The 55,744-nt window shown below is 65.3% G+C and carries 53 protein-coding genes and 1 pseudogene (1 of these 54 cut by a window edge); 29 read left to right on the top strand and 25 right to left on the bottom strand.

From position 1 onward, the window contains the following. Positions 1-705: the 5' portion of an oligosaccharide flippase family protein gene (locus Q2M23_RS14380; protein WP_156436122.1), read on the bottom strand. The gene continues 678 nt to the left of window position 1, outside the view; only the first 705 of its 1,383 coding nucleotides appear in the window; its start codon is at positions 703-705; its stop codon lies off the left edge, out of view. A 189-nt stretch (positions 706-894) separates the two neighbouring features. Beyond that, positions 895-1,734 (bottom strand): protein-disulfide reductase DsbD domain-containing protein, encoded by an 840-nt coding sequence (locus tag Q2M23_RS14375; RefSeq protein WP_057016158.1) that lies wholly within the window; start codon positions 1,732-1,734, stop codon positions 895-897. A gap of 136 nt (positions 1,735-1,870) precedes the next feature. On the opposite strand from Q2M23_RS14375, the gene Q2M23_RS14370 reads away from it, so the two are divergent. Beyond that, on the top strand, positions 1,871-2,530 hold the full coding sequence (locus Q2M23_RS14370; RefSeq protein ID WP_057016159.1) for a YqgE/AlgH family protein: 660 nt from the start codon (positions 1,871-1,873) through the stop codon (positions 2,528-2,530). Between the two features lie 81 nt (positions 2,531-2,611). Here the strand turns inward: Q2M23_RS14370 and Q2M23_RS14365 are convergent, their stop codons facing one another. Both Q2M23_RS14365 and Q2M23_RS14360 read right to left on the bottom strand, forming a co-directional pair. Continuing rightward, positions 2,612-3,499, bottom strand: coding sequence for a TauD/TfdA dioxygenase family protein (locus Q2M23_RS14365; protein ID WP_057016160.1), 888 nt, complete (start codon positions 3,497-3,499; stop codon positions 2,612-2,614). A gap of 101 nt (positions 3,500-3,600) precedes the next feature. Beyond that, on the bottom strand, positions 3,601-4,380 hold the full coding sequence (locus Q2M23_RS14360; RefSeq protein ID WP_076825229.1) for an SDR family NAD(P)-dependent oxidoreductase: 780 nt from the start codon (positions 4,378-4,380) through the stop codon (positions 3,601-3,603). 180 nt (positions 4,381-4,560) lie between these two features. Between Q2M23_RS14360 and Q2M23_RS14355 the strand changes: the two genes are divergently transcribed. Both Q2M23_RS14355 and Q2M23_RS14350 read left to right on the top strand, forming a co-directional pair. Beyond that, the gene (locus Q2M23_RS14355) at positions 4,561-5,295 is read left to right on the top strand and encodes an SDR family NAD(P)-dependent oxidoreductase (RefSeq protein WP_168858375.1); all 735 of its coding nucleotides are present in this window, start codon (positions 4,561-4,563) and stop codon (positions 5,293-5,295) included. A gap of 59 nt (positions 5,296-5,354) precedes the next feature. After that, positions 5,355-5,732, top strand: a complete 378-nt coding sequence (locus Q2M23_RS14350; protein ID WP_050387227.1) for a CsbD family protein — start codon at positions 5,355-5,357, stop codon at positions 5,730-5,732. Positions 5,733-5,935: 203 nt separating this feature from the next. On the opposite strand, the gene Q2M23_RS14345 is transcribed toward Q2M23_RS14350, so the two are convergent. Both Q2M23_RS14345 and Q2M23_RS14340 read right to left on the bottom strand, forming a co-directional pair. Beyond that, a complete protein-coding gene (locus tag Q2M23_RS14345; RefSeq protein WP_316395940.1) occupies positions 5,936-7,642 on the bottom strand; it encodes an SGNH family hydrolase in 1,707 nt (568 codons plus the stop codon). A gap of 325 nt (positions 7,643-7,967) precedes the next feature. Further along, a complete protein-coding gene (locus Q2M23_RS14340) occupies positions 7,968-9,347 on the bottom strand; it encodes a lytic murein transglycosylase (RefSeq protein ID WP_316395939.1) in 1,380 nt (459 codons plus the stop codon). A 224-nt stretch (positions 9,348-9,571) separates the two neighbouring features. On the opposite strand from Q2M23_RS14340, the gene galU reads away from it, so the two are divergent. Then, positions 9,572-10,447: a UTP--glucose-1-phosphate uridylyltransferase GalU gene (gene galU / locus Q2M23_RS14335; protein ID WP_028334743.1), complete on the top strand. Its 876-nt coding sequence runs from the start codon at positions 9,572-9,574 to the stop codon at positions 10,445-10,447. 260 nt (positions 10,448-10,707) lie between these two features. Here galU and Q2M23_RS14330 read toward each other — a convergent pair whose 3' ends face one another. Then, complete coding sequence (locus tag Q2M23_RS14330; RefSeq protein WP_076825224.1) at positions 10,708-11,664, bottom strand: hydrogen peroxide-inducible genes activator; 957 nt, start codon at positions 11,662-11,664, stop codon at positions 10,708-10,710. A 118-nt stretch (positions 11,665-11,782) separates the two neighbouring features. Between Q2M23_RS14330 and katG the strand changes: the two genes are divergently transcribed. Next, positions 11,783-13,948, top strand: coding sequence for a catalase/peroxidase HPI (gene katG, locus Q2M23_RS14325; protein ID WP_057016418.1), 2,166 nt, complete (start codon positions 11,783-11,785; stop codon positions 13,946-13,948). A gap of 100 nt (positions 13,949-14,048) precedes the next feature. On the opposite strand, the gene Q2M23_RS14320 is transcribed toward katG, so the two are convergent. From Q2M23_RS14320 to Q2M23_RS14310, 3 genes are all read right to left on the bottom strand, one after another. Then, on the bottom strand, positions 14,049-14,249 hold the full coding sequence (locus tag Q2M23_RS14320; RefSeq protein ID WP_057016417.1) for a hypothetical protein: 201 nt from the start codon (positions 14,247-14,249) through the stop codon (positions 14,049-14,051). A 260-nt stretch (positions 14,250-14,509) separates the two neighbouring features. Then, positions 14,510-15,520, bottom strand: coding sequence for an aldo/keto reductase (locus Q2M23_RS14315; protein WP_316395938.1), 1,011 nt, complete (start codon positions 15,518-15,520; stop codon positions 14,510-14,512). 106 nt (positions 15,521-15,626) lie between these two features. Beyond that, positions 15,627-16,052 (bottom strand): PaaI family thioesterase, encoded by a 426-nt coding sequence (locus tag Q2M23_RS14310; RefSeq protein ID WP_016845608.1) that lies wholly within the window; start codon positions 16,050-16,052, stop codon positions 15,627-15,629. Positions 16,053-16,144: 92 nt separating this feature from the next. On the opposite strand from Q2M23_RS14310, the gene Q2M23_RS14305 reads away from it, so the two are divergent. Next, positions 16,145-16,774, top strand: coding sequence for an NUDIX hydrolase (locus Q2M23_RS14305; RefSeq protein WP_076825220.1), 630 nt, complete (start codon positions 16,145-16,147; stop codon positions 16,772-16,774). A gap of 11 nt (positions 16,775-16,785) precedes the next feature. Here the strand turns inward: Q2M23_RS14305 and Q2M23_RS14300 are convergent, their stop codons facing one another. Next, positions 16,786-17,031: a hypothetical protein gene (locus tag Q2M23_RS14300; protein ID WP_316395937.1), complete on the bottom strand. Its 246-nt coding sequence runs from the start codon at positions 17,029-17,031 to the stop codon at positions 16,786-16,788. A gap of 119 nt (positions 17,032-17,150) precedes the next feature. On the opposite strand from Q2M23_RS14300, the gene Q2M23_RS14295 reads away from it, so the two are divergent. Further along, positions 17,151-18,347 carry a hypothetical protein gene (locus Q2M23_RS14295; protein ID WP_076825219.1) on the top strand — a complete coding sequence of 399 codons (1,197 nt, stop codon included), beginning with the start codon at positions 17,151-17,153 and terminating at the stop codon, positions 18,345-18,347. Positions 18,348-18,464: 117 nt separating this feature from the next. On the opposite strand, the gene Q2M23_RS14290 is transcribed toward Q2M23_RS14295, so the two are convergent. Further along, positions 18,465-18,764 carry a hypothetical protein gene (locus tag Q2M23_RS14290; protein WP_016845604.1) on the bottom strand — a complete coding sequence of 100 codons (300 nt, stop codon included), beginning with the start codon at positions 18,762-18,764 and terminating at the stop codon, positions 18,465-18,467. A gap of 204 nt (positions 18,765-18,968) precedes the next feature. Here Q2M23_RS14290 and Q2M23_RS14285 point away from each other — a divergent pair, with 204 nt between their 5' ends. After that, positions 18,969-19,448, top strand: a complete 480-nt coding sequence (locus Q2M23_RS14285) for a hypothetical protein (protein WP_316395936.1) — start codon at positions 18,969-18,971, stop codon at positions 19,446-19,448. A 179-nt stretch (positions 19,449-19,627) separates the two neighbouring features. Continuing rightward, positions 19,628-20,365, top strand: coding sequence for an HpcH/HpaI aldolase/citrate lyase family protein (locus Q2M23_RS14280; protein ID WP_316395935.1), 738 nt, complete (start codon positions 19,628-19,630; stop codon positions 20,363-20,365). Between the two features lie 20 nt (positions 20,366-20,385). Here Q2M23_RS14280 and Q2M23_RS14275 read toward each other — a convergent pair whose 3' ends face one another. Continuing rightward, the gene (locus Q2M23_RS14275) at positions 20,386-21,600 is read right to left on the bottom strand and encodes an EAL domain-containing response regulator (RefSeq protein ID WP_316395934.1); all 1,215 of its coding nucleotides are present in this window, start codon (positions 21,598-21,600) and stop codon (positions 20,386-20,388) included. A gap of 360 nt (positions 21,601-21,960) precedes the next feature. Then, the gene (locus tag Q2M23_RS14270) at positions 21,961-22,137 is read right to left on the bottom strand and encodes a hypothetical protein (protein ID WP_156436140.1); all 177 of its coding nucleotides are present in this window, start codon (positions 22,135-22,137) and stop codon (positions 21,961-21,963) included. Positions 22,138-22,448: 311 nt separating this feature from the next. Here Q2M23_RS14270 and Q2M23_RS14260 point away from each other — a divergent pair, with 311 nt between their 5' ends. The 4 genes from Q2M23_RS14260 (at position 22,449) to Q2M23_RS14245 (ending at position 26,985) form a co-directional block, all read left to right on the top strand. Next, positions 22,449-23,396 (top strand): TAXI family TRAP transporter solute-binding subunit, encoded by a 948-nt coding sequence (locus Q2M23_RS14260; protein WP_316395933.1) that lies wholly within the window; start codon positions 22,449-22,451, stop codon positions 23,394-23,396. 187 nt (positions 23,397-23,583) lie between these two features. Further along, complete coding sequence (locus Q2M23_RS14255; protein ID WP_316395932.1) at positions 23,584-25,692, top strand: TRAP transporter permease; 2,109 nt, start codon at positions 23,584-23,586, stop codon at positions 25,690-25,692. After that, on the top strand, positions 25,653-26,066 hold the full coding sequence (locus Q2M23_RS14250) for a DUF1850 domain-containing protein (protein ID WP_316395931.1): 414 nt from the start codon (positions 25,653-25,655) through the stop codon (positions 26,064-26,066). The genes Q2M23_RS14255 and Q2M23_RS14250 overlap by 40 nt, the downstream gene beginning before the upstream one ends. Before the next feature lie 112 nt (positions 26,067-26,178). Then, complete coding sequence (locus tag Q2M23_RS14245; RefSeq protein WP_316395930.1) at positions 26,179-26,985, top strand: glucose 1-dehydrogenase; 807 nt, start codon at positions 26,179-26,181, stop codon at positions 26,983-26,985. Between the two features lie 220 nt (positions 26,986-27,205). On the opposite strand, the gene Q2M23_RS14240 is transcribed toward Q2M23_RS14245, so the two are convergent. Beyond that, entirely contained in the window at positions 27,206-28,750 is a 1,545-nt protein-coding gene (locus Q2M23_RS14240) for a sodium:proton antiporter (protein WP_316395929.1), read from the bottom strand. 135 nt (positions 28,751-28,885) lie between these two features. On the opposite strand from Q2M23_RS14240, the gene Q2M23_RS14235 reads away from it, so the two are divergent. The 3 genes from Q2M23_RS14235 (at position 28,886) to Q2M23_RS14225 (ending at position 32,344) form a co-directional block, all read left to right on the top strand. Next, positions 28,886-29,656, top strand: coding sequence for a tetratricopeptide repeat protein (locus Q2M23_RS14235; RefSeq protein WP_316395928.1), 771 nt, complete (start codon positions 28,886-28,888; stop codon positions 29,654-29,656). A 198-nt stretch (positions 29,657-29,854) separates the two neighbouring features. Further along, entirely contained in the window at positions 29,855-31,762 is a 1,908-nt protein-coding gene (locus Q2M23_RS14230; protein ID WP_316395927.1) for a propionyl-CoA synthetase, read from the top strand. Between the two features lie 309 nt (positions 31,763-32,071). Beyond that, entirely contained in the window at positions 32,072-32,344 is a 273-nt protein-coding gene (locus Q2M23_RS14225) for a hypothetical protein (RefSeq protein WP_075969207.1), read from the top strand. A 109-nt stretch (positions 32,345-32,453) separates the two neighbouring features. Here the strand turns inward: Q2M23_RS14225 and Q2M23_RS14220 are convergent, their stop codons facing one another. Continuing rightward, the gene (locus Q2M23_RS14220; RefSeq protein WP_316395926.1) at positions 32,454-33,152 is read right to left on the bottom strand and encodes a DUF1013 domain-containing protein; all 699 of its coding nucleotides are present in this window, start codon (positions 33,150-33,152) and stop codon (positions 32,454-32,456) included. Positions 33,153-33,381: 229 nt separating this feature from the next. Between Q2M23_RS14220 and ispH the strand changes: the two genes are divergently transcribed. Genes ispH through rnhA form a run of 3 tightly spaced genes read left to right on the top strand, consistent with a single transcriptional unit; the run spans position 33,382 to position 35,791 of the window. After that, complete coding sequence (gene ispH, locus Q2M23_RS14215; RefSeq protein WP_057016404.1) at positions 33,382-34,356, top strand: 4-hydroxy-3-methylbut-2-enyl diphosphate reductase; 975 nt, start codon at positions 33,382-33,384, stop codon at positions 34,354-34,356. Positions 34,357-34,361: 5 nt separating this feature from the next. Next, complete coding sequence (locus tag Q2M23_RS14210; protein ID WP_316395925.1) at positions 34,362-35,342, top strand: homoserine kinase; 981 nt, start codon at positions 34,362-34,364, stop codon at positions 35,340-35,342. Continuing rightward, entirely contained in the window at positions 35,339-35,791 is a 453-nt protein-coding gene (gene rnhA / locus Q2M23_RS14205) for a ribonuclease HI (RefSeq protein ID WP_076825261.1), read from the top strand. The genes Q2M23_RS14210 and rnhA overlap by 4 nt, the downstream gene beginning before the upstream one ends. Before the next feature lie 239 nt (positions 35,792-36,030). On the opposite strand, the gene Q2M23_RS14200 is transcribed toward rnhA, so the two are convergent. The 6 genes from Q2M23_RS14200 to Q2M23_RS14175 form a co-directional block, all read right to left on the bottom strand. Then, the gene (locus Q2M23_RS14200) at positions 36,031-36,516 is read right to left on the bottom strand and encodes a peroxiredoxin (protein ID WP_018269652.1); all 486 of its coding nucleotides are present in this window, start codon (positions 36,514-36,516) and stop codon (positions 36,031-36,033) included. 210 nt (positions 36,517-36,726) lie between these two features. Further along, positions 36,727-37,284, bottom strand: coding sequence for a DUF924 family protein (locus tag Q2M23_RS14195; RefSeq protein ID WP_316395924.1), 558 nt, complete (start codon positions 37,282-37,284; stop codon positions 36,727-36,729). A 22-nt stretch (positions 37,285-37,306) separates the two neighbouring features. Continuing rightward, positions 37,307-38,989 (bottom strand): long-chain fatty acid--CoA ligase, encoded by a 1,683-nt coding sequence (locus Q2M23_RS14190; RefSeq protein WP_316395923.1) that lies wholly within the window; start codon positions 38,987-38,989, stop codon positions 37,307-37,309. Positions 38,990-39,165: 176 nt separating this feature from the next. After that, complete coding sequence (locus Q2M23_RS14185; protein WP_410469726.1) at positions 39,166-40,617, bottom strand: D-alanyl-D-alanine carboxypeptidase family protein; 1,452 nt, start codon at positions 40,615-40,617, stop codon at positions 39,166-39,168. A gap of 203 nt (positions 40,618-40,820) precedes the next feature. Continuing rightward, complete coding sequence (locus Q2M23_RS14180; protein ID WP_316395922.1) at positions 40,821-42,599, bottom strand: glucan ABC transporter ATP-binding protein/ permease; 1,779 nt, start codon at positions 42,597-42,599, stop codon at positions 40,821-40,823. 197 nt (positions 42,600-42,796) lie between these two features. Beyond that, positions 42,797-43,852: an ABC transporter substrate-binding protein gene (locus tag Q2M23_RS14175; protein WP_057016434.1), complete on the bottom strand. Its 1,056-nt coding sequence runs from the start codon at positions 43,850-43,852 to the stop codon at positions 42,797-42,799. A gap of 265 nt (positions 43,853-44,117) precedes the next feature. Between Q2M23_RS14175 and Q2M23_RS14170 the strand changes: the two genes are divergently transcribed. From Q2M23_RS14170 to Q2M23_RS14145, 6 genes are all read left to right on the top strand, one after another. After that, the gene (locus tag Q2M23_RS14170) at positions 44,118-44,552 is read left to right on the top strand and encodes a hypothetical protein (protein WP_229190265.1); all 435 of its coding nucleotides are present in this window, start codon (positions 44,118-44,120) and stop codon (positions 44,550-44,552) included. A 118-nt stretch (positions 44,553-44,670) separates the two neighbouring features. Further along, complete coding sequence (gene hisE, locus Q2M23_RS14165) at positions 44,671-45,066, top strand: phosphoribosyl-ATP diphosphatase (protein WP_316395921.1); 396 nt, start codon at positions 44,671-44,673, stop codon at positions 45,064-45,066. A gap of 69 nt (positions 45,067-45,135) precedes the next feature. Then, entirely contained in the window at positions 45,136-45,717 is a 582-nt protein-coding gene (locus Q2M23_RS14160; RefSeq protein WP_028334775.1) for a YqaA family protein, read from the top strand. Positions 45,718-46,094: 377 nt separating this feature from the next. Continuing rightward, the gene (locus Q2M23_RS14155; RefSeq protein ID WP_057016396.1) at positions 46,095-47,066 is read left to right on the top strand and encodes an NAD(P)H-dependent flavin oxidoreductase; all 972 of its coding nucleotides are present in this window, start codon (positions 46,095-46,097) and stop codon (positions 47,064-47,066) included. A gap of 124 nt (positions 47,067-47,190) precedes the next feature. Continuing rightward, positions 47,191-47,964: a thioesterase family protein gene (locus Q2M23_RS14150; protein WP_316395920.1), complete on the top strand. Its 774-nt coding sequence runs from the start codon at positions 47,191-47,193 to the stop codon at positions 47,962-47,964. A gap of 371 nt (positions 47,965-48,335) precedes the next feature. Further along, positions 48,336-50,462, top strand: a complete 2,127-nt coding sequence (locus Q2M23_RS14145) for an ATP-binding protein (RefSeq protein ID WP_316395919.1) — start codon at positions 48,336-48,338, stop codon at positions 50,460-50,462. A 290-nt stretch (positions 50,463-50,752) separates the two neighbouring features. Here the strand turns inward: Q2M23_RS14145 and Q2M23_RS14140 are convergent, their stop codons facing one another. Further along, positions 50,753-52,315, bottom strand: coding sequence for an AMP-binding protein (locus Q2M23_RS14140; protein WP_057016394.1), 1,563 nt, complete (start codon positions 52,313-52,315; stop codon positions 50,753-50,755). A gap of 66 nt (positions 52,316-52,381) precedes the next feature. On the opposite strand from Q2M23_RS14140, the gene Q2M23_RS14135 reads away from it, so the two are divergent. From Q2M23_RS14135 to Q2M23_RS14125, 3 genes are all read left to right on the top strand, one after another. Continuing rightward, a complete protein-coding gene (locus tag Q2M23_RS14135; protein WP_410469725.1) occupies positions 52,382-53,377 on the top strand; it encodes an NAD(P)H-dependent flavin oxidoreductase in 996 nt (331 codons plus the stop codon). A 177-nt stretch (positions 53,378-53,554) separates the two neighbouring features. Further along, positions 53,555-53,797: a hypothetical protein gene (locus Q2M23_RS14130; RefSeq protein WP_076825188.1), complete on the top strand. Its 243-nt coding sequence runs from the start codon at positions 53,555-53,557 to the stop codon at positions 53,795-53,797. 108 nt (positions 53,798-53,905) lie between these two features. Continuing rightward, on the top strand, positions 53,906-54,631 hold the full coding sequence (locus Q2M23_RS14125; protein WP_316395917.1) for a hypothetical protein: 726 nt from the start codon (positions 53,906-53,908) through the stop codon (positions 54,629-54,631). Between the two features lie 41 nt (positions 54,632-54,672). Here the strand turns inward: Q2M23_RS14125 and Q2M23_RS14120 are convergent, their stop codons facing one another. Continuing rightward, entirely contained in the window at positions 54,673-54,903 is a 231-nt protein-coding gene (locus Q2M23_RS14120) for a hypothetical protein (protein WP_316395915.1), read from the bottom strand. Between Q2M23_RS14120 and Q2M23_RS14115 the strand changes: the two are divergent. Further along, positions 54,897-55,224, top strand: a pseudogene (locus tag Q2M23_RS14115) (TetR/AcrR family transcriptional regulator); the annotation flags it as partial. The gene Q2M23_RS14120 and the pseudogene Q2M23_RS14115 sit on opposite strands and share 7 nt — an antisense overlap. A gap of 23 nt (positions 55,225-55,247) precedes the next feature. Here Q2M23_RS14115 and Q2M23_RS14110 read toward each other — a convergent pair. Then, positions 55,248-55,744: hypothetical protein (locus Q2M23_RS14110; RefSeq protein ID WP_316395914.1), on the bottom strand; the 497-nt coding region annotated here is incomplete at its 5' end.

Genomic DNA, 55,744 nt, shown 5'->3' with positions numbered 1-55,744 from the left:
GGCGGTGAGGCGGCGGTTGAGCACGACCATCTGGCCGATCGCCGCGATGTATACCGCGGCGGCGCTCGCGATCATCGCCGCGGTGGCGCCGAGATTGAGGCCGAGCGCCAGCGCGCCGGCGGTCAGCGCGATGATCAGCCCCTGCCGAACGATGAACTGCGGCATCAGGCCGAGCTGCATCCAGTCATGCGCGCGGGAGATGCCGTCCTGGGTGTTGGCGACGACGAAGGGCGGCAACGTCAGGCAGCCGATATAGAGCGGCACCACCGCGTTGGGATCGATCCAGGGCGAGGCGAGGTGGATCACGCCGGCGAGCAGCAGCGCGACCGTGCTGGACGTCGCCAGCACCACCCAGCGGCCGCCGGAGAGGAAGCCGCGCAGCGCCGCAAGGTCGCCGCGCGCGCGGTATTCCGGAATGATCTTCTGCGCGGAGGGCGCGATGCCGAAATCCATGGTGCTGCCGAGCAGCAGCACCCAGGTCCAGACATAGACATAGATGCCGTAATCCGAGCCGCTCATCCAGCGCGCCAGCAGGATCTGCGCGAGATAGGCGATGCCGGCGCTGATGACGCGGATGGCGAAGATCATGCCGGCGAGGCGCTTGGTGACCGACGCCTCGTTGGTGCCGCCGAGCGCGCGCGCTGCGAGGCCGCGCAGGCGTGCGGCCCGGCCCAATGGCGCGGAGGTTGCCGATTGTGTCTCCATCACAGCCAAGGCGGAAAATTCCTAAAGCGCCGCGTGGCGGCAATGGCCTCCGATCTATCAACGAAACGTTAAGATTGGGTTCGGTGGCGCACCTCTTCGGGGGCGTCCCGGGGCAGTGCGAAGCACTGAAACCGGGAGCTCGAGATTCCGGGTTCGATGCGCTGCTTCACCCCGGAATGACCCTACGGCTCAATTCAAATTGATATTGAATTCGTAGCTTTTGTCGCCGCCGACCAGCGTCAGCTTCAGCGCGGCGCCGTCGGCCTTGGCGCCGGGCGGCAGGCCGTCGAGCTCGAAAGAGAAACGCTTCACGCCCGGCGGCGCCTGCGCAACGAGCTTGGGCACCGGCAGCGCCCAGTCGGGCGTCGGCCCCTCGACGAACAGGCTGAGGTCGCGGCTCTCGGGCGCGCTGACATCGACCAGCACGTTGTTCTTGCCGTCGCGCTTGACGTCGCGGATCGAGAACGGGATCGGGTCGCCGATATTGGCGGGCTTCGGCACCGCGTTGAGCGCTTCCGAAAGCGCGGCGTCCTCGGTCGAGGCGACGCTCGCGAACGCCAGCTCGGCCTTCGCCTCCACCGGTACGCACAGCTTCTCGCACACCGCGTAGTTGATGTCGGCGCGCAGCACCAGCGGCTTGTCGGGATTCTTCGCCACGATGCGCAGCGGCAGCACCACCTGGTGCTTGTAGCCGAGCGAGGTGCCGCCGGCGCCGTCGTCGAATTGCCGCGGCGCCGGCCACATCACGGTGACCGCCTCGACGTTATCCGACCTGGAGAAATCGAACCGCGGCGGCACGCCGGAATCGCCGGGCGTCCGCCAATAGGTCTTCCAGCCGTCCTGCAATTGGAACGCAATGCCGCCAAGCAGCACCGCGCCGCTGCGCGATCCGGCGAGCAGCCGCACCGCCGAATGCGTGTCCTGTTGCCACGGCGAGGCGTCGTCGGCGCGGACCTCCGTTGCCATACATGCGAAGGAAAACAGGGCGGCAACGCCAAATGCGGCACGCAAGGGAACTATGACGATCATGAGACGTCTTTACCCGCAACTTTCGGTGCAAACCATTGAATTGCTTGTGATGCATCGCCGCACGGCGGTCGATGGTTGATTGACAGAACCGCCACCCGATATCAGGATGCCAAATCAGCAGGAAAGGCCTTTGCGGATGCGCCCTGAAGGCAAAACAGGCAAGACTCGCAAAACCGCCGCCGGCAGAAGCCCGGCCGTCGGTGTCCATGCCGCCGAAGGTGGCTATCTCGACGGCCAGATGCTGATCGCGATGCCTGTCATGAACGACCCCCGCTTCGAACGCTCCGTGATCTACATGTGCGCGCATTCCTCCGAGGGCGCGATGGGCATCATCGTCAACCGTCCCGCCGGCAGCATCGATTTCCCCGGGCTACTGGTGCAGCTCGACATCATCGAGAAGTCGGACCAGATCCAGCTGCCCGAGAATGCCGAGATGATGAAGGTGATGAAGGGCGGCCCGGTCGATACCGGCCGCGGCTTCGTGCTGCATTCCAGCGACTTCTACATTCAGGATGCGACGCTGAACATCGACGACGGCATCTCGCTCACCGCGACCGTCGATATCCTGAAAGCGATCGCCAAGGGCGCCGGGCCGAAGCATGCGATCCTCGCGCTCGGCTATGCCGGCTGGGCGCCGGGCCAGCTCGAGAACGAGATCCAGCACAATGGCTGGCTGCATTGCGACGCCGATCCGGAGCTGATCTTCGGTACCGACGTCGACGAGAAATACGCGCGCGCCTTGCGCAAGATCGGCATCGAGGCCGGCATGCTGTCGAACGACGCGGGCCACGCGTAGGCTGTCGCTGAGGTCGTCGACGATCCCAACGCATTCTCAGTGTCGTCCCGGCTTTCGCCGGGACGACACCAGTAGTTCTGCCTACTCCGCCGCCTCCTGCGCGACCGTCGGCTGGGTGCCCGCGACCGTGGCGCGGCGCATGTCGCGGGGCTGCGACTGGTCGTAGCGGCGGACGCGGTGCACGGTCTGGCGGTTGTCCCACATCACGAGGTCATGCACCGTCCATTTGTGCACATAGACGAATTCGGGCTGCGTCGCGTGCTCGGTCAGATCGCGCAGCAGCAGCCGCGCCTCCGGCATGCTCATGCCCCTGATGGCGCCGGCGTGAGAGGACAGATACAGCGACTTGCGGCCGTGCACCGGATGCGTCCGCACCAGGCGCTGCAGCACCGGCTTGAACATCTGCTTCTCCTCGTCGGTGTAGTCGAGGAAGCCGAGCGAGCCGCGCGAATACATCAGCGAGTGCTCGCAGATCATGTCCTCGATCTCGGCCTTGGTCTCGGCGTCGAGCGCGTCATAGGCGGCGCGCATGTCGGCGAATTCGGTGTTGCCGCCCTTCGGGTTCACCACGCGCGCCGACAGCAGCGAGAATTTCGCCGGGATCGGCCGGAACGAGCTGTCGGAATGCCACAGGCAGTTGCCGAGGTTGAACAGATGGGTGCGGTGGTCCTTCGGCAGCGGCTTGCCGTCCTTGCCGAGATTGCTGACGTCGTTCAGCCCGGAGGCGAGGCGGTAGTCCTGCTTCTTCGTCACCGTGCCGCCGCGCGCATCTTCGCGCTCGCCGAAATTCAGCGCGAATGCCATCTGCTGCTCGTCGGAGATGTCCTGGCCGTGGAACACAAGCACGGCGTATTTGTCCATGCCGGCCTCAATGTCGATCGCTTCCTGCTTCGTCAGCGGCTTGCGCAGATCGACGCCGGAAACCTCGCCGACGAAATGCTTGTGAAGCTGCCGGATCAGGACCGTCATTGGCGTATCTCCCCGTCTATCGCGGGCGGTTTTCCCGCTTCATTTGACGGGAAGGCTACTCGACGCGCGCGCGCTGTCAACGCTCGCGGGCCGTGCGCGGGTCAGGCATTCCGCGCCATCAACCCGCCGTCGACCGGAATCACGGCGCCGGTCAGGAACGATGCGGCGGGCAGGCACAGGCTCAGCGTCATGTGCGCGACCTCTTCCGGATCGCCGTAACGGGCGAGCGCGGTGCGGCGCTTGGCGTAGAGCGTCTTGTGCTCCTCGGAGATGCGGTCGGTGATGGCGGTGCGGATCGGGCCCGGGCAGATGCAGTTCACGGTGATGCCCTCGCGTCCCAGTTCCACCGCGAGCGAGCGGGTCAGGCTGGTGACGCCGCCCTTGGCCGCGGAGTAGGGGCTGTGCAGCGCGGTCGCGCCGAGCGCCTCGGTCGAGGCGATGTTGACGATGCGCGGCGAGCGCGACTTGCGCAGGTATGGCAGTGCCGCGCGGATGATGCGCGGATGCGCCGTCAGCATCACCGCGATGCCCTTGGCCCAAGCGTCTTCGTACGCGGGATCGTCGATCGGCACTCGCACCGAGATGCCGGCATTGTTGACGATGATGTCGAGCCCGCCGAAATGCGCGGCGACGTCGTTGACGACTTTGGTGATGGCGTCGCGATCGCCGACGTCGAGCGTCCAGGCCTTCGCCGAGCCGCCGCTTGCCGAAATCTCCTTCGTCACCGCCTGCGTGCCTTCTTCGGTCAGGTCGGTGACCGCGACATTGGCGCCTTCATCGGCAAACACCCGCGCGGTGGCGCGGCCCATGCCGCTGGCGGCGCCGGTGACGAGAACGGTGAGGCCCTTCACCGAACGGCTGAGCTGCTTGTATTCGGACATGACGGACCCCCGTTGATTTTCTGCGTTGTGAGAGACGGCAACGCTGGCACCGATCGCAAGATACGTCAAACCACTGATCCCATATCGGCATGCGCGCAGCGCGTTAACGCAAGTTTCCCGGTTGGCTTTCCGAGAAGGATCATGCTCAATCAAGACAACAGCACGAGAGAGGAACGCGCGATGAACGAGCTCGATTTCGGCGGCAAGCAAGTATTGGTGGTCGGCGGCTCCAGCGGCATCGGCAACGGCATCGCGCAGGCGTTCCGCGCCAAGGGCGCGCGCGTCGCGATCTGCGGCACCCGCGCGCAGGCGAGCGACTATTCCGCCGAGGAAGGCTCGCATCTCGAGGGCCTCGCCTACGCGCAGCTCGATGTCAGCAACCCGCAGGCGATCGAGGCCTTCAGGCCGTCGTTCGACCGGCTCGACGTGCTGGTGCTGGCGCAGGGCGCGGTGATTTACCGCCGCGGGGAATTCGAGATGGAGGGTTTTCGCAAGGTGCTCGAGGTCAACCTGATGAGCCTGATGGCCTGCGCGACCAAATTCCAGGCGATGCTGAGCGCAGCTAAGGGCTCGCTGATCATCGTGAGCTCGACCGCGGCCTATCATTCGACCATGGGCAATCCGGCCTACAACGCCTCGAAGACCGGTGCCGTCGGGCTGACGCGCACGCTCGGCGAGGCCTGGGCGGAGAACGGCATCCGGGTCAACGGCATCGCGCCCGGCCTCGTCGACACCAAGATGACCAAGGCGACGACGGCCAATCCGAAGCGTCTCGAAGGCGCGCTCGAGCGCATTCCGCTGAAGCGTCTCGGCACGCCCGCCGACATGGCCGGCGCCGCGCTGTTCCTGGCCTCGCCGCTTGCCTCCTACATCGTCGGCCAGACCATCGTCGTCGACGGCGGGTTGATCCTGTAACCGCAGGAACCTGCGCGCCGTTTCCCGGTTAGCTCCCGGACAGATCAGGGAGCGTGACGATGGACAAGGATCGGATTTTCGGAACGGCGAAGGAGTTCGCGGGCAAGGCCGAAGGCGCGGTGGGCGACGCGACCGGCGATGCGCAGACCCAGGCCTCGGGCCGCGCGCGCGAAGCCGCGGGCTCGGTGCAGGATCTCTACGGCCAGGCCAAGGACGCCGCGCGCGACGCCGCCGACACCGCGGTCAACTACGCCAAGGATGCCTATGAGCATCGCGGCGAGACCGTTCGCAGCGGACAAAAGGCGATGGCGCATGCGGTGCAGGAGAACCCGCTGGGATCGCTGCTGATCGCCGGCGGCATCGGCTTTGCGCTCGCGCTCCTGATGACGCGCCAGCCACGCCGCCCGCCGCCGTCGCGCTGGCGCTACTACGGTTGATACCATCTCGCCCACCGTCATTGCGAGGAGCTCGCGACAAAATTGCAAAGCAATTTTGCGCTGAAGCGACGAAACAATCCAGCCGTCCGCGCGTGCGGATCGATGGATTGCTTTGCGGAGCCTGTCATCGGGCGCGCGTTCGCGCGACCCGTTGGCTCGCAATGACGTGGATGTAGCGTCAATTCTATCGGAAGACGCGCGGCCTACTGCCACGGACTCCCCGGCACTGCGGCCCGCTGTCCGACACCGCGCGGCGGGCGCGGCGGCGGAGCGACCAACGGGCGCTGCTGCGGCGCGCCGAACCCGAACAGATCGCGCAGCCAAGGCTGTGTCTGCGGCTGCTGTTGCGGCTGGGCCTGGGTCTGGGCCGGACGGAACACGCGCCTTGGCGTCTTCGGTGCGGTGATGATCGAGCCGTCGGGCGCGATCGCCGTGGTCGAGGGCGGCGGATTGGCCGGTCCGCCCGCCGGCGCGGCGGGCGTGGTCGCGGCAACCGGCACATCGCCCTTGGCTTGCTCGCGGCCCATCTCGCGGCGCGGCCAGACGAAATCATCCGCGCGGCCGGCGGGTGGCGCCAGCGCCTCCCCCTTCACCAGCGTGCGCGCGGCGAGCGCATCGACGGCGGCGGGCCGCGAGCCCGGTCCGCCGAGCAATTGATCGGTGCCGACGGTGGAGGCGACCAGCGGCAGCACCGGGCCCGCCAGCGGCCGCGGCGCGGGCTTGCCGGGCTCCGCGCTGGTATCCGGCGTCGCGGGTTCGCTCGGCAGCGCGATCGGCCCGGAGCGCACCGCGAGCAGGCGCGTCACCTCGCGCTCGACATAATGCGCGAGCTTGCGCGCGCCGGCCTTGGTGAAGAACACGCCGTCATCGGTACGCAGCTTGCGGGGCTGGCCTTCGAAGTCCGGGCCCTTCTGCATGAAGCGGCCGGCCTCGTCGACAAAGCCGTCCCAGACGTCAACATAGGTGATGCCGGCCTTGCCGGCGCCGTCGCGATAGAGCGCGTCGAGGAACAGCATGTCCGACGTGCCCTTCTGGCCGCGGATCGCGGGCAGGCCGACCCACAGCACCGGCACGCCCTTGCTCTTCAGCACGTTGATCAACTCCTCGATCTTCTTGCCGTAGAGCTCGACCCACCGGTCGTCGCGGAATTCATAGAGGCCGTTCGGCGAACGCGCAGTCTTTTCCGGCGCGGCCTGCGAGTCATTGTCGGCGTCGTCGGCCGGCGGCTCGGCCTCGACCGGCTTGCCATCAGTTTTGGCGGCGGCATCGGGCTTGTCGCCCGGCTTGGCTTCGGGCTTGCCGCGCGCGTCCTTTTTCTCGTCCTTCTTGTCGACCTTCTTCTCCACGACAGATTCTCGGATCGCGGTGCGGTCGTTGAGGCCGAGCATCACGACGATGGCGTCGGGGTTCTCGGTGGCGAGAATGCCCTTCGCGGCCGCGGCCCAATCCGCCGGATCGCCCTTGGGCTGATAGCGGATCAGGCCGGAGACCGTCTTGTGCTTGCGGATCACGCCCATGTCGGGCTGGTCGGAATAGGCATCTTCCAGGCCATAGCCGAGCCAGTCGGCCATGGCGTCGCCGATGACGAGCACGTTGCGCTCGGCGGCCGCCTCGCGCTTGGCCGGTGCCGGAGCGCGCGAGAAATCCTCACGCGGCCGCTGCGGCTGCGATGATTGCGGTTGCTGCTGCTGGAACGGCGCGAAGAAATCGCCGCCGAACCAGCCGCCGCCGCCGTGCTGCGGCGGAGCGCGGCGTTGTGGTTGCGGCGGTCCGCCACCAAAGCCGGGGAAGCCGAAGAATTGCGCCGAGGCGGGCTGGGCGATGCCGATCAACAGCGCAAGCGCTACCGTAAGCGCGACCAGCGGACCGGCTTCGGTGAATATGCGCAAAAAGGACTTTGGCTCTCGCATCGCGTTCGGTCGCAAATGATCTGGAAGTACGTGAGCATAAAGTCGGAGGCCAAGCGGTCTTAGGAAGACAACTATAACACTCAACTCCTTGGCTCACAGAACGACATGGCTACGATCCGACTTATCGGATTTCACGGTTACTTTTGGGGTGGAGGGCCCAGCCGTCGCGGCGACGGAACCGTGCCTCCTCTCCCGCTTGCGGGAGGGGCAAGAGCCGTAGCCCGGATGGAGCGAAGCGTAATCCGGGACCAGACCAGTCGCACGGCGAGAACCCCGGATTTCGCTGCGCTGCATCCGGGCTACGGGGCAGCCTCCGGTTTCAGCCCTACCGCCCCCTGAGCCGCTCCAGCACCTCGGCGGTGGCAAAACCGTCGGCCGGTGCCCCGATCGACACCTGGAAGCCGCGCAGCGCCTCGCGGGTCTGGCCGCCGAACTGGCCGTCGGGCGTACCCTTGTAGAAGCCGCGCTGGGCGAGCAGCTGCTGCAGTTCCAGCCGCTCGGCGCGCGACAGCACCCGCTCCTGCCGCGGCCAGGGCTGCGCGAAGGGCTGGCCGCCGCGCAGGCGGTCGGCGAAATGGCCGATGGCGAGCGCGTAGGCCTCGGCCGGGTTGTACTTCATGATCACCCGGAAATTCTGCAGCATCAGGAAGCCCGGCCCCTCGGCGCCGGCCGGCGCCAGCAGATAGGCCTTGTCGGACGACCGCGGGAACGGCTGGCCGTTCGGCCGCTTGAGGCCGAGATGCTCCCATTGCGACAGCGGCATGGCCTTGGCGCGGTCGGCCAGCATGTAATTGAGGCCTTGCGGCAGCACGACCTCGTAGCCCCAGCTCGCGCCGGTCTGCCAGCCGTCCTTCTTCAGATTGTTGGCGGTCGAGGCGATCAGGTCGCTCGGATTGTCGACGACGTCGCGGCGGCCGTCGCCGTCGCCATCGACGGCATAGCGCTTGAACGCGGTCGGCATGAACTGGGTCGGGCCGAAGGCGCCGGCCCAGGAGCCGCGCATCTGCTCGGGCCTGAGGTCGCCGCGGTTGAGGATTTCCAGCGCCGACAGGAACTCGTCCTTGAAATAGGCCTGACGGCGGCCGATGCAGGCGAGCGTCGCGGTCGACTGCACCACGTTGCGATCGCCCATCTGGGTCGAGTAGTTCGACTCGATGCCCCAGATCGCCGCGATGATGTAGCGGTCGACGCCATAGGCCTTCTCGGTGGCATCGAACTGCGGCTTGTATTTCGCAAGGATCTCGCGGCCCTTGGCGAGCCTGGTGTCGCTGACCAGGATGTCGAGATAATCCCAGATCGCCTTGGTGAACTCCGGCTGCGAATCCATCAGATCCATGATGCGCAGATCGGGCGTCAGGCCGGCGGTGAAGCGCTCGAAATTCTCTTGGGTGATGTTGCGCCGTGCGGCATCTGGCCACATCGCTGCGACGCAGTTCGGGAAGTCCGACGCGGCCTGGCGGATCGCCGCTGCGGTCATCAGCGGATGGCCGGAGGCGCCGTCTTCACCGCTCCACGGCGGTGCCGCGCCGTCCTGTCCGGTTGCGGCCTGTGGCGGCGTCGCGTTCGGTCCGGAAAAGATGCTGTCGATCAGGTTGGTCAGGCCGTTGCCCGCCGACTGGGCTTGCGTGCTGCCGGGCAGCAGCAGGGCCAGCGCGATCAGGCTCGCGCCGAAAAGCTTGATCCTTGATGTTCCCATCGCGCGCATTTGTCGTGTGCCTGTCAAAATCGTGCTGTTCCAGAAGGCCCCGGCACGGTTTCCAATAACTTAACAAGGGCGAGATTTTGTTGCGGCCCGCATTTGGCTGACGGGAACGGCGGAATTAAGCCGCACCACACATCCGCCTTTGTTGGCGGCTGCAAAACGGGGTACCAAAGGCATGATTCATTTCGTGCCGCCGTCCCACCCATTTCAAGGCTTCCGATAATCCCATGAAGATCCGCAAAGCCGTATTCCCCGTCGCCGGTCTCGGTACCCGCGTGCTGCCCGCCACCAAGGCGATGCCGAAGGAGATGCTGACGATCGTCGACAAGCCCCTGATCCAGTACGTGGTCGACGAGGCCCGGGAAGCCGGCATCGAGCATTTCGTGTTCGTCACCGGCCGCAACAAGGGTGTCATCGAGGATCACTTCGACCGCATGTTCGAGCTCGACACCACGCTGGCGCAGCGCGGCAAGAAGACCGAGCAGGATATCCTGGCGCAGAACCAGCCGGAGGCCGGCGCGATGAGCTTCACCCGGCAGCAGGCGCCGCTCGGGCTCGGCCACGCGGTGTGGTGCGCGCGCGATATCATCGGCAACGAGCCGTTCGCGGTGGTGCTGCCGGACGAGCTGGTGCTGAACACGCCGGGCTGCCTCAAGCAGATGATCGATGCCGCGAGCAGGCTTGGTGACAAGTCGAACCTGATCGCGGTCGAGGCGGTGCCCGACGAACTCACCCATCAATACGGCATCTGCAGCGTCGGCAAACGCACCGGCAACATCTTCGAGGTCGACCGCATGGTCGAGAAGCCGCCGCAGGGCACCGCGCCGTCCAACCTGTCGATCACCGGCCGCTACATCCTGCAGCCCGAGATCTTCAACATCCTGGCCACGCAGGAGCGCGGCGCCGGCGGCGAGATCCAGCTCACCGATGCGATGATCGGTCTTGCGAAGACGCAGAAGTTCTACGGCGTGGAGTTCGAGGGTGAGCGCCACGATTGCGGCTCCAAGCCCGGCTTCCTCCGCGCCAACATCGCCTTCGGCCTCAAGCGCCCCGAACTGCGCGACGGCCTGATCGCCGAGATGAAGAAGTATCTGGAGAAGTAGGGGCGCCGCCTCATCTCGTCAGTCGCCGCGAGAATGCGGACGGATGATTCCCGGACCGCGCAACATATTCGATGTCGTCCTGGCGAAAGCCAGGACCCATTACCCCGACCATCAGTTGTTGAGCGAAGCTGGAGCCACGATCCCGTTCACAATCAAACGCGGTGGTTATGGGTCCTGGCTTTCGCCAGGACGACGGTTGTGGGGGTGGCGAGACGTGTGCGTCAAACGAGAACTACATCTTCGCCGCAGCGTCTCGGCAATCACGCCACCTTCCTTCGCCCCGCACGTTTCGCCGGCTCCTTGGCGCCGTCCTGCTTCGGCGCACGCAGGGCGCGGGCGGCGAGGCTGACGACCTCGGAGATCTGCTGGAGCTGCGCGGCGAGCGGAGAGGTCTTGCGCCAGACCATGCCGATGGTGCGCGAGGGCTGCGGATGCTTGAAGCGCGAGACCGTGACCGGCGCCGAGCGCGTCTCCACCGTCACCGCCATCTCGGGGATCAGGGTGACGCCGATACCGGCGCCGACCATCTGCACCAGCGTCGACAGCGAACTCGCGTCCAGCACCTCGCGCGGCGGCGAGGACTGCATGTTGCAGAACGACAGCGCCTGGTCGCGGAAGCAGTGGCCCTCCTCGAGCAGCAACAGCCGCATCTCGCGCAGCATCTCGGCGCTCGGCACCGGCGTCTTGGCATCCTCGCCCGGCCGCACCAGCAGGAAGTTTTCCGAGAACAGCGCGACCTCGGTCAGCGACGGTTCCGATACCGGCAGCGCCACGATCGCGGTGTCGAGCCGGCCCTCGGCGACTTCCTTGATCAGCTTCGGCGTCAGCGTCTCGCGGACATGGATGTCGAGCTCGGGATGCAGCCGCGCCAGGTTCTCGATCACCTTCGGCAGCAGATACGGCGCGACGGTCGGGATCATGCCGACCCGCAGCCGCCCGGCAAGCTTGTCGCGCGAGGCGCGCGCGAAGTCGCCGAGCTCATCGACCGAGCGCAGGATGTCGCGCACGCGGCGCAGCAGGTCCTCGCCGAAGGTCGTCAGCGTCACCTGCCGCGCATTGCGTTCGATCAGCACGCCGCCGACCGCCTGTTCCATTTCGCGGATCTGCATCGACAGCGCCGGCTGCGACACCGCGCAGGCATCCGCGGCGCGCCCGAAATGGCGGTGGTGGGCCAGAGCATCAAAATACCTGAGTTGCCGGAGTGTGACATTTATCATCAGATAATCTTATCGACGCGATCACTAAAGTCAATTTCCTCTGATGGATTGGGTTGCGTAGAATCGTTCTTGGAAGAGCTCCAGCGCATTCCAGAATCCATCACCTCGGAGAAGAAACATGGACGCAAAAACCGACGAAGGCGCGGGCAAATGCCCATTCACAGGCGGGCCTCGCGGGCACTCGAATCGTGACTGGTGGCCGGAGACGCTCGACGTTCAGGTGCTGCATCGCAACTCCAGCCTGTCCGATCCGATGGGCAAGGGCTTCGACTACGCCAAGGAATTCAAGAGCCTCGATCTCAACGCCGTGATCAAGGACCTCACGGCCCTGATGACGACGTCGCAAGAATGGTGGCCGGCCGACTTCGGCCATTACGGCGGCCTGATGATCCGCATGGCCTGGCACTCGGCGGGCACCTATCGCATCACCGACGGCCGCGGCGGCGCCGGTGCCGGTCAGCAGCGTTTCGCCCCGCTCAACAGCTGGCCTGACAACGCCAACCTCGACAAGGCGCGCCGGCTGCTGTGGCCGATCAAGCAGAAGTACGGCCGCAAGATCTCGTGGGCCGACCTGATGGTCCTCGCCGGCAACGTCGCGCTGGAATCGATGGGCTTCAAGACGTTTGGTTTTGCGGGTGGGCGCGCCGACGTGTGGGAGCCGGAAGAGCTGTACTGGGGTCCGGAAGGCACCTGGCTCGGTGACGAGCGCTATAGCGGCGAGCGCCAGCTCTCCGAGCCGCTCGGCGCGGTGCAGATGGGCCTGATCTACGTCAACCCGGAAGGTCCGAATGGCAATCCGGACCCGGTCGCCGCCGCGAAGGACATCCGCGAGACGTTCTTCCGCATGGCGATGAACGACGAGGAGACCGTCGCGCTGATTGCCGGTGGCCACACCTTCGGCAAGACCCACGGTGCGGGCGATCCGTCGTTGATCGGTCCGGAGCCGGAAGGTGGCGCGATCGAGGATCAGGGTCTCGGCTGGAAGAGCAAGTTCGGCACCGGCGTCGGCGCTGACGCGATCACCGGCGGTCCCGAGGTCACCTGGACCCAGACCCCGACCAAGTGGAGCAACCACTTCTTCGAGAACCTGTTCAAGTACGAATGGGAGCTGACGAAGAGCCCGGCGGGTGCGAAGCAGTGGAAGGCAAAGGGCGCGGACGCCGTCATTCCGGACGCGTTCGATCCGTCGAAGAAGCATGTTCCGACGATGCTGACCACCGACCTGTCGCTGCGCTTCGATCCGGCCTATGAGAAGATCTCGCGCCGGTTCTATGAGCATCCGGATCAGTTCGCGGACGCCTTCGCCCGCGCCTGGTTCAAGCTCACGCACCGCGACATGGGTCCGATCCAGCGCTACCTCGGCCCGCTGGTGCCGAAGGAAACGCTGATCTGGCAGGACCCGGTGCCGGCGCTCGATCACGCCGTGATCGACGACAAGGATATCGAGGTGCTCAAGGCGAAGATCCTCGCCTCGGGTCTGTCGGTGTCCGAACTGGTGTCGACCGCCTGGGCCTCGGCCTCGACGTTCCGCGGCTCCGACAAGCGCGGCGGTGCCAATGGTGCACGCATCCGCCTTGCGCCGCAGAAGGACTGGGATGTCAACGAGCCGGCGCAGCTCAAGGGTGTTCTGAGCAAGCTCGAAGCCATCCAGAAGGAGTTCGGCAAGAAGGTCTCGCTGGCCGATTTGATCGTGCTCGGCGGCGCCGCTGCGATCGAGAAGGCGGCCAAGGACGGCGGCACCAATGTGAAGGTGCCCTTCACGCCGGGCCGCACCGATGCGACGCAGGACCAGACCGACGTCGAGTCCTTCGCTCCGCTCGAGCCGCGGGCTGACGGCTTCCGCAACTATATCGGCGGCAAGCATCAGTTCCTGCAGCCCGAGGAGGCGTTGGTCGACCGTGCGCAACTCCTGCGGCTGACCGGACCGGAACTGACGGTCCTCGTCGGCGGCCTTCGCGTGCTCGGCGCCAATGCCAAGAAGTCGAAGCACGGCGTCTTCACCGGCAAGCCGGGGACGCTCACCAACGACTTCTTCCTCAACTTGCTCGACATGGGCACGGTGTGGAGCGATGCCGGCCAGGGCGTCTATGAGGGCCGCGACCGCAAGACCAAGGCGGTGAAGTGGACCGGCACCCGCGTCGATCTGATCTTCGGCTCGCACTCGCAGCTGCGGGCGTTCGCCGAGGTCTACGGCCAGTCCGACTCCAAGGAGCAGTTCGTGAAGGACTTCGTCGCGGCCTGGACCAAGGTGATGAACGCCGACCGCTTCGACCTCGTGAAGTAAGCGGCAAGCAAACGGCAATCAGGGCAGGGCGGCGCTTCGGCGCCGCCCTGTTTCATTTGGGGGACGATGCGGAAGGATTTTCGCGGTTTGCCGATCCCGTTCAATCATGCAGCTTCATGTCGCGGATCATCTCCTCGAACTCCGCCTGCGTCGGGGTCGCCAGTGAGGCCTGCGGCGCGCTGCTCGTCGCGGTGGATACGTCGCACTGCGAGGCACCGCGCGAAGGTTCAAAGATTGCGGTCAGGCTCGCCCAGCAGACGAGGAGGGCCACGATCCAGTCCAGTACATTGGATGCCGTCATTGCAGCACCAGCATCAGCATTTCCATGCCCTGATGCTGCAGCCGACTCGGGCTTCGCGCAATTCGGAAGCTACGAAACGTAACTTCGGCGTTGCCGAGCGGGTTATCCGTACCACGCGAGTGCAAGACGCCGTCATTGCGAGCGAAGCGAAGCAATCCATCGCGCCGCTTGCGGAGACGTGGATTGCTTCGTCGCTATCGCTCCTCGCAATGACGGCGGATGGGATTGAGGGCCAGCCCGCACGGTTGCCGTTACAGCTGCTATCCGCTCCGCGCGCGGCGCCCTTCGATCGGATAGGCGGGGTCGTTGAAGCCCGGCGTCGAGGGATGGCCGGTGACGACGAGGCGGTCGATCAGGGCTTCGTCCTCGGCGGTGAAGCGATAGTCGAGCGCGCGGATGTAGTCGTCCCATTGCGCTTCGGTGCGCGGCCCCGCGATCACGGCGCTGACGAACGACGAGTTCAGTACCCAGGACACCGCGAACTGCCCGGCGGTGATGCCTTTGCTCTCGGCGTGGCGCTTGATTTCCTGCGCGAGCTCGAGCGATTCCGGCCGCCACTCGGTCTGCATCATGCGCTTGTCGTTGCGCCCCGCACGCGTGTCCGCGGGTGGCGCCGCGTCGGGCGCGTATTTGCCGGTAAGCACGCCGCGCGCCAGCGGGCTATAGGGCACGATGCCGAGCCCGTAATAGGCGCAGGCCGGGAAATGCTCGACCTCCGGCATCCGGTTCATCGCATTGTAATAGGGCTGGCTCGCGACCGGACGGTCGATGCCGAGCCGGTCGCAGATGTTGCAGATCTCGGCGACGCGCCAGGCGCGGTAGTTGGAGACGCCGAAATAGCGCACCTTGCCGGCGCGGATCAGGTCGCCCATCGCGCGCACCGTCTCGTCGAGCGGCGTCGCGTGGTCTTCCTTGTGCAGATAGTAGACGTCGATGTAGTCGGTGCCGAGCCGCTTCAGGCTCTCGTCGGCGGCCTGGAACACCCAGCGACGCGACAGCCCGCCGTGGTTAGGATCGTCGCCGATTGGATTGGCGAGTTTTGTCGCGAGCACCCAGTTCGACCGGCTGTTCGAGATCGCGCGTCCGACGACCTCCTCGGACTTGCCGCCATTATAGGCGTCGGCGCTGTCGATGAAGTTGATGCCGGCCGCGCGCGCCTTCGCCACGATCCGCGCCGAGGTCGCCTCGTCGGTCGGTCCGCCGAACATCATGGTGCCGAGGCAAATCGGCGAGACCTTCAGGCCGCTGCGGCCGAGCTGGCGATATTGCATCGGACCTTCCTTTCCTGCGGTCATTCCGGGGCGATGCGCAAGCATCGAGCCCGGAATCTCGAGATTCCGGGTCTGGTCCTTCGGACCATCCCGGAATGACAAAGGATCAACTCTCGTTCTTCAAAATCTTGAACACGCCGTTGGCCATCGCGATACAGCGCTTGTCGACGGTTACCTCGGCCGTGATGAAGATCAGGCTGCGGGTCGAGCGTACCACGCGCGGCCGCGTCGTCAGGATCTCGCCGATCTTGCCGGCCTCGACGAAATGGGTGTCGAGCTGCACGGTCGCAAGCGTCGGCTTGCCCGAGACGAAGCGGGCGGCCATGCCGCAGGCGCGATCGGCGAAGGTCATGATCACGCCGCCCTGCACGAGGCCGCGGCGATTGTGGTGCTTGTCTTCGGTGATCAGCGCGAGTTCAAGCGCGCCGTCCTTCAACCGTTCCCACAATGGGCCGATCAGGGTCAGGAATCCCGTGGTTTCGGCGATCTTCCAGCCGTCGGATTTGAGTTTGTCCGCGGCCTTGGCCGTCATGAGGTGGGGTCCGTTGCTTGCTGATAATTGATCGCAGGAGGCATGTGGTAGCAGTCATTTCATCAAACGCTGTTGTGTTGTAGTCAAGGTCAATGGCCCGCACATTTGACGATGCCACCCGGCGGAATATCGCAGAGCTCTGTGCCGCATTCGCACGCCTGGCGCCGGCGGACGCCGCGCCGACGTTGAAGCGCGCGGCGGTCGCGATCGCGCTGACCGAAGGCGGCGACGGCAGCGGCACGGCCTTCCTGCTGACCCGCCGCAGCGCGCGCCTGCGCGCCCATAGCGCGCAATGGGCGCTGCCGGGCGGGCGCTGCGATGCCGGCGAGACGCAGGTCGAGGCCGCGCTGCGCGAACTGCATGAGGAGCTCGGGCTCGCACTGTCGGAGCGCGACGTGCTCGGCATGCTCGACGATTATCCGACGCGGTCCGGCTATCTGATCACGCCGGTCGTGGTCTGGGCCGGTGCGCATGCAGCGATCCTCCCGAACCCGGACGAGGTCGCCTCCGTCCATCGCATCGGCCTCGATGCGATCGAGCTGGAGGACGCGTTCAGCTTCGCCACGATCCCTGAAAGCTCGCGCCGCGTGATCCGCTTCCGCCTCGGTGGCCAGCAGATCCATGCGCCGACCGCCGCGCTGATCTATCAATTTCGCGAGGTGCTGGCCGGCCGCAACACCCGCGTCGCCGAACTGGAGCAGCCTGTGTTCGCGTGGAAGTAGCGACGATGATGCTATTTGTGACGCCGCTTGCGGGCGTTCATCTTTGTTGATTTCCCCTGCGCACCAGACGAATGCGCCGCGGCCTCGGGTTCCTGAGGCGCCCGCGACACATTCTCGTAACAGGTGAAGCGTGAACGCGTATCCGGAAACGTTCCGCAGTCCGGACGCTCGGCGCGCGCCGATGCGGCGAGCGTCAACGCGCAGGCGGCGACGAGCCAGAGTGCCATTCTCATCGCAATCTCCAGGGCTTTCTCCAAGGCTTTCGTTCGGAGAACACCGCATTGTGGCGAATATTCTGCATCGATCGCGGCATCCGGCCGCTGCGATCCGGACAATTCCGGGCTGACTTCGCGGCCGTGCTTGCTACAACGAGGCCATGCGCCCGCAATTGATTCGCCTGTGCCCTGGATTTGTCGCGCTCGCGCTCGCCGCCGGCGCGCCGTCCGTTTTTGCCGGCGAGGCCGACGCGCTGCCGCCTTCCGTCGCCAATGCGATGGCGCAGGCATCGCCGCAGGCGATCATGGAGTATCGCCGCAAGCTGCAGGAATATCAGGAGGCGCGCGCCGCCTTCGAGCAGGACGCGAGCGCCTATTGGAACGCGATCGCCGAGAAGAGGCGCGGCCGCAATGCCAAGCGGCGCGACCGCGTGCAGATCTCGCTGGACGATTACGTCCTGCAGCAGCCGCCGGTCTATGAGGGTCCGAAGCGGCCGGTCAATCCGGCTCCGGAAGAGGAGGAAGGCAAGCCGCCGCGTCCGCCCAAGACGCTTCCGGTGGCCTCCGATCTGGTCAGGGCGGCGGCCGAGCAATTCCAGTTCACGCCGCAGCGGCCGGCCAGCGAGGTCGAGTTCAAGCGCGCCTATGCCCGCTACGCGCGCGCCGCGGGGCTGACGCCGGAGCAGGCGGTGCGGGTCTATTCGTTCGAGACCGGCGGCACCGGCACCTACGATGTGCAGGCGGGCATCGAGCACGGCGGCAAGCGCGCCATCTCCACCGCGATGGGCTACAACCAGCTGCTCACCACCAACACCGTCGAGCTATTGGCCGAGCAGGGCCATGAATTCGTGCGGGATCTGACCGAGCGGGTTGCGAGGACGCAGGGGCCCGCGCGCAAGGCGATGGAGCACAAGCTCGCGGTGCTGAAGAAGATGGTCGCGTTCACCCGCACCGTGCCCGACGACTGGTCGGCGCATGCGCGCCTCGCCGATACGCCGCAGGGCTGGGCGTGCCATGCCATGGTGCTCGACATCGATGTCGGCCCGATGCTGCAGACCCACAAGCTGCTGACCTCGGTGATCTTCGCCCGCAACAAGGGCTACAGCCGGCCGCTGACCGCGGCCGAGCTCGAGATGATGAACCTGACCGGCGACGGCACCGGGCTCGACATGGTGACCATGCCGCAGGCGATGCGCGAGCAGGTGCCGACCGCGAACTTCTTCCAGCGCTCCGGCTACGAGCGCAACCCGGTCGCCATCCGCCACAACACGGTGGCCAGGCTGCTTGCCGTCACCAATGAGCGGATGGACTTCAACAGCAACAAGCCGGGCGCGAAGGAATTGGCCGCGGCGTTCTGATACCTGCCGAAAACCGCTAGGGCATTTTCGGTTCTGATTGAATCAGAACCGAAGCCCTGGACTCTTCTTGACGCGTTTTCTTGACGCGAACCGGCGTCCACTTCGCTCGAAAACGCTCTAATTCGAGCCGAACTTGAACTTGCCGTCGCCCTCGAGATAGGGCCCGGAGCGCATGTAGAGCTGGCCGTTCTGGCCGATGAAGAACAGCGTCCCCTTCGGCACCTTCTTGGCGCCCTTCAGCAGCGTGCCGGCGTTGTTGGTGCCCATCTTGTAGGACCAGGTCTTGCCGTCCTTGTCATAGGCGTAGCCCATGTCGGGCTTCAGCTCCCAGGGCGCAGCCTCCTGCGCGAATGCGCAGGTCGTCAGCGCGGCAAACGCCGCAGTCGCAATAAAAGTCTTGGTCAAAAAATGCGTCATGATCCACCTCCGGCCGAGAAAACGGCGTCGTCCCCACGTTTTTGAACAAATCACGAACGATGTTCGCGCGTCAATACGACAATCGGCGCGACCGCTCGCCGGATCGGCGACTTTGTGAATTCCCGCATCAAGCTTGGCGACTATTTTCGCGTTACCGTTTACAAACGCTTTGATTGCCGGAAACACGACCTTGGGATGATCAGGATGAACCACGTCATGAAGATCGGAATCGGTGTCGCTCTGTCGTTCATGACGCTGGCGTCAGTCGCGCAGGCGGACGAGTTCAAGCTCTCCAACAATCAGCGGATCTCCTGCAGCCGCGGCCTGTCCGCCGGCAAGCTCAACACCGCGACCTGCAAGTCCTACGCCTATCTGTTCAACGCCAAGACCTCGGAATACTTCCGCTGCCAGGTCTCGCTGGCGCTGACGCGGGACAACAAGGAGGTCATCAACGTGCAGGCCGACGGCGGCTGTACCAAGAAGCCGCGCATCTTCGAGACCGACGGCAATTACAGCTTCGACGCCACCGAGACCGAGCCGCCGAACACCAACTCGTTCTTCGGTCCCGGCGGCTATGCGATCTGGGCGAACGACGTCAACACCCAGAAGATCCGCGGCTGCATCACCATCTCGTCCGGCCTCGGCTCCGACATCTCGAAATGCCTCGACATGACGTTCCAGTGACGTCGGCGCGGGCCGCGTGATGCGCAAGCTGCGCCCGGCCCCGCTGTGCCGCTCCTGGCTGTTTCTCGAAGGCGCCAACGAGGACGTGCTGCAGCACGCGGCCGCCGGCGGCGCCGACGTGCTGATCCACGAGCTCGAGGATTTTACACCCGCCGCCGCTGCGCCCGAAGGCGCGGGCCTTGGCGGCCGAGCTCTACGCCGCCTGGCGCGACCAGGGCGTGATGGTCGCGGTCCGCGTCAATCCGCTGGACCAGGACGGCATGGACGATCTCGCCGCCGTGATGCGCGGACGTCCGGATATCGTCGCGCTGCCGAAGGTCGCCGAGCCGCACCATGTCGTCAGGCTCGACGAGGCGGTGACGCGGTTCGAGCGCGACTGCGGTATCGCCGAGGGATCGACATCGCTGCTGCCGAATATCGAGTTCGCGCGCGGTCTGGTGCAGACCGGTGCGATCGCCATGGCGAGCCGGCGCGTCATCGGTTGCCTGATGGCCTCCGAAGACCTCGCCGCCGATCTTGGTGCCGAGCGCGGCAGCGATGGCCTGGAGCTCGCTTACGCGCGGCAGCGCTTCATCGTCGAATGTCGTGCCGCTGATGTCGTCGCGGTCGATTGTCCCTACACCTGGAGCGACGCTGAAGGCGTCGAACGCGACACGATCTGGGCGCGGCGGCTGGGTTACGCCGCAAAGAGCCTGGTCGATCCCGCGCATGCCTCGATCGTCAACGGGGTCCTGACGCCGGGCGAGGAGGAGATGCGCCGGGCGGGCAGGATCGTCGCGGCGTTCGAAGCGGCGCGGACAAAGGGCTTTGGGCGCGTCGAACTTGACGGCTCGCTGCTCGAGGTGCCGACCTATTCCAATGCAAAACGCCTGATCGCGCGCGGCGAAGCGCTGCGCGCGATCGATCGCGACACATGAGCCTGACCAGAGGCGATGCCTCAGGAGGCTGGCTCTTTCTCAGAGAAATGCATGCGTGAGCGGGCGAACTTCTTGACGCCCATCGGCTTGCCGAACAGGTAGCCCTGGACCTGATCGAAATCCATTTCGTGCGCGGCGAGAAAGTCCGCACGCGTCTCGACTCCCTGGGCCACGACCTGCGCGTCGTTGTCGTGGGCCAGCTCCACGACACGCCGGCACACCGTCTGCTTCAGGCGCTGATCCGCGCAGCCGGTGACGAATTGATGGTCGACCTTGAGCTGGACGAACGGAAAGTTCGGCAGTCCCAGCAAAGACGGCCAGTTCGCGCCGACATTGTCGATCGAGATGCCGATATTGTGCAGTCGAACGCGCCGGGCGACATCGATCGCCAGATCCAGATGATCGACCACGTCGGTGCTGTCGATCTCGATCAAGAGGCCCGCGAAGGCCGCATGATCCGGCATCCGGTAACAGAGCTCGCGCACGGCACGATCGTCGGCAAGGAAGGAGATCGGCAGGTTGACCGAGAGATTGACCGGCCCGATCTGCTCGATGAGATAGCGCCAGTCCTCGATTGCGCGCTCGATCACGAACTCGGACAGCGCATGAAAATGCGGGTCGCTTTCGTCCGGGATGAAGTAGGCCGGCGGCACGACGCCCCAGGCAGGGTGGCGCATCCGGATCAGCGCCTCGGCGCCGCTCGGGACCAGCGTCCGGAGATGAATTTTCTGCTGATACCACAGCTCGAGCCAGCCGGCCTTCAGCGCTTCGGGCACGTCCACCGCCGGGCTCGGCGCGGGTTCAAGCGGCATCAACGACGCAAGACTGTCGCGAAGGGTCCCGGCGCTGAACGGCGTCGACAGCGCCGGCAGCATGGCGATGCCGTACTCGTCGCCGATTTGTCGGACCGCCTTGACTATGATCGAGTCCGGCTGCCCGATGACGAGGACCTTGCCGCCATAGTCCTTTCTCACCAAAGTCTCGAGAATTTTACTGACTTCGATGCCGTCCACGGACACGCCGAGCACCAGGAGATCGGGCCGTTCCGCGTCCAGAACGGTGTCGAGTTCCAAAGCCTGGCTGCATTCACTGGTGATGAAGCCGAGGTCTTCCAGTGCCTCGGCGAGGAAGGTGCGAAGGTGTTTTTTGCTGTCCGCAATGCATGCGCGTGGGGTCAGCTTGCGATGTCCGAACCAGCCGGCTCGCGTGCGTTCGATGTGACTGATGTGATTCATGCCCCGCCTTGTCCGTAGTTACCCCGGCTTGACTCGTACATCCTAGAGCGGCGGCAATCATGGAAATTTCTGGATCATACATTGATTGCCCCGCTAACCTTAAAGGATTCAATTCGATTCAAATGGTGCCGGAATCGCGGCGTCTCACCGCTTTACACCTGCAACAAATGCGTCATCTGACATTCATGAGCGCGATCACGTCCGACTTTGCACGTCAGCAGAAACACCGTGCGCGTGTGTCATCGAGAGACGGCGTTAATGACTGTGTTGTCGCGTCGACGCAGACGCGGAATTGCGTCATTGTCGGACATCAGATCGCATCATGCAGAGTGCTCCGCAGAGCGCCGATGACGAATCAGATCACCCGTTTTGTGATGCCAATGCAGATGTGCGTGACGTCGTCGCTGCTGTTCGCAACGTCTCCCGCATCAACGCGCAGTAGCCGATCAGCGCGGCACAAGCGACGGCTGCAAGCAACAGGAATGCAGCGCTGCAACCGGCATGGACGACAATGAATCCGGCGATAGCGGTGCTCAAGCCGACATCCGGGGCCGCAAGCCGATCTTCGCTGCTTCGTTGCGGCCGGTCCGCGCCGCGAACGCCCTGGGTCCGACAATGCCAAGTGTCCCGCGGCGATCGCCGGCGCGAACACCGGGCCGCTAGCGGCCGCCAGCGGCTGGGTCGCGGCGACCAACTCGAAGCGGTCGCCCGGTCGCGCGGAGAGTTCCCGCGCAGGTAAGGTGGTGTTGCTATCGGGGATTTCCGCCGCGCATGCGTCATTTGGATGGGTTGACCCGGCGGGGGTGTCCGGCCAATTTTCCGGCCGGCTTAAGGGGAGAATAATACTCATGAATTCCAAGTTGATGGCTGCCGCGATCGTGGCAGCCAGCGTTTTGTCCGCGCCTGTCGCACAGGCCGAGCAGTTCATTAACGTGCTCACCGGCGGCACCTCCGGCGTCTACTATCCGCTCGGTGTCGCGATGGGGAAGATCTACGGCGACAAGATCCCCGGCGTGAAAACCCAGGTGCAGGCGACCAAGGCCTCGGTCGAGAACCTGGTTTTGCTGCAGCAGGGCCGCGGCGAGATCGCCTTCACGCTCGGCGATTCGCTCAAAGCCGCCTGGGAAGGCGACGCCGAGGCCGGCTTCAAGAACAAGCTCGACAAGCTGCGCACCATCGGCGCGATCTATCCGAACTACATCCAGATCGTCGCGACCGCCGAGAGCGGCATCAAGACGCTCGCCGATCTCAAGGGCAAGAGCCTGTCGGTCGGCGCGCCGAAGTCGGGCACCGAGCTCAACTCGCGCGCGATCCTCGCGGCCGCCGGCATGAGCTACAAGGATCTCGGCAAGGTCGAGTACCTGCCGTTCGCCGAATCGGTGGATCTGATGAAGAACCGCCAGCTCAACGCCACGCTGCAGTCCGCCGGCCTCGGCGTCGCCTCGCTGAAGGACCTCTCGACCTCGAGCGAGATCACCGTGGTCGCCGTGCCGAAGGAGACCGTCGACAATATCGGCCCGCCGTTTGTCTCCGTGATCATCCCGGCTAATACCTATACCGGCCAGGACAAGGACGTGCCGACCGCCGCGGTCGTGAACTACCTCGTGACCTCGAGCGCGGTGTCGGACGATCTCGCCTATCAGATGACCAAGCTGGTCTACGAATCGCTGCCGGAACTCGCCAATGCCCACGCCGCGGGTAAGGAGATCAAGCTCGAGGCCGCCGCGACCGGCAGCCCGGTTCCGCTGCATCCCGGCGCGATCCGCTATTACAAGGAGAAGGGCCTGATCAAGTAGGGCCGGAACGTCTGCTCCTTGCCGTCATTGCGAGGAGCGAAGCGACGAAGCAATCCATCTCTCCCCTTGTGGCGCGATGGATTGCTTCGCTTCGCTCGCAATGACGTGGCGCGTTTTTCCTGTCCCGGCTTTCGGTGGGCGGACTCAGTGGATATAAGCGCCGTTGGCACGGCGGGGGACTGATCATATGCAGCAGCAGGTTGAGGGCGAGCAGCCCATCAAGGTTGAATTCGACAATTTCGAGCATGGCTTTCCGGAAGGCTTCGGCCCGGGTGCCTGGGGGCATCTGGCCTATGCCATCGGTCTCGCCTTTGCGGTGTTCCAGCTCTATGTCGCGGCTTTCAACTACCTGCCGAGCCAGGTGGTGCGCGGCGTCCATGTCGGCTTCCTGATCCTCCTGACCTTCGGCCTGATCGGCAATTTCACCGCCAAGACCGATTTCGGCCGCGCGGTGAGTTGGATCGTCGGCGCCGCCGGGTTCCTCTGCGGGCTCTACCAGTGGATCTTCTATGCCGACCTGATCGCCCGCGATGGCGATCCGACCAACATGGACCTCGCGGTCGGCACGCTGCTCGCGGTCCTGATCTTCGAGGGCACGCGGCGGCTGATGGGGGCGGCGCTGCCGCTGATGTGCGGCGCCTGTCTGCTCTACTGGTTCTTCGGCCAATATCTGCCGTCGCCGTTCAATCACCGCGGCTATGACTTCGACCAGATCGTCACCCATCTCTCGTTCGGCACCGAAGGCTTCTACGGCGTGCCGATCTATGTCTCGGCGACCTACATCTTCCTGTTCATCCTGTTCGGCTCATTCCTGGAACGCGCCGGCATGATCCAGCTGTTCACCGACGTCTCGCTCGGCCTGTTCGGCCGCACCCGCGGCGGCCCCGCCAAGGTCGCGGTGTTCGCTTCGGGCATGATGGGCACGATCTCGGGTTCGGGCGTCGCCAACGTCGTCACCGTCGGCCAGTTCACGATCCCCCTGATGATCAAGTTCGGCTATCGCCGCGCCTTCGCCGCCGGCGTCGAGGCCACCGCTTCGATGGGTGGCCAGATCATGCCGCCCGTCATGGGCGCGGTCGCCTTCATCATGGCCGAGACGCTCGGCTTGCCCTATTCGGAGATTGTCAAGGCCGCGGTGATCCCGGCGGTCCTCTACTTCGCCTCGGCGTTTTGGATGGTGCATCTGGAAGCCGGCAAGCACGGCCTCGTCGGCATGAAGCGCTCGGAGATCCCGAGCGCCTGGAAAGCGCTGGTGGCGCGCTGGTACCTGGTGTTGCCACTCGCGGCGCTGGTCTACATGCTGTTCGAGGGCTTCACGCCGCTCTATGCCGGCAGCATGGGACTTGCGCTCACGGTCGCGTTGATCCTCGGCGCCAGCATCACGCTCGGCTTCTCCAACACCATCGTGCGCTACATCTTCTGGATCGGCCTCGCGCTGGTGGTTGCCGCGGTGTCGCGCCACGGCATCGAGATCGTTCCGGTCGCCAGCGTCGTCGCCGGTCTCATCGTGATCGCGGCGATCACCCGCGGCGGCCGCGCCACCCTGAAAGCCTGCCGCGACTCGCTCGCCGACAGCGCCAAATCGGCGCTGACGGTCGGCATGGCCTGCGCCATCGTCGGCACCATCATCGGCATGATGACGCAGACCGGCGTCGGCACCATCTTCGGCAGCTGGATCATCGGGCTCGGCGCCAAGAGCCTGTTCCTGGCGCTGATCATGACCATGCTGCTGTCGATCCTGCTCGGCACCGGCATCCCGACGATCCCGACCTACATCATCACCGCGGCGCTGGCCGCGCCTGCGCTCGCCAAGCTCGGCGTGCCGCTGATCGCGAGCCACATGTTTGCGTTCTACTACGGCATCATGGCCGACCTCTCGCCGCCGGTCGCGCTCGCGGCCCTGGCTGCGGCGCCGATCGCGAAGGAGAACCCGGACAAGATCGGCTGGGAGGCGATGCGGATCGCGCTGGCCGGCTACGTCATTCCGTTCATCTTCGTCTACTCGCCGGCGCTGATGCTGCAGACCGGGGATCCGATGGCCGCGCAGCTCGGCTTCTACGGCGCGGTGGCGCTGGCGACCTTCAAGGCGCTGGTGGCGATCGGATTGTTCGGCATCGTCGCGATCGGCTTCCTGTTCACGCGGCTGACTTTCATCGAGATCCTGGTCGCGTTCGGCGCCGCGCTCTGCCTGCTCGGCGATTTCCCGTTCTCGGATACAGCGGGCTTCACGCTCGCTGCTGCTGTCGTGCTATGGCAATGGCGGCAGCGTCCGCGCAATGCGGTGGCGGCGGCTTGAGCCTCTGCCTCGCTTCCGCGGGAGTCGTGAAGGCGCTGTCGATCGCGGCGTTCACGCTCGCCTGGACGCATTCGATCGAGAAGAGCGCCTGGCAGGAGGACTGGCTGGTCACGCCGGCCGGGCTCACGCTGCAACAGGCGCGCGTCAAGGGCATGGGCGCCGGCATGGAGCCGCCGCCGGAGGCGCGCCTCGTCGATGGCTGGTTTCAATGGTCGCCCCCGCCGGCGCCAAGGGCGGAGGTCGTGCTCGGCAATTCCGGCGCCGCGGGTGAATGGCACCTGTGCCAGGAGGGACACTGCCAGACGCTATCGGAGATTATCGGGCATCCGATCGGTGCTAATGTCACGACGATGAGTGTTTGCGAGAATCCGTAGTAAGTATCCGTAGCCCGCATGAGCGGAGCGATATGCGGGGGATAGCGCTCCCGGATATCGCTTCGCTCATCCGGGCTACAGTCACGACAAGAACAACAAGGGAGAAAGACCGATGGATCGGCTCAAGGGCAAGGTTGCGATGGTGGTCGGTGCGGGTTCGATCGGGCCCGGCTGGGGCAATGGCAAGGCGACCGCCGTCACCTTTGCGCGCGAGGGCGCCAGCGTCTTCTGCGTCGATCGCAACGGCGCCGCGGCGGAGGAGACCGTCGGCATCATCACCGGCGAGGGCGGCAAGGCTGTCGCATTCACCGCCGATGTCTCGCGCGCCGGCGAGGTCGAGGCGATGGTCGCGGCCTGCCTGAAGGCCTACGGCCGCATCGACGTGCTCGACAACAATGTCGGCATCGCCGAGGTCGGCAGCGTGGTGGAAGTTGCGGAAGCCGAGTGGGACCGCGTCTTCGCGGTCAACCTCAAGAGCGCCTATCTGTCGATGAAGCACGTCATTCCCGTCATGATCAAGCAGGGCGGCGGCTCGATCATCAACATCTCCTCGATCGCCTCGATCCGCCATGTCGGCATTTCCTATGTCAGCTACAACGCGAGCAAGGCCGCGATGAACCAGATGACGCGCTCGACCGCGGTCGAGTTCGCCTCGAAGCATGTGCGCGTCAACGCGATCCTGCCCGGACTGATGAAGACACCGATGGTCGCGCATTCGGCCGGGCTGGCGCAGAGCTACGCCAAGGGCGATGTCGAGGCGATGTGGCGCGCCCGCGACGCGCAGGTGCCGATGGGGCATATGGGCGACGCCTGGGACGTCGCCAATGCCGCGCTGTTCCTGGCGTCGGACGAATCGAAGTATGTCACCGGCATCGAGCTCGTGGTCGACGGCGGCATCACCTCCAAGTCGGGTGCTTGAAGTCGGGCGCCTGAGCAGCGAACTTCGCTTTACCTCGCCCCGCGTGCGGGGAGAGGTCGGAATGCATCGCTAGATGCATTCCGGGTGAGGGGGATTCTCCGCAAATGCAGCTATCGCCGGTTACGCGGAGACAGCCCCTCACCCCAACCCTCCCCGTAAAGAACGGGGAGAGGGAGCGCAGTGCTGTCGCGGCGGCTATTCATCCGAACCTCATGGCGCTTTAGGCCTCCACGCTGAGCTCGGCGCGGTCGAGCTCTTCCTCGACCAGATGGAATGCGTCGTCGCCGATCGCTTCGGTGCGGCGCAGATTGAGCAATGCCTGACGCGCCGCGGCGATGGCGCGGCGGCGCAGCGGATCCGACGGCAGCTCGCGTGAGGTCAGGCCGCCGTCGGGATCATTCTCCGCGCGCAGCAGCACGGCGCGATATTCGAGCCGCAGGATCTCGGCCTCTTCCGACGGGTCGGCGTCGATCTCGTCGAGCGCGGCGCGAAACACCACGCCGCGGGCATGGGCCGCCTCGCGTCCGACCGGATCGTCGTCCCCGAAATTCAACGCCAGGATCAACGGCCGCAGCGTCAGTCCCTGGATCACGAGCGAACCGAGCACTACGGCAAACGCCGTCAGCAGGATCAGATCGCGATACGGAAACCATTCAGGGAGCGCAAACGCCGCCGCCAGCGTGACGATGCCGCGCATTCCGCACCAGGACACGATGAAGCCGCGCTTCAAGGTCGGCACGGCGTCCACCACGTGGGCCGGCAGCAGGTTGCGCGCCTTCAGTGTGCGCAGCAGCGCGCCGTAGGGCATCACCCAGAGGATGCGAGCGAGGATCACGACGGCGAGGATCGCGGCGGCAAAGCTGCAATATTTCCACCGCACCTCGTCGTCGAGTCCGGACCAGATCGGGCGCAACTGCAGGCCGATCAGCATGAAGGCGAGCACGTTGAGCACGAACACGACGGTTTCCCACACCGCGTAGGACGACACGCGCAGCCGCGCCGATGTGCGGGCCGGCGCGGTGCGCGAGATGGTGATCGCATAGGCGATGATGGTGAGGATGCCGGACAGCCCGAGATGCTCGGCAATGATCCACACCATGAAAGTGCCGCCGAACTGCGTGATGATCGCGCTCGGTGCCTCGGTGATGCGACGCGTGATCATCATCCAGACTTGCGCGAACAGGAAGCCGGCGGCGAGGCTGCCGACCAGCGCAATCGTGATGGACGGCACGAACTCGCGGATCTTCATGTGCTCGGCGGCGACGAGGCCGACCGCGACGCGATAGATGAGCAGCGCGCTGGCATCGTTGAGCAGGCTTTCTCCTTCGAGGATCTTCTGGATCCGGTAGGGCAGGTTGACCTGGCGCAGGATCGCGGTGGCTGCGGCCGCGTCCGGCGGTGCCACGATGGCGCCGAGCGCGATTGCAACCGCCCATGGCATGTCCGGGCGCAGCCAATGTGCGACCACCGCGACCGCCGCCGTGGTGACGCCGACCGCGACCACCACCAGCGTCGAGACCGGCAGCCAGTTGTTGCGGAGATCGCGCAGCGAAGTGTCGAACGCGGCATCGAGCAGCACGGGTGCGACGAACAGCGCCAGCGCCAGTTTCGGTTCCAGCGCCCAGGTCGGGGCCCACGGCAGCAGCGTCAGCAGCACGCCGCCGAGCGCCAGGAAGGTCGGGTAGGGCACCTTGATCCGCCGCGCCAGCGCCGATAGCGCCACCGCCGCGAGCAACAGCCCGATGATCCATTCGAATGTGAGCAAGCCGAACCCCCGATGCAGCCGATCGTCGCAATTGACGTATAATCCAGCGTGTGGTTTTGCGGCAAATGGCGCGCCGCCGGGCATCGGAGGCCGGCGGTTCGGGCGCGGAAGAGGGACGATTTGTCGGCGATCAGGATGCGACGCAAACCTGCAAATCTGGCCGCGATGCTGGTCTGTGTCGGCCTGTCGGGCGCGCTGATGACGGGCGTTGCGCGCGCCACCGGCAGCGAACCGGGCGAGGATGTGCAGGCCAACGCCGGCCCCTGCATCGCGGCGGCAGCCGCCGCCGATGACGACAAGACCATCGATGTCTGCGGCGCGCTGATCGACAATGAGAAGGCGACGAGGCCCGATCGCGTCAAGGCGCTGATGGCGCGGGCGGGCGCCTATGACCGCAAGCAGATGATCGATCGCGCGATCGCGGACTATGACACCGTGCTCAAGCTCGATCCATCGCTCGCCGATGCGCATAATGCGCGCGGCGAACTGTGGCGCCGCAAGGGCGACCGGCCGAAGGCGATCCTGGATTTTGGTGCTGCCGTCAAGCTCGACCCCAATCACGCCGCCGCCAGGGCCAACTACAAATCGCTGTCGCTGGAGCTGGAGCGGATCGGCGCCATGATGGCGGTCGCCGGCAAGCCGAGCTTCGATTGCCGCAAGGCGCGCCGGCCGGTGGAGAAGGCAATCTGCGCCAATCCCACGCTTGCCGATCTCGATCGCGAGATCGTCGCATCCACCTTCCGCACGGTGCGCGAGACGCAGAATCCGCGCCAGGCGCGCGAGCTGCAGCGCGCGCAGGATCAGTTCATCGCCCGCCGCAATGCCGACTTCGGCAAGCCGGGCTACGATCTGGAAAAGGCGATGCGCGAGCGGCTGCAGCGGATCAACGGCGTCGACGGCTACTAGTGCTCCGTTCCGATCGAAGCGGAATGAGCTCTAGATTCTTGTTTTGACGCGTTTTCTTCACGCGAACCGGGACCCACTTCGCTCGAAAACGCTTTGCTCCGACCCGGCCGAAGGTCGCGGTCATTTCGGCTTGAAACGGCGCCACTTCCCGTGACAATGGTCGGCAAATGACGCGCGACCGCGCGAGGGAGAAACGCGATGAATATCCAGCAGAGCCGGTATCATGAGGTGTATGCCCGCTCGCTCCGGGACCCCGAGGGCTTTTGGGCGGAAGCGGCGCGCGAGATCGACTGGATCGAACCGGCCAAGAAGATCTTCGATCCCTCCATGGGCGCCTATGGGCGCTGGTTCGCGGGCGCCGTGGTCAACACCTGCTACAACGCGCTGGATCGCCATGTCGCCGGCGGCCGCGCCGGCCAGGTCGCGCTGATCCACGATTCGCCGCTCACCAACACGATCACCAAGTTCACCTATTCCGAATTGTTGGAGGAAGTGCAGACGCTGGCTGCGGTGATGCAGGATTTCGGCGTGGCGAAGGGCGATCGCGTCATCCTCTATATGCCGATGGTGCCGGAGGCCGTCGTCGCGATGCTCGCCTGCGCGCGGATCGGCGCGGTGCACAGCGTGGTGTTCGGCGGCTTCGCGGCCAAGGAACTCGCGACCCGCATCGATGACGCCAAGCCGAAGCTGATCTTCTCGGCGAGCTGCGGCATCGAGCCCGGGCGCATCGTGCAATACAAGCCGCTGCTCGACGAGGCGATCCGCCTCGCCGGCAGCAAGCCCGAGACCTGCATCATCCTGCAGCGGCCGCAGCAGGCTTGCGAGCTCACCGCGGGCCGCGATCATGATTGGGCGACGCTTCGCCAGGCCGCGTTCGATGCCGGCAAGGCCGCGCCGTGCGTGCCGGTAGCCGCCACCGATCCGCTCTACATCCTCTACACGTCAGGCACGACCGGAATCCCGAAAGGCGTGGTGCGCGACAATGGCGGGCATCTCGTCGCGCTGAAATGGTCGATGCACAATCTCTACGGCGTGAAGCCCGGCGAGATCTGGTGGTGCGGCTCCGACATCGGCTGGGTGGTCGGCCATTCCTACATCGTCTATGGCCCGCTGATCCACGGCGCGACCACCATCATGTACGAGGGCAAGCCGATTGGCACGCCGGATGCCGGCGCGTTCTGGCGCGTGATCAGCGAGCACAAGGCGGTCGCCTTCTTCACCGCGCCGACCGCGTTCCGCGCGATCAAGAAGGAAGACCCCGAAGGCAAGTTCATCCGGAATTACGATCTCTCGAGCTTCCGCACCCTGTTCCTCGCCGGCGAGCGCGCCGATCCGCCGACCGTGGAGTGGGCCGAGCAGCAGCTGAAGGTGCCGGTCATCGACCACTGGTGGCAGACCGAGACCGGCTGGTGCATCGCCGGCAATCCGGTCGGGCTCGGCCAGCTGCCGGTCAAGCACGGCTCGCCCACGGTGCCGATGCCGGGCTATCAGGTCGACATCGTCGACGAGGCGGCAAAGCCGGTGGCGGCTGGCACGATGGGCTCGATCGTCATCAAGCTGCCGATGCCGCCGGGCTGCCTGCCGACGCTGTGGCAGCAGGACGATCGCTTCAGGGACGCCTATCTCTCGGAATTCCCCGGCTACTACAAGACCTCGGATGCCGGCTACAAGGATGCGGACGGCTATGTCTGGGTGATGGGCCGCACCGACGACATCATCAATGTCGCCGGCCACCGGCTCTCCACCGGCGGCATGGAGGAGATCCTCGCCTCGCATCCCGATGTCGCCGAATGCGCCGTGCTCGGCGTCAAGGACGCGATCAAGGGCGAGGTGCCGTGCGGCTTCCTGGTACTGAAGGCCGGCGTGACCAAGCAGCCCGCCGAGGTCGAGAAGGACGTCGTGGCGCTGGTGCGCGACAAGCTCGGGCCGGTCGCCGCGTTCAAGCTCGCGATCACGGTGGCGCGGCTGCCGAAGACCCGTTCCGGCAAGATCCTGCGCGGTACCATCAAGAAGATCGCCGACGGCGAGCCCTGGACCATGCCGGCGACGATCGAGGACCCGAAGGTGCTCGACGAAATCGGCGAGGCGCTGAAGGGGAAGGCGTAGCTCTTGTTGCCTCGCCCCGCTTGCGGGGAGAGGCCGGGTCGCATGGCAATGCGATCCGGGTGAGGGGGGCTCCGCGCGCTCGCTGCATTCATTCTGCGGAGGCGGCCCCTCACCCCAACCCTCTAAGAGCGAGCAGCGCTCGTCTCGACCCCGCAAGAGCGGGGCGAGGGAGTGCTGGCACCTCCCGCGCCTGAGGTCGGCACCTGTGGAACAAGACTTCCGCATTCGGAAGCAAAACGGCCTTGATTTTGATGGATTGCCGGGTCATCCCGGCCTCCCTGTCATATGCCATGAGATACGGACCCACGGATGCGATCCATTTCCGCTCGCGCGCCTCTCGCCTTGCTGCTCGCGCTGCCGCTGCTTGCAGGCTGCCTCGAACGCGGCCGATCGCCGATCGCGGAGAGCATGGGCGACGACGATCAGTACTGCCAGGCCGGCGGCAAGGTGGCGGTCGGCTCGCCTGATTATGTCGCCTGCCGCAAGAACCGCGACGTGCAGCGCCAGAACGCCGAAGCCCGCACCGATCGGCGGCAGCGCGATCTCGGCGAATACATGATGAACAATCCCGACCGGCATTGAGCCGCGCCGACGGCCGTCGTCACGCCCATCGCATGCGCTTCCAAGCAAAAACGCGGCAGGTTGCCCTGCCGCGTTTCGTATTCTGCGCTTCGAGTTGCGCGATCCGCGCTTACTCTTCGTCGTTGGCGGGCTTCTTGCCGCCGATCGTCTTCAGCTTGGCGAACACGGCATCGACGTTGAGATCGTCGTGGCGCTCGATCGGCTGATCGTCCAGCTCGTCCTTGCGCGTGGTCTCGGAGGCCGGCAGCAGCGTGGCGCCGCCGTAGACCGTGGTGGTCGGCTTCTCCTTGGCGGCGCGCTGCACCTCGAAATCGAGCTCGATCTGCGAGCACAGGCCGAGCGTCACCGGGTCCATCGGGGTCAGGGTCGAGGCGTTCCAGTGGGTGCGGTCACGTACGCTGGCGATCGTGGTCTTGGTGGTGCCGACCAGACGCATGATCTGGGCGTCCTTCAGCTCGGGATGGTTGCGGACCAGCCAGAGGATCGCGCTCGGACGCTCATGGCGGCGCGACACCGGGGTGTAGCGCGGGCCCTTCTTCTTGGCGGCGGAGGGCAGCACCACCTTGCTCTCCTGGAGCTTGAGGCGGTAGTTCTGGTCGCGCTCGCCGCGCTCGATCTCCTCGCGGGTCAGCTGGCCGTTGGAAATCGGGTCCATGCCCTTGATGCCCTGCGCGGCGTCGCCGTCGGCGATGGCGCGGACCTCGAGGGGGTGCATTTTGGTAAAATCGGCCACCTGATCGAAGGTCAGGGCGGTATTGTCGACCAACCACACGGCAGTCGCCTTCGGCATCAGCGGTGCGTTGCTCATGGCAAATCTCCTTTGTGCTTCGCCCACCTCTGTCGAGGCGAAGCTGGTAGTCATCGGCGATGACGGGAATTATAGGGCCTATATAAGCCCTCCGGGGGGAATGGCGCAATGGGCCAGCAAAATCGCCTTGACAGCGCCCGAAAGCAGTCCCAAGTCCTTACTCAAATTGGCCGTTCCCCGCCCGCCGGCGAGGGGTGATTCGGTCCCGAGATTGCCCCGAGACAGCCCGATGTCAGCCAAAAAACCCGACCTTAGAATCGTGCTTTGTTCCCCCCGCGGCTTTTGTGCCGGGGTGGTCCGTGCCATCGACACGGTCGAACGTGCCCTCACCATTTATGGTGCGCCGGTCTATGTCCGGCACGAAATCGTCCATAACAAGTATGTGGTCGACAGCCTGAAGACCAAAGGCGCCATTTTCGTCGAGGAATTGGCCGAAATTCCCGACGATACCAACGCGCCGGTGGTGTTTTCGGCCCACGGCGTTCCGAAATCGGTTCCCGCCGAGGCCAAATCCCGCAATTTCTTCTCGCTGGACGCGACCTGCCCGCTGGTGACCAAGGTCCACCGCGAGGCGGCGATCCATTTCAAGCGCGGCCGCGAGATCCTGCTGATCGGCCATTCCCACCACCCCGAGGTGGTCGGCACGCTGGGGCAGCTGCCGGCGGGCGCCGTGACCCTGATCGAGACCGCCGAGGACGCCAAGACCTTTGTTCCGAAGGACCCCAACAACCTCGCCTTCGTGACCCAGACCACGCTGTCGATCGACGACACCGCGGAGATCGTGACGCTGCTCAAGCAGCGCTTCCCGAACGTCAATGGTCCGCACAAGGAAGACATCTGCTACGCGACCACCAACCGTCAGCTCGCGGTCAAGAAGGTGGCGCCGGTGGTCGACGCCCTGATCGTGGTCGGCGCGCCGAACTCGTCGAACTCGCAGCGCCTGCGCGAGGTCGCCGAGCGCGAGGGCTGTCCGATCGCCGTGCTCGCCCAGCGCGCCAGCGACATCGACTGGAGCAGGTTCGAAGGCATCACGAGCCTCGGCATCACCGCGGGCGCCTCTGCGCCGGAGGTGATCGTCGAGGAGATCATGGGTGCCTTCGCCGAGCGCTATGAACTGCACGTGGAGACGGTCTCGGCCGCGGAGGAGAACGAGTTCTTCCCGCTGCCGCGTTCGCTGCGGCCTGACGCTGCCGCGGCGGAATAGACCATATGGCGGTCTACACCGACGTTGCCGCCGAAGACCTCGCGGAATTCCTCAAAAGCTACGACATCGGCGAACTGCTCTCCTACAAGGGCATCGCCGAGGGCGTCGAGAATTCGAACTTCCTGCTGCACACCAGCCAGGGCGCCTACATCCTCACGCTCTATGAGAAGCGCGTGGCAGAGGACGACCTGCCGTATTTCCTGTCGCTGATGGGCCATCTCGCCGAGCGCGGCGTGTCGTGCCCGCAGCCGGCGCGCAACCGCAAGGGCGAGGTCACTAGCCGGCTCGCCGGCCGGCCCGCCGCGATCATCAACTTCCTCGAGGGCGTGTGGCCGCGGCGGCCGAACGTGGCGCATTGCTCCGGCGTCGGCGAGGCGCTGGCCAAAATGCACGTTGCCGGCCGGGATTTTCCGCTGGTCCGCAACAATCCGCTGTCGGTCTCCGGCTGGCGGCCGCTGTTCGATCTCGCCGCCGCGCGGGCCGACAGCGTGCAGCCGGGCTTGCACGACTTCATCGCGCGCGAGCTCGATCATCTCGAAGCCGCCTGGCCGACCGATCTGCCGGTCGGCGTCATCCATGCCGACCTGTTTCCCGACAACGTGTTTTTTCTGGGCGACAGGCTCTCGGGCCTGATCGACTTCCCGTTCGCCTGCAACGACATCCTGGCCTACGACGTCGCGATCTGCCTCAACGCCTGGTGCTTCGAGCCGGATCATTCCTTCAACGTCACCAAGGCGCGCGCATTGCTCAACGCCTACGGCCGCGAGCGCCCGCTGTCGGCGGCGGAAGAGGCCGCGCTGCCGCTGCTCGCGCGCGGTGCCGCGATGCGCTTCCTGCTGACGCGCCTGGTCGATTTCCTCAACGTGCCCGAAGGCGCGCTGGTGCAGCCGAAGGACCCGCTGGAATATGTCCGCAAGCTGCGCTTCCAGCAGAGCGTCGCTGCTATCAACGACTATGGCGTCACGCCGGCCGGGTGCGCGGCGTGAGCGAAAAGCCGCATGTGACTGTTTTCACCGATGGTGCCTGCTCCGGAAATCCGGGGCCGGGCGGCTGGGGCGCGATCCTCAGATTCGGCGAGGTCGAGAAGGAATTGAAGGGCGGCGAGGCGCACACGACCAATAATCGCATGGAGCTGATGGCGGCGATCTCGGCGCTCGAAGCCTTGAAGAAGCCCTGTGTGGTCGATCTCACCACCGACAGCCAGTATGTCCGCCAGGGCATCACCGGCTGGATCCATGGCTGGAAGCGCAACGGCTGGCGCACCGCCGACAAGAAGCCGGTCAAGAATGTCGAGCTGTGGCAGCGTCTGGACGCCGCGCTGAAGCCGCATGAGGTGCGCTGGCACTGGATCAAGGGCCACGCCGGCCACGCCGAGAACGAACGCGCCGACGAGCTGGCGCGCGAAGGCGTGGCGATGGCGCGGCTGAAGGGGTAGGGCGCGCCGTCGCGTCCGCGATCGCGGCCACCGCCAGTCCTCAAAACCGTCATCGCCCGCGAAGGCGGTCGATCCAGTATTCCAGAGGTGCTCGATCGTAGGTTGGGCACGCTTGCGCTTTGCCAACCCTACGACGCTACGATCGTCACCTCGTCATTCCGGGGCGATGCGTCAGCATCGAACCCGGAATCTCGAGGTTCCGGGTTCGGCGCTTCGCACCGCCCCGGAACGACAGAAAACTACAACTGACCGAGCAGCGTGTCGCCGCCGGAAACCTCGACCTTGCCCGGGGCGGGCTCGAGGTTGAGCTTCTTCACCACGCCGTCCTCGACCAGCATCGAGTAGCGCTTGGAGCGGATGCCGAGGCCGTTGCCTGAGGCGTCGAGCTCCATGCCGATCGCCTTGGCGAAGTCGGCATTGCCGTCGGCGAGGAAGACGGCTTCGTCGCGCTGGTCGGTGTCGCGCTTCCAGGCGTTCATCACGAAGGCGTCGTTGACCGAAACGATCGCGATGGTGTCGACGCCCTTGTTCTTCATGGCATAGGCGTTGAGGAAGATGCTCGGCAGATGCATCTTGTGGCAGGTGCCGGTATAGGCGCCGGGCACCGCGAACAGGGCGACCTTCTTGCCCTTGAAAATGTCGTCGGTGGTTTTGACCTGCGGACCCTCGGCGGTCATCACGCGAAACTTGGCCTCCGGCAGCTTGTCGCCAACATTGATCGTCATCGTTGTTCTCCCTCGGTGAAGCGGAACTGTCTTAAACCCGGCTACAGCACGGCACAATACGGGCTCGCCGAAGAACGGCAATGCCGGAGGCCAAAGCGTTTTCGAGCGAAGTGGATACCGGTTCGCGTGAAGAAAACGCGTCAAAACAAGAATCTAGAGCCCCGTTCCGATGCAATCGGAACGGAAAAGGCTCTGGTCACCGTTCCGTCATCAGCCGGAAAACCCGCCGGCGTCGAGAAAGGCCTGCTCCTCGGCCGTGGTCTGCCGGCCCAGCATGCGATTGCGGTGCGGGAAGCGGCCGAACCGGCGGATGATGTCGGCGTGGTCCTCGGCGTATTTCACGTTGTCGGGATGGCAGTCATATCGCCGGAACAGCGTCACGCAGCGCTGCTGGTCGTCGAGGTCCTCCGAATGCTCGAACGGCAGATAGAGGAATTCGCGCAGCACGGGGGCGGTCCGCGCATCGACGCCGCGGTCGATGGCGCGCCTTGCCACTTCACGCGCCAGCGCATCGCTTGAAAAGGTCCTGGCGTCGCCTCGAAACAGGTTTCGCGGAAACTGGTCGAGCACGATGGTCAGCGCCAGCGCGCCCTCATCGCTCGCCTCCCATGACGACAATTCGCCGGCAGCCGCCTTCTGCCAGGTGGCAAGGAAGCGGCCGCGGATCTCGGCATCGAAGGCGTCGTCGTGCGTGTACCAGCGGTCGCGGCCGGCATTCCGCCAGAAGCCAAGCACGTCAGCCGGCGTCGCGAGGCTTGCATCAGACATCGAACGTCAGTCCACTCAGGCCTTAGGCCGCGGCCTTCTTCTCGTCGCGCAACTCGCGGCGCAGGATCTTGCCGACATTGGTCTTCGGCAGGTCGGTCCTGAACTCGATCTGCTTCGGCACCTTGTAGGCGGTGAGCTGGGTGGCGCTGAACTTGATGATGTCCTCGGCGGTGATGTTCGGGTCCTTCTTGACCACGAAGGCCTTCACCGCTTCGCCGGACTTCGCGTCGGGCACGCCGATCACGGCGCATTCGAGCACGCCCGGGTGGCTTGCGATCACTTCCTCGATCTCGTTCGGATAGACGTTGAAGCCGGAGACCAGGATCATGTCCTTCTTGCGATCGACGATCTTAGTGTAGCCCTTCTCGTCCATCACGCCGATGTCGCCGGTGCGGAAATAACCGTCCGCCGTCATCACGCGCGCGGTCTCGTCCGGCATGTTCCAGTAGCCCGCCATCACCTGCGGGCCCTTGGCGCAGATTTCGCCGGCCTCGCCGATCGGCAACTCATTGCCGTCATCGTCGCGGATCGAGAGCCAGGTCGAGGGGACGGGAAGGCCGATCGTCCCGGAGAACTCCTCGATCGTGGCAGGATTGCACGTCAGGGTCGGCGACGTCTCCGACAGGCCATAGCCTTCCGACAACGAGATGCCCGTGACCTTCAACCATTTCTCGGCGACCGGCCTTTGCGTCGCCATGCCGCCGCCGTTGGCGATCTTCAGCTTGGAGAAGTCGAGCTTGTCGAATCCGGGCGTGTTCAGCAGGCCATTGTAGAGGGTGTTGACCGCCGGGAAGAAGCTGACCTGGTACTTCGACAGCTCCTTGACGAAGCCCGCCATGTCGCGCGGATTCGGAATCAGCAGATTGGTGCCGCCGGCCCGCATGCCCAGCAGATAGCAGGCGGTGAGCGCGAAGACGTGATAGAGCGGCAGCGCGCAGACGATGACCATCTGTTCGACGATCGGCGGCTTCGCCAGCGCCGGCTGCAGCCAGGCGTCGTTCTGCAACACGTTGGCCAGGATGTTGCGGTGGAGCAGGGTCGCGCCCTTGGAGACGCCGGTGGTGCCGCCGGTATATTGCAGGAAGGCGACGTCATCGAGCGTCAGCGTCGGTTTGTTGAGCTTGGCGGCGCGGCCGGCCGACAGCGCCTCGTTGAAGCCGACGGCGCCGGGGATCGACCAGGCCGGCACCATCTTCTTCACCCGGCGCACCACCAGATTGACGATCACGCCCTTGAGGCCGAGCAGGTCGCCCATGCTGCCGACGATCACGTGCTTGACCGCGGTATTGGGAAGCACCTTCTGCACGGTGGTGGCAAAGTTCTCCAGCACGATGATCGCCTCGGCGCCGGAATCCTTGAGCTGGTGCTCGAGTTCGCGCGGGGTGTAGAGCGGATTGACGTTGACCACGGCAAAGCCGGCGCGGAGCACGGCGGCGGTCGCGATCGGATATTGCAGCACGTTCGGCATCATCAGCGCGACCCGCGCGCCCTTCTGCAGGCCCTTGCTCTGCAGGTAGGCGCCGAGCGCCGTCGACATCCCGTCGAGCTCGCGATAGGTGATCGCCTTGTCCATGCAGATGAACGCCTTGCGATCGGCGAATTTCTTGAAGCTTTCTTCCAGCAATTCGACCAGCGACGAATATTGCGTGACGTCGATATCCGCGGGCACGCCGGCCGGATAATGCTTGAGCCAGATGCGCTCCATGATGGTCAATCCCCTCTCTCAAATTTGGCTGATGTCCCGGATTGCTTCCGGGTTTTCCGACTTTTGGCCGCGTTATTTCAGTCAGTATTGAGCGATGCCGCGGCCAATGGCAAGCCGCTGCGCGTTATCGACGCATTGGAGAAAATGACGGTCGGAAATGACGGGCGGGCGCTGTGCTAGCCGGCCGGCTTGGCGTCGGCTTTCGGCTTGTCGGCAGCCTTGGGTTTGTCGGCCGCAGTCTTGGGCTTGGCGGCCGGCTTTGCCGCCGCCGGCTTGCCGGCCGGCTTTGCGGCGGCGGGCTTGTCCGCCGCGGCCGTCTTCGCAGCTGCGGCATCCGGCTTGGCGTTGGCGTGACGCGCGGGCTTGGCCGCCGCCGGCTTGCTGTCCGACTTGGAGGCACCCTTGGTGTCGGCCTTCGCGTCATCGGCCGCATCGGGCTTCTTGCCCGCGACGCGGCTGTGCTTGCCCTTGGCGCGCTTGACCGGCTGCATCTTCTCGGTGTCGGCCTCGACCGCGGCGATCAACGCAGCACCGGTCTTGGTCGGCCCCGTATAAACCACGACCGGCTCGGAGGCCGCGGCCGGCTGCGCCAGCATGTCGGCCGGCTTGGTCGGCATCGCAGCCTGCAGGCCCGAGGCGAAGAAGCTGACGCCGCCGTCGCCATTGGTGCTGGAGCTTCCGGCGCTGGCGACGGTGTCTTCTGCGTCCTCGTCGCTGGCGGGCCGCTTGTGCTTAGGACCGCACATTTCCTCGCGCAGGTTCGGCGGCGTGGAATCAATCGGCACCAGATTGTCGACGGTGCCGAGCGAGGGCCGCAGCCACGCCATCCCATTGTTGGCAAAGCCGCGGTCCAGGAGCTGCGCGGCGCGGATCGCGCGCATGCGGCCCGAGGAGGCGCCGAGCACCACGGCGATCAGCCGCTTGCCGTCGCGCGTCGCCGACGCCACGAGATTATAGCCGGAGGCGCAGATGAAGCCGGTCTTGAAGCCGTCGGCGCCGGGATAGCGGCCGATCAGCTTGTTGAAGTTCTGGGTGATGCGGCGGCCGAAGCGGATCGACGGGATGTGGACGAAATACTCGTATTCCGGCAGGTCGCGGATGATGGCGCGGGCGAGGATCGCCATGTCGCGCGCCGAGGTGATCTGGCCGTCGGCGGGCAGGCCGTTCGGATTGACGTAGCTCGTTTGCGTCATGCCGAGCCTTTGCGCGGTCTGGTTCATCATCCCGGCAAAGCCGTCGATCGAACCGCCGATGCCCTCGGCCAGCACCACGGCCATGTCGTTGGCCGACTTCACCAGCATCATCTTCAGCGCGTTGTCGACGGTGACCTGGGTGCCGGGCCGGAAGCCCATCTTCGAGGGCGACTGCGACGACGCGGTCGGCGACACCGTGAGCAGCGTGTCGAGCGAGACGCGGCCGTCCTTGACCGCCTTCAGCGTCACATAGGCCGTCATCATCTTGCTGAGCGAAGCCGGGTACCACGGCATCGTCGCATTGTCGGCCTGCAGCACCTTGCCGGAATCGGCCTCGACAACCAGCAGTGCCTCGGCTTGCGCCATTTGCGGCGAGGCGATGGCGAGCATCGCGACGGCCAGAATCCATTTCAATGACGGGCGAGGAAGGTGCACGAATCCGGTTCCGGTCCTTTGAGACCCGCCTTGAAAAAAGGAGGTCTTGCGATTGTGACGTACGGGTTTCAAGCGTGTCCGGCGCCGCATTGCGGCGATGCAAACCCTATACCGGCTTGCCCGCAGAGAACAGAGGCCGGGGAATTATATCGTGGACGAAATCGGCTGAATTTCGGCAGCCGCCTCAATTGGAAAGGCGGGAATTATGGTGTCTCGATGCCGGCGCGCGCCTGTTCCTGGACCATGAACTGGGCCCGCGCCAGCTCGGCAAAACGCCCGCCTTTCGCCACCAGTTCATCGAAAGTTCCGCTTTCGATCACCCGTCCCTGGTCGAACAGCAGGATGCGGGTGGCGTGGCGGATGGTGGACAGGCGGTGCGCGATCACGAAGGTGGTACGGCCCTTCATCACTTCGTCGAGAGCGGCATTCACCTTGGCCTCGGTGACGGCGTCGAGGGCGCTGGTGGCCTCGTCGAGGATCAGGATCGGCGGATCCTTCAGCAGCGCACGCGCGATCGACAGCCGCTGGCGTTCGCCGCCGGACAGCATGCGGCCGCGTTCGCCGGCATGGGTATCGAACTTCTTTTCGCTGCGCTCGATGAAATCCAGCGCCTGCGCGCGCGCCGCGGCGGTGCGCAGCTCCTCGTCGGTGGCGTCGGGCTTGCCGACGCGCAGATTGTCGGCGAGCGAGCGGTTGAACAGCAGCGCCTCCTGGAACACCACGCCGATGTTTCGCCGCAGCGCCGTCAGCTTCAGCGCGCGTATGTCCATACCGTCGATCCTGATGATGCCCGATTGCGGATCGAACGCGCGATGCAGCAGCGCGATCGCGGTGGACTTGCCGGCGCCGGTCGAGCCGACCAGCGCGATGGTCTGGCCCGGCAGAGCGGTGAAGCTGAGATCCTCGATCGCCGGCCGCTTGCCGTCATAGGAGAACGAGACGTCGTCGAACTCGACGAGGCCGGACAGCCGTCCGGGATCGACCGCGCCGGGCCGGTCGCGCACCGCCGGCACCGCGTCGAGCACGTCGAAGAACTCCTGCAGGCGCGGCGCTTCCATGAACACGTTGTTGATGAAGCTGACCACCTGCTCGAGCTTCTGGATCAGCATGGTGGCGAACGAGACGAACATCACGATCTCGCCGACCGTGGTGAGGTCCTGGTTATGCAGCGCGATGCCGACGGTGAAGATCGCGAGCACCGTGATCGTGGTCGAGGCGCGTGTGATCACGGTGACCAGCGCCCACCATGACAGCACCGGCATCTGCACCGCGAGCAGCTTGTCGGCGACGTAGCGCAGGCCCTGCACCTCGGAATCGATCCGCACGAAGCTCTGCACCAGCGCGACATTGCCGAGCGCGTCCGAGGCGCGTGCCGAGAGGTCGCTGTAATAGGCCTCGACCTCGCTCTGCATGCCGTAGGTCTTGCGCACCACCAGCGTGGTCAGCACGGTGAACACGACGCAGAGCCCGAACAGCAGGATCGCCAGCCGCCAGTTGATGTAGAGCGAAAGCGGTAGCAGCACGATCAGCGACATGATCGCGGCGAAATGCTCGCGGAAGAAGCCGAGCCAGAGCCGCCACAGGGCGTCGGTGCCGTTCAGCATCACCTTCATCAGCCGCCCGGAATGGGTGCCGGAATGGAAGGTCAGCGGCAGCTGCAGGATGTGCTCGAAATAATCGGTCAGCACCGCCTGGCGCTGGCGGTGCGCCAGCCGGTCGGCCTGCAGCGCCACGATCGCGCTGCAGCCGATCGTGAACAGGCCGAACACCGCCCAGGCGACGAGCAGCGGCCATGCCGAGGAGGTCGCGAACAGCCCGGTGACCGGCCGGCCCGACAGCACGTCGACGATCTTGCCGAACAGCACCGGCTCGGCGAATTGCGCGCCGGCGAGTAGCACGTTGGCGATGGCCAGGATCCAGCCGAGCCGCGCCTCCTTGCCGAGCAGTTCGAGGACGCGGGTATAGAGGCGAAGCATGGACATGCCGGCGGCACTCGTCAGCGGTGGGCGCCCGATCAGGCGAGAATGCAATTTAATCAGGGTTCGCGATGCAGGGCCAGCGGTGCATCGCACTCCGTCATGGCCGGGCTTGACCCGGCCATCCACGCCTTTCTTGCAGGCGGTCATCGAAGACGTGGATGCCCGGGTCAAGCCCGGGCATGACGAGCAGAGCGGAGCCGTCAATTCACCAGCCGGCCGTCGATCGGCGGCAGGAAAGCCTCGTCGAAGATGTCGGCGGCGTGCGGCCGCTTCTGGAATTTGAAGTCCTCCGCGAGCTGGTCGACCGAGCGCTCGAAGCGCTCCGCTTCGATGCCGCCGATGCCGTCGCGCTTTACCTCGCTGGTCAGGATGTTGTCGCGGATGATGGCGTTCAGCCGCTCCAGCTCCAGATCGCGCGAGCCGCCATCCATGCGGCTCGCGACCTCGCCGGCGGCGCGGGCCGGATCCTTGATCGCGAGGTTGGTGCCGCGGATTGCCGCGCGCACGAATCCTTTCACCGCATCCGGCTTCGCGGCGGCAAGGCGCGGGCTGACGATCACGGCAAAGCCGTAGGCCTCGCAGCCATAGTCGGCGAAGCGCAGCACCGCGAGATCGTCGGCGGGCACGCCGCGATCGCGCAAATTGATCGCCGAGAGATAGGAGAAGCCGGTGACGGCATCGACCTGGCCGGCGGAGAGCATCGGCTCGCGCACCGCGGCGCTGATCGTGCTCTGCTTCACGCTCGACAGCTTGATGCCGTTCTGCTTCGCGACCGCGGGCCATAGCCGGATCGAGAGGTCGCCCTCGGCGACGCCGAGGCTCTTGCCCTGCATGTCGGTCAGCGTCCTGATGCCGCGGCTCTTGCGCGCGATGATCGCATAAGGCGCCTGGTTGAACAGCACGAACACCGCCTTGACGGGCGCAGCACCGGGCTCGTCGCGAAAGCGGATCAGCGAGTTGATGTCGACGAGGGCGAAATCGCTCGAGCCGTCGGCGACGCGCGCGATGGCATCCGCCGAGCTGGTCGCGACGTTGGTGCCGACGCTGAGGCCCTCGGCGCTGAACAGGCCGCCGGATAACGCCATCACGAAGGGCGCGGCCGCGGCATCAAGCGGACGGTCGAGCGTGAACTGGATGGTGAGCGGCGGCGGCGGATCGCTGGCGCGCAGCGGCGTCAGCGCTGGCCACACGCCTCCTGCGAGGCCGATCATGCCGGCCAGCATCCAGCGGAGAACGGTGGTCCGACTTACCTGCATCATGACATCCGGGAGGCGAGACAAAGTGCCGCGCCGGCGCGCCTGCTTCATGACATCGAATGCGCCAGAGCAAGCGTCAATTTCAAGCGTTATTTACAGGCATTTTGCCCCAGGCAAGGTGAACGGTCGATGACTGCCAGGCTTCGGCTTGCCATGTTTTCACCTCAGGTCGTTCAGCTTGCATTCGGTTTGGGGAACCTAATCTGGAGGCAGTGGGTTAGCTAACCAAGGCCCGTCGGGCCGGCTTCCACAAAGGATGACTGCAATGTTTGCGCGAAAAGGTGTTTTTTCGTCCATTGGCCGCGCAGCCACATTGGCAACGGTTGCTGCAGTGACGTTGACGGCCGTCGAGCCGACGATGGCGTTCGCAGGCTCCGCTTCGGCAGGCAAGGCGACCGCTGTGACGACGTCACAAGGCACGAGCGGCGCGACCGACATCAGTGCCCGCCGTCGCTACTATGGCGGCGGTGGCGCAGCGGCTGCGGCTGCGTTCGCCGGGATCGTCGGCACGGGCCTCGCGATCGCCGCAGCCCAGAGCCGTCGCGACTATTACGACTCCTACGGCTACTATGGTGGCCCGGGCTACTACGGTGGTCCCGTCTACTATGGTGGCGGCCCGGTCTATTACGGCGGCGGACCGTACTATGGTTACCGCGGCTATTACGGGCGCCGCTCGCAACTGCCGTATCAGCCGTACTGACGGCCGTCGGCGGTTCTCAGAACTGTCACAAAGCATCCAATCCACCGGCCGCGGGCCGGTGGATTTTTTCGTTGTCGCCGTTAACACGCTGGCGACGCGTTTCGATTAGGCTCGAAGCATGAGTGATTCGATCGAGCGGCTTTACCAGGCGGTGATCGCGGCCAAGGATCTTGATCCGGCTACGTCGCGCACGGCACGGCTGTTCCAGCGCGGCCCGGCCAAGATGGCCAAGAAGCTCGCCGAGGAAGCGATCGAAGTGGTGATCGACGCCGTCAGCGGCAAGTCGGATGCCGTCATTCGCGAAAGCGCCGACCTGTTCTACAATCTCGCCGTTCTCTGGGCGTCGACCGGCGTGAAGCCGGAGGATGTCTGGCGCGAGATGGAGCGGCGCGAGCGGCTGCTCGGGATCGCCGAGAAGCTGCCGAAGTCGCCGGTCAAGCTGCCCAAACCGGGGCCGGTCCCGGTGGTTCGGCGCCGAATTGTCGCGCTGGAGAACCGGCTGCGCAAACGGTAGCCGTAAATCAACCAGATTCAGCTCAATCCCGGCATGGACAAATCCGCTCCATGATGGTTCATCGCGCCCATGTTGAAACGGACTTACGACTGGTGCGTCGAGGCGGCCGACAAGCCCTATGCGCTGTGGATTCTCGCGGCCGTCGCCTTCGCCGAGAGCTCCTTCTTCCCGATCCCTCCCGACATCATGCTGCTGCCGATGTCGCTGGCGCGGCCGAAGCGGGCGTGGTGGTTCGCCGCGGTCTGCACGGTGGCGTCGGTTGCCGGCGGCGTGCTCGGTTACGCGATCGGCGCACTGCTCTACGACTCGCTCGGGCAGTGGCTCATCCATCTCTACGGTCTCTCCGACAAGGTCGACGCGTTCCGCGCCTCCTACGCCGAATGGGGCGCCGTGATCATCCTGCTGAAGGGACTGACGCCGATCCCCTACAAGCTCGTGACGATCACCTCGGGCTTTGCCGGCTACAACATCTGGCTGTTCATTCTTTGCTCGATCGTCGCGCGCGGCGGCCGCTTCTTCTTCGTCGCGGTGCTGCTCAACCGCTATGGCGATTTCATCCGCGCCGAGCTCGAGAAGCGGCTCGGCCTGTGGGTCGCGATCGGCGCCATCGTGCTGGTGCTGGGCTTTGTTGTCGCATTCAAGCTGATCTAGCGACCGACCGCTTGCGGCTTTGCCTGCGCGTGGCTTCGGGTTACGCTCAGCACGATGGTTGATGGAATCGCGGACCTGCTCGATCCTGCCGGGCTCACGCTCGTCAGGCTTACGCGCGCAAAGGCACGCATTGTGCTGAGCGCGGCCCGAACGACTGCAGGACGGAAAATTTCGTGACACGGGCCGTCTGCCAATAGCGGCGGCAGGCTTTGCGTCTGGGATGCCAGGCGCCCGCGAAAACACGGTTTCAGGATGAGGATTTGTCATCTTTTTTGCAGCGCCAAAACGCAATACTTGACACTGGAAAGATTGCCTTGTTGGTATGACGGTCAGCATTCGAGATCAACCAACGACCAACGCTTGAGGATCCGCTTCAAATGTCCATGCCTGCTCTGTTCAAGGGCCGCCTGTCTCTTCCCGTGATCGGGGCGCCGCTGTTCATCATCTCCGTGCCCGACCTCGTTATCGCGCAGTGCAAGGCCGGTGTGGTCGGCTCGTTTCCGGCGTTGAACGCGCGGCCGCCGGAGTTGCTCGACGAATGGCTGTACCGGATCAAGGAAGAGCTCGCCGCCTATGACAAGGCGCATCCGGAACGGCCGTCGGCGCCGTTCGCGGTGAATCAGATCGTGCACAAGTCGAACAACCGGCTCGATCACGACATGGCGCTTTGCGAGAAGCACAAGGTGCCGATGATCATCTCCTCGCTCGGCGCGCGCGAGGAGCTCAACCAGGCCGTCCACGGCTGGGGCGGCATCGTCTTCCACGACGTGATCAACCAGAAGTTCGCGCACAAGGCGATCGAGAAGGGCGCCGACGGCCTGATCCTGGTTGCGGCCGGCGCCGGCGGTCATGCCGGCACGCTGTCGCCGTTCCCGTTCGTAGCGGAGACGCGGCAATGGTTCGACGGGCCGATCGCGCTGTCGGGCACCATTTCCAACGGCCGCGCCATCCGCGCCGCGCGCATCATCGGCGCCGACTTCGCCTATATCGGCTCCGCCTTCATCGCGACCAAGGAGGCAAACGCGGTCGAGGGCTATAAGGACATGATCACCAATTCGTCCGCCGAGGACATCGTCTACTCCAACCTGTTCACCGGCGTGCACGGCAATTATTTGAAGCCGTCGATCGTCGCGGCCGGCATGGATCCGGAAAACCTGCCGATCTCCGATCCCTCCAAGATGAGCTTCGGCACCGATGCATCCGGCGAGCGCGCCAAGCCGAAGGCGTGGAAAGAGATCTGGGGCTCCGGCCAGGGCGTCGGCAGCATCTCCAAGGTGGTGCCCGCGGCCGAGCTGATTGGCCGGTTCAAGAAGGAGTACGACGAAGCCGTCGATCCGGCGCTTGCCTGAAGCGCGATGAGATCATGATGAATCATCATCGCGCTTCAGCTCTTCATTTCAGCATGATCCACGCGCAAACGCTTCGCGTTTGTCGCGGGGAAAACCGCGTCCCACTTTGCCGGATCATGCTGTGATGGAACCGATCTTTCGCGTCGACGGCGATCGCGTCGTCACCAGTCCTGACGCCGCGGGTCCGTGGGATCCGCGGATGCAGCACGGCTCCGCACCGGCAGCGCTGGTGGTGTGGGCGGCCGAAGCCATTCCGACGCCGGTGCCGATGCGGATCGCGCGCGTCACCATCGACCTGATGCGCCCGGTGCCGGTGGCGCCGCTGACGGTCTCGAGCGAGATCTTGCGCGACGGCCGCAAGATCCAGCTCTGCGGCGTCAGGCTGCTTGCCGACGGCGTTCTCGTGGTTTCGGCCAGCGTGCTCAAGATCAAGCAACAGACGGCCGAATTGCCGCCTGACATCGCCCCGCTTGCCGTTGATCTGCCGGGCCCCGACGAAAGTATGATCGAGCCGGGCAATCTTGCGAACAGTCCGTTCGTGAAATGCATCTCGATGCGGGCCGCGCGCGGCCGCTTCGGCGTGACGGGACCTGGCGCGATATGGTTCCGCGTCGACCGCCCGCTGATTGCGGGCGCCGCCGTCTCGCAGGCGATGCGGGCAGTGGTTGCCTCGGACTTCTCCAACGGCACCTCGCCGGCGCTCGATTTCAGCCAATGGACCTTCATCAACGCTGATCTCTCGGTGAGCCTGGCGCGCGAGCCGGTCGGCGACTGGATCCTGCTCGACGGCCAGTCCTGGATCGGGCCCGACGGCGCCGGGCTTGCAATGTCGCGGCTCGCCGATCAGCGCGGCTATTTCGGCCAGGCGGTCCAGAGCCTGGTCATCGAGCGGCGCTAGGACGCGCTGCGCTTCTTCCATCTCCCCTCGAAAAAGGGGAGGTGGCTTTGCTCGCCAGAGCAAAGCGGGTGGGGATCAGCTGACCCCAATCCCGACCTTCCCCCGTTTCAGGGGCTGGCGAAGACCGATCACGTACTGTGCATGGGGTTGTTTCACCGATTCGCGGTGCGGGAGCCGCGCCAACCGGCTGCCCCTGCGGCAAAAATAACTCGGCTTCCCGGGAACGGTTGGGCGCACGTGCGAGTTTCGCTCCCGTTAGGGGGTCCCATGATGCGTATTGATCCCGCCGCCGGCATCGTGGCCATGGCCGTCCGGCGGTTGTGTGATGTGCCGGACGGTGTCGACGCCCGGCCGCCGCGGGGACAGACGCGATGAAGCCTGGTCCGTCCTCGGAACGCGCGGTCATCCTCGCCGCGAGCGAGCGGGACGCCGTCAAGACTGCTCACCTGATCAAGGAAGCCGGCTATTACGCCAACATCTGCGGTGATCTCGCCGAGCTCGAACGCCAGATCGCAAGCGGGGCGGGCCTTGCCATCATTGCCGACGAGGTGATCAGGGCCGCCGATCTCGCCGGCCTGACGCACTGGCTGAACGAGCAGCCGTCATGGTCGGACTTTCCTATCGTGCTGATCAGCGAGAAGGGGGGACCCGAGCGCAATCCCGAAGCAGCGCGGCTCGGCCGGGCGCTCGGCAATGTCACCTTCATCGAGCGGCCGTTTCATCCGACCACGCTGGTAAGCCTGGTCGCCGCGACGGTGCGCGGCCGCCGCCGCCAATACCAGACCCGTCAGATCCTCGAGGATCTGACCGAGAGCGAAGGTCTGCTGCAGACCGCGCTCAATGCCGGTCATCTCGGCGCGCTCGAGCTTCATCTGCCGGATTTCGAGCTCGAGGCGTCGCCGACCTGCAAGACATATTTCGGGCGCAGGCCGGGCGATACCTTCACCTATCAGGATCTCCTGGCCGCGGTGCATCCCGACGACCGCGCGCGCCGGAGCGAGATCGTCGAACAAACGTTGCGCACCGGCTCGGATTATCAGATCGAATACCGCAACATCTGGCCCGACGGCACCGAGCACTGGGTTGACGTGCGCGCCCGCGCGGTGCGGCGGCCCGACGGCGGCATCCGCTCGCTGGTCGGCGTCTGCTCCGACATCAGCGCACGCAAGACCGCGGAGATCGAGCGCGAGGCATTGCTGGCGCAGCTCGCCGCCGAGCGCACCGCACTCGCCGAACTCACCGCGACGCTGGAGCAGCGGGTCGAGCAGCGCACCGCCGACCTGATGAAGGAGGTTGCGGCGCGCGAGCGGGCGCAGGAACAGCTCCGCCATGCCCAGAAGATGGAGGCGATCGGCCAGCTCACCGGCGGCGTCGCGCACGACTTCAACAATCTGCTGATGGCGGTGATGGGCAATCTCGATCTGCTGCGCAAGCGCTTGCCCGAGGACCCACGCCTGCGTCGCCTGGTCGACGGCGCATTGCAGGGCGCCGAGCGCGGCGCGTCGTTGACGCAGCGGCTGCTGGCATTCGCGCGGCAGCAGGATCTGCGCGCGGTGCCGGTCGATCTCGGCGCGCTGGTGCGCGATATGAGCAATCTGCTCGAGCGCTCGCTCGGACCGCGCATCATGTTGCGGCTCGACATTCCCGGGGGGCTGCCGCTCGCCTGCGTCGACAGCAACCAGCTTGAGCTTGCGGTCCTCAACCTTGCGATCAATGCGCGCGACGCGATGCCGGATGGCGGCGTGATCGAGATCCGCCTCGCGACCTGGCAGGCGAAGAATGATCCGGCGCTGCAGCCTGGCGACTATTTGAAGCTCTCGGTGATCGACAGCGGCACCGGCATGTCGCCGGACGTGCTGAAGCGCGCGATCGAGCCGTTCTTCTCGTCGAAGCCGGTGGGCAAGGGCACCGGGCTCGGCCTGTCGATGGTGCATGGGCTCGCCGTGCAGCTCGGCGGCGAGCTGGAGCTGTCGAGCGCGGTCGGCAAGGGCACCACGGCTGCACTGGTGCTGCCGGTTGCAACGGCGGTGCCTGAAGTCGAGAGCCCGGCGCCCGCAGCGCAAACGGTCAAGCGCTCGGCGGTGATCCTGCTGGTTGACGATGATCCGTTGATCGCGATGTCCACCATGGAAATGCTGGAGGACCTTGGTCACCGCGTGATCGGCGTCAATTCCGGACCGCAGGCGCTCGAAATCCTCAGGAGCGACCAGGAGATCGACCTGATGATGACCGATCACGTGATGCCCGGCATGACCGGCATCGAACTCGCCGCCGCTGCGCGCAAGGTGCGGCCGCAGCTTCTGGTGCTGCTCGCCACCGGCTATGCCGAACTGCCCGACGGCACCCAGGTCGACCTGCCGCGGCTGGCCAAGCCCTACCACCAGGATCAGCTGCGCGACCGACTCGATCAGTTGCTCGGGCAGGGCACCGGTCAGCAAGCTGCTGCCGCCAGCGCCGACAGTCTCGCCACGCCTTCCACTCTGTCCCCGTCACCCTGAGGAGCCGCGAAGCGGCGTCTCGAAGGGCGCCGGCCCGGCTGGTGCCGCAAGCAGAGATAGCGCAAGCTGAAACATCGGGGCCGTGCATCCTTCGAGGCTCGCTCCGCTCGCGCCTCAGGGTGACGGTGCGCACAGCTCCATCCGCGTCATTGCGAGCGAAGCGAAGCAATCCATAGCCCGGCAGGTCGGAGAGATGGATTGCTTCGTCGCTTCGCTTCTCGCAATGACGGCGGAGCAAAAGCGTCACAACCTCTCAGGATGACGGGACCAGCAATCGTCGTGCGAGCATCCTACCCCACCATGCGGTCGCGGCCGGTCCAGAAGCGCGCCTTCAGCACCTTCTTGTCGACCTTGCCGACGCCGGTCATCGGCAGTTCCTTGACGAACTGGATCTGCTTCGGGGCGTGCGCCGAGCCCTTCTTCGCCTTCACCAGTCCGATCAGCTCGTCGGCGTCGGGCACAGCGCCCTCGCGCGCGACCACGACGGCGGTGACGGCCTCGCCCCATTTGTCGTCGGGCACGCCGACCACGGCGACCATCGCGACGTCGGCGTGTTGCGACAAGACATCCTCGACTTCGCGCGGGAAGATATTGAAGCCGCCGGAGACGATCATGTCCTTCTTGCGGTCGAGGATGAACATGTAGCCGCGCTCGTCCATGCGCGCGATGTCGCCGGTGTGCAGCCAGCCGCTCTTCAGCGTCTCCGCCGTGATGTCGGGCCGTTTCCAGTATTCGGCCATCACATGCGTGGCGCGCACGCAGATCTCGCCGGCCTCGCCGGTCGCGACCTCCTCGTCGTCCTGATCGAGGATCTTGACCTGGCAGGCGGCGATCGGGAAGCCGCAGGACAGGAACAGGTCCGGCGTTTTCGGGTCATGATCCGCCTTGCGCAGCACCGAGACCGGATAGCATTCGGTCTGGCCGTAAAGCTGGGAGAACACCGGTCCGATCCGCTCGATACCCTCGACCAGCCGGCTCGGCGACATCGCGGACGCACCGTAGAGCAGGAGCTCGAGCGAGGAGAGGTCGGACCTGTCGAGCGCGGGATGATCCAGCATCACATAGATCATGGTCGGCACGAACAGCGTGAAGTTGATCTTCTCGCGCGCGATGGTCGTGAACACGGCCTCCGGATCGAACCCTTTCAGCATGTGCACGGTGCCGCCGCGCATCAGCGTCGGCAGCACCTTGGTGCCCGCGACATGGCTGATGGGGGCCACGGTGAGGTAGCGCGGCGTCTCCGGAATCTCGAAATCGGCGAGGATCGCGGCGGCGAAGCCGCCATATTCGCGGTGATAGCGCAGCGCGCCCTTGGATTTGCCGGTCGTGCCGCCGGTGTAGTTCAAGGTCGAGATGTCGTCGGCGCGGGCGAAATTCTTCGCGCTTGCGCTGCCGGCGTCCCCGGCCACCTGCAACAGGTCGGCGCCGTAATCCGCCGGGCCGAGCGTGAACACGGTCTTCAGGCCCTGCGCCTTCGCCGTGAGCTCGCCGCCGCGATCGCGAAACGTGATGCCGTCGACGATCAGCATCTGCGCTTCGGAATCCTCGATCTGGAACAGCTGGTCGTCGAGCGAGCCCAGCGGATGCAGCCAGGTAATCGCGAGCCGCGACAATTGCGCGGCGACGCCGGCGCACCAGCTGTCGGCGCGGTTGGCGGTAAGCAGCGCGACGCGGGTGCCGGGCGCAAAGCCGAGCCGCATGAACACGCTTTGCATTCGTCCGATCAGATCGGTCGCGCCCTGATAGGTGAGCGAGCCGCCCGGCCATGCGAAGGCGGTGCGCGATGGATAGCGCGCCAGCGCCCGCAGGGTCTGTTCGCACACCGCCGGAAATGCATAGAGCGGATTGCTCATCTGGTTGTCCCTCCCGCCTTTGTCTTTGGCTTTTGTCGTGCCAATGTTGGCGGCAACGCTAACACAATGATGATGGGAAGGAACAACTTGTCCGCCGATCTTCTCGCGCGTTTTCGCGATCGCCTCCGGCTGCCGCTGATTGCAGCACCGATGTTCCTGGTCTCCGGTGTCGAGCTGGTGGTAGCCGCCTGCCGCAACGGCGTGATCGGTTCGTTTCCGACGGTGAATTGCCGTGAGACGGAACAGCTCGATGCCTGGCTCGACGACATCGCGCGCCGCCTACAGGCGCATGCCGATGCCAGCGGCAAAGCAGCGGCGCCGATCTGCCCGAACCTGATCGTGCATCGCTCCAACACGCGGCTGGCCGAGGATCTCGCCGTGCTGCTGCGGCACAAGCCCGAGCTTGTGATCACCTCGGTCGGCTCGCCCGCGCCGGTGCTTGGCCCTCTGCACGATGCCGGCGCGCTGGTGTTCGCCGACGTCGCCTCGATCCGCCATGCCGAGCGCGCGGCAGCAGTCGGCGCCGACGGGCTCGTGCTGCTCACTGCGGGTGCGGGCGGGCAGACCGGCTGGCTCAATCCATTCGTGTTCGTTCGCGCGGTGCGTGGCTTCTTCGATGGACCGATCGTGCTTGCCGGCGGCATCAGTGACGGCCACGCGCTCCGCGCCGCAGAGGCGCTCGGCTGCGACCTCGCCTATATGGGCACCAAGTTCATCGCGACGCGCGAGAGCATGGCGGACGGCAGGTACAAGCAGATGCTGGTCTCTTCCACCGCCGACGACATCCTGCTCACAACGGCGTTCACCGGCTTGCAGACCAACATGCTGCGGCCCTCGATCGAGGCCGCCGGTCTCGATCCCGACGACCTGCCGGCACGCGGCGCGATCGACATCGGCAAGGACATCGACATCGGCGCCCGCGAAAGCCGCCCCAAACGCTGGCGCGATATCTGGAGCGGCGGTCATTCCACCTCCGGGGTGACCGGGGTGCTCGGCGTCGACGAACTCGTGGCGCAGACGATCGCGGAGTATGAGGCGGCGAGCGCGCGGGTGCGGCTCTAGAGTCGCTGCTTTGACGCGTTCCCTTCGCGCCAACCGGTGCACGAAAGCGCGCTGGTTCGCGAAATAGCAGCACTCAAATCCCGCCCATCCGCTTAACGCGACATTAACCATGCCAGTCCCAACAATAGCGTCACGGGTCGCCACGGCTGGTCGCCCGGCAGTTTGTGGGAATGCGACATGGCCTTTGAGGCGCTCTCCAAGACCCCGGCATCGCTCGACGAGCTCCGGACCCGGGTGTTTTACGCCCTGCAGCGGCATCCGCTGTGCCGTCAGGTCGAATTCGACATTGTCAGCACGCCGCGCACCCGCCGCACCAACTGGACGGTCAGCATGCACACGGTCCAGCCCGGCGCGCTCTGGACGGCGCATGAGATCGTCGCCGACATCCAGGAAGCCTATGAGCTTGACGTCGCGGCCTGATTTTCCGGCCGTTTCGGGACAATTTCACCTATTTGGCGCCGTCACGGCACGCTACCGCCGCATTTCGCGCGCAGTTTGCGGTGACACCGGCCGGCAATGGAGTAGTTTTTGACCAGAGCCATCACCCTCGCCGCGCTGACATGCTTCCTCCTCGCAGGCGCCGCGGTAACAGCCATTTTGGGCCGTGACAGCCTGCCGGCGGCGCAGGCCGACATTGGACCGGTCGCCAATCGTGCCAGCAAGCAGGACAAGCTCGCCGTCTCGACGCTTGCCGCGGCCGCGTTTGAGGCGCCCCAGCCGATTGAGCCTCCCGCCAATCCGTCTCCGCTCTTGTTACGGGCCCAAGCCGCGATTCCGGGCGCGACTGACACGGTGCGCCAGGCCTATGCCTCCGTCGAGCCGACCGATGTCGGCCTGCCGAAGATCACCGACCCCGTCGATGCGGCTCAGCCGAAGATCGCCGAACCCGCGCCGGTCGCCCCGGCGCCGCCGAAGCCCAAGGCTGCGGCCAAGCCGGCGCCGCAGAAGAGCTACGCGCTGCTGAGCGACGCCCAGATCGCCGGCATCAAGGACCGGCTGAAGCTGTCGTCGTCGCAGGAATATTACTGGCCGGCGGTCGAGACCGCATTGCGCGCCGTCGCCCGCAAGATCCACGCCAAGCGCCAGGGCGATCCCGCATCCGGCAGCATGCCGATCGATCCGAACTCCGAGGAGGTCCAGCAGCTGAAGTCGGCGGCGATGCCGCTGCTGTTCCAGCTCCGCGAGGATCAGAAGAACGAGGTCCGTTCGCTGGCGCGCCTGATTGGCCTCGAACGTGTCGCTGCGATGATCTGAGCGGCAGGGTCCGGCCGAAGCGGATCTGCGCTCCTTGTGCTCTAGCGGGCCTCCAGCGGCCGCAGCTTCTCCACCTTACCCTGGGTTTCGACGAGCAGCTGTTTCATGAAGTCCTTGTTGCGCTTCAGCCAGGGCTCGAACGTCTGCCTGACGTCGCTTGGCGACTTCTTCTCGATGGCTTGCGCCAGCCGGGTCTGAAACGTCCCCCAATCCTTGAACATCTCCTTCAGCAGCGCATCGTCGGAAATGTTGATCGCCGACTTGGCCGCCATTGGATCGGCTGCGTTCGCTGGTGCACGCCTTCATCCGCTCCGAATGCGAGGAAGCCGCGGTACGCGTCGCGCTGAGCGATGCCGCGCCGCTCTATCGCGATGCCCCCGAGGCGCGCGAGGCGCGGGCATCCGGCGAGCGCATCGTCGAAGCGTTCATGCGCGAGGCGTTGCCGAAAGCGTCCGGCGCGGTGCGCGACGGCGGGCGATCTGATCACGACGACGCTAAGTACGGTGGGCAAGGATTTTTCCGAGAGCCCGCGAACGCCCGCCGAGATCGCGACCTATGCCGACGCCATGGTCGACATGTTCTGCGCGATCTGAGGAGTCTCGGAAAGCGCTGAAGTTCACAGATAGTGCTTGGCGACCAGCAGAAACCCGAGCACGCCGCCGGTCACAGCGAAAACCGTCACGCCATTGCAGAGACTGACGTAAGCGGCCGACCAGTAAGAAACAGTCTGAGCGGCCGTCGCAACTTTTTTCGACTTCTGGGGCAAGCCAATTGGCTCCTGAAAAAGGCGCCGCCATCTGGTCAACACAGATGACGGCGCCCGTCTGAGGGCTTCAGGGCGAAACCCTGCTGCAGCGTAAGGTGCGATCATGAACGGTTCGTATACCGCCCGGCTGTCGCAAGCTCGCATGTCAGCTGAAGCGTCGAGGTTCCCTAAAGCATCATCCGGAAAAGTGCGCAGCGGTCTTCCGAAAAAGATCATGCTCAAACAAGAGGCCAAAGCGCGATGACGATTCGACCCAATCTCATCGCGCTTTAGTCTTACTGTGTCATAAGTGGATCGGCGGGTCGCGCCCTTTGATGAGCCGGATGCAGCAAGGACACCTTTGCATG

Origin of the sequence: Bradyrhizobium sp. 33ap4 (assembly GCF_032654765.1) — a bacterium.
GTDB classification, from domain to species: domain Bacteria; phylum Pseudomonadota; class Alphaproteobacteria; order Rhizobiales; family Xanthobacteraceae; genus Bradyrhizobium; species Bradyrhizobium australafricanum.
This window is presented reverse-complemented; position numbering and strand designations above follow the sequence as displayed.

What these genes read in the sequence shown, in the direction of transcription:
- Q2M23_RS14375 (WP_057016158.1), bottom strand. Translation starts at nt 1,734, where the DNA reads ATGATCGTCATAGTTCCCTTGCGTGCCGCATTTGGCGTTGCCGCCCTG.
- Q2M23_RS14370 (WP_057016159.1), top strand. Translation starts at nt 1,871, where the DNA reads ATGCGCCCTGAAGGCAAAACAGGCAAGACTCGCAAAACCGCCGCCGGC.
- Q2M23_RS14365 (WP_057016160.1), bottom strand. Translation starts at nt 3,499, where the DNA reads ATGACGGTCCTGATCCGGCAGCTTCACAAGCATTTCGTCGGCGAGGTT.
- Q2M23_RS14360 (WP_076825229.1), bottom strand. Translation starts at nt 4,380, where the DNA reads ATGTCCGAATACAAGCAGCTCAGCCGTTCGGTGAAGGGCCTCACCGTT.
- Q2M23_RS14355 (WP_168858375.1), top strand. Translation starts at nt 4,561, where the DNA reads ATGAACGAGCTCGATTTCGGCGGCAAGCAAGTATTGGTGGTCGGCGGC.
- Q2M23_RS14350 (WP_050387227.1), top strand. Translation starts at nt 5,355, where the DNA reads ATGGACAAGGATCGGATTTTCGGAACGGCGAAGGAGTTCGCGGGCAAG.
- Q2M23_RS14345 (WP_316395940.1), bottom strand. Translation starts at nt 7,642, where the DNA reads ATGCGAGAGCCAAAGTCCTTTTTGCGCATATTCACCGAAGCCGGTCCG.
- Q2M23_RS14340 (WP_316395939.1), bottom strand. Translation starts at nt 9,347, where the DNA reads ATGCGCGCGATGGGAACATCAAGGATCAAGCTTTTCGGCGCGAGCCTG.
- galU (WP_028334743.1), top strand. Translation starts at nt 9,572, where the DNA reads ATGAAGATCCGCAAAGCCGTATTCCCCGTCGCCGGTCTCGGTACCCGC.
- Q2M23_RS14330 (WP_076825224.1), bottom strand. Translation starts at nt 11,664, where the DNA reads ATGATAAATGTCACACTCCGGCAACTCAGGTATTTTGATGCTCTGGCC.
- katG (WP_057016418.1), top strand. Translation starts at nt 11,783, where the DNA reads ATGGACGCAAAAACCGACGAAGGCGCGGGCAAATGCCCATTCACAGGC.
- Q2M23_RS14320 (WP_057016417.1), bottom strand. Translation starts at nt 14,249, where the DNA reads ATGACGGCATCCAATGTACTGGACTGGATCGTGGCCCTCCTCGTCTGC.
- Q2M23_RS14315 (WP_316395938.1), bottom strand. Translation starts at nt 15,520, where the DNA reads ATGCAATATCGCCAGCTCGGCCGCAGCGGCCTGAAGGTCTCGCCGATT.
- Q2M23_RS14310 (WP_016845608.1), bottom strand. Translation starts at nt 16,052, where the DNA reads ATGACGGCCAAGGCCGCGGACAAACTCAAATCCGACGGCTGGAAGATC.
- Q2M23_RS14305 (WP_076825220.1), top strand. Translation starts at nt 16,145, where the DNA reads ATGGCCCGCACATTTGACGATGCCACCCGGCGGAATATCGCAGAGCTC.
- Q2M23_RS14295 (WP_076825219.1), top strand. Translation starts at nt 17,151, where the DNA reads ATGCGCCCGCAATTGATTCGCCTGTGCCCTGGATTTGTCGCGCTCGCG.
- Q2M23_RS14290 (WP_016845604.1), bottom strand. Translation starts at nt 18,764, where the DNA reads ATGACGCATTTTTTGACCAAGACTTTTATTGCGACTGCGGCGTTTGCC.
- Q2M23_RS14285 (WP_316395936.1), top strand. Translation starts at nt 18,969, where the DNA reads ATGAACCACGTCATGAAGATCGGAATCGGTGTCGCTCTGTCGTTCATG.
- Q2M23_RS14275 (WP_316395934.1), bottom strand. Translation starts at nt 21,600, where the DNA reads ATGAATCACATCAGTCACATCGAACGCACGCGAGCCGGCTGGTTCGGA.
- Q2M23_RS14260 (WP_316395933.1), top strand. Translation starts at nt 22,449, where the DNA reads ATGAATTCCAAGTTGATGGCTGCCGCGATCGTGGCAGCCAGCGTTTTG.
- Q2M23_RS14255 (WP_316395932.1), top strand. Translation starts at nt 23,584, where the DNA reads ATGCAGCAGCAGGTTGAGGGCGAGCAGCCCATCAAGGTTGAATTCGAC.
- Q2M23_RS14250 (WP_316395931.1), top strand. Translation starts at nt 25,653, where the DNA reads ATGGCGGCAGCGTCCGCGCAATGCGGTGGCGGCGGCTTGAGCCTCTGC.
- Q2M23_RS14245 (WP_316395930.1), top strand. Translation starts at nt 26,179, where the DNA reads ATGGATCGGCTCAAGGGCAAGGTTGCGATGGTGGTCGGTGCGGGTTCG.
- Q2M23_RS14235 (WP_316395928.1), top strand. Translation starts at nt 28,886, where the DNA reads ATGCGACGCAAACCTGCAAATCTGGCCGCGATGCTGGTCTGTGTCGGC.
- Q2M23_RS14230 (WP_316395927.1), top strand. Translation starts at nt 29,855, where the DNA reads ATGAATATCCAGCAGAGCCGGTATCATGAGGTGTATGCCCGCTCGCTC.
- Q2M23_RS14225 (WP_075969207.1), top strand. Translation starts at nt 32,072, where the DNA reads ATGCGATCCATTTCCGCTCGCGCGCCTCTCGCCTTGCTGCTCGCGCTG.
- Q2M23_RS14220 (WP_316395926.1), bottom strand. Translation starts at nt 33,152, where the DNA reads ATGAGCAACGCACCGCTGATGCCGAAGGCGACTGCCGTGTGGTTGGTC.
- ispH (WP_057016404.1), top strand. Translation starts at nt 33,382, where the DNA reads ATGTCAGCCAAAAAACCCGACCTTAGAATCGTGCTTTGTTCCCCCCGC.
- Q2M23_RS14210 (WP_316395925.1), top strand. Translation starts at nt 34,362, where the DNA reads ATGGCGGTCTACACCGACGTTGCCGCCGAAGACCTCGCGGAATTCCTC.
- Q2M23_RS14200 (WP_018269652.1), bottom strand. Translation starts at nt 36,516, where the DNA reads ATGACGATCAATGTTGGCGACAAGCTGCCGGAGGCCAAGTTTCGCGTG.
- Q2M23_RS14195 (WP_316395924.1), bottom strand. Translation starts at nt 37,284, where the DNA reads ATGTCTGATGCAAGCCTCGCGACGCCGGCTGACGTGCTTGGCTTCTGG.
- Q2M23_RS14190 (WP_316395923.1), bottom strand. Translation starts at nt 38,989, where the DNA reads ATGGAGCGCATCTGGCTCAAGCATTATCCGGCCGGCGTGCCCGCGGAT.
- Q2M23_RS14180 (WP_316395922.1), bottom strand. Translation starts at nt 42,599, where the DNA reads ATGTCCATGCTTCGCCTCTATACCCGCGTCCTCGAACTGCTCGGCAAG.
- Q2M23_RS14175 (WP_057016434.1), bottom strand. Translation starts at nt 43,852, where the DNA reads ATGCAGGTAAGTCGGACCACCGTTCTCCGCTGGATGCTGGCCGGCATG.
- Q2M23_RS14170 (WP_229190265.1), top strand. Translation starts at nt 44,118, where the DNA reads ATGTTTGCGCGAAAAGGTGTTTTTTCGTCCATTGGCCGCGCAGCCACA.
- hisE (WP_316395921.1), top strand. Translation starts at nt 44,671, where the DNA reads ATGAGTGATTCGATCGAGCGGCTTTACCAGGCGGTGATCGCGGCCAAG.
- Q2M23_RS14160 (WP_028334775.1), top strand. Translation starts at nt 45,136, where the DNA reads ATGTTGAAACGGACTTACGACTGGTGCGTCGAGGCGGCCGACAAGCCC.
- Q2M23_RS14155 (WP_057016396.1), top strand. Translation starts at nt 46,095, where the DNA reads ATGTCCATGCCTGCTCTGTTCAAGGGCCGCCTGTCTCTTCCCGTGATC.
- Q2M23_RS14150 (WP_316395920.1), top strand. Translation starts at nt 47,191, where the DNA reads ATGGAACCGATCTTTCGCGTCGACGGCGATCGCGTCGTCACCAGTCCT.
- Q2M23_RS14145 (WP_316395919.1), top strand. Translation starts at nt 48,336, where the DNA reads ATGAAGCCTGGTCCGTCCTCGGAACGCGCGGTCATCCTCGCCGCGAGC.
- Q2M23_RS14140 (WP_057016394.1), bottom strand. Translation starts at nt 52,315, where the DNA reads ATGAGCAATCCGCTCTATGCATTTCCGGCGGTGTGCGAACAGACCCTG.
- Q2M23_RS14135 (WP_410469725.1), top strand. Translation starts at nt 52,382, where the DNA reads ATGATGATGGGAAGGAACAACTTGTCCGCCGATCTTCTCGCGCGTTTT.
- Q2M23_RS14130 (WP_076825188.1), top strand. Translation starts at nt 53,555, where the DNA reads ATGGCCTTTGAGGCGCTCTCCAAGACCCCGGCATCGCTCGACGAGCTC.
- Q2M23_RS14120 (WP_316395915.1), bottom strand. Translation starts at nt 54,903, where the DNA reads ATGGCGGCCAAGTCGGCGATCAACATTTCCGACGATGCGCTGCTGAAG.